Consider the following 40,459-nt stretch of genomic DNA (forward strand, 5'->3'; position numbering starts at 1 on the left):
TGCATCTGTTCCGCGCCCACGGCGTGGTGCTGGCCACCGGCGGCTATGGCCGTGCCTACTTCAGCGCCACCTCCGCCCACACCTGTACCGGTGACGGCGGCGGCCTGGTGATGCGTGCCGGTCTGCCGGTGCAGGACATGGAGTTCGTGCAGTTCCATCCCACCGGTATCTACGGTGCGGGCTGCCTGATCACCGAGGGCGTGCGTGGCGAAGGCGGCATCCTGCGCAACAGCAATGGCGAGCGCTTCATGGAGCGCTATGCACCGCATTACAAGGATCTGGCATCGCGCGACGTGGTATCGCGTTCGATGACCGTGGAGATCCGCGAAGGCCGTGGCGTGGGCGAGCACAAGGATCACATCCTGCTCGACCTGACCCACCTCGGCCCGGAAGTCATCAACGAAAAGCTGCCCGGCATCGCCGAGAGCGCGCACATCTTTGCCGGTGTGGACGTGACCAAGCAGCCGATTCCGGTGTTGCCGACCGTGCACTACAACATGGGCGGCATTCCGACCAACTTCTATGGCGAAGTCGTGCGCAAGCAGGGCGACAATCCGGATGCGGTCGTGCCGGGCCTGTACGCGATCGGTGAAGCTGCCTGCGTGTCGGTGCACGGTGCCAACCGCCTGGGTTCCAATTCGCTGCTGGATCTGGTGGTGTTCGGCCGTGCGGTGGCAAACCGCTGCGCCGAGACGGTCAAGCCCAACCAGCCGCACAAGACGCTGCCGTCCGATGCCTGCGACAAGGCGCTGGGCCTGCTGGACAAGCTGCGCTACGCCAACGGCTCCACGCCGACTTCGGTGATCCGCGACAACATGCAGCGCACCATGCAGTCGGACGCAGCCGTGTTCCGTACCAGCAAGACCCTGAAAGAGGGTGTCGACAAGATGGCCGAGATCTTCGCCAGCTTCGAGGACGTCAAGGTCTCGGACCGCTCGCTGGTGTGGAATTCGGACCTGATCGAAACCTACGAGTTGAACAACCTGCTGCTCAATGCAGTGGCGACGATCAACTCGGCCGAGCAGCGGCATGAAAGCCGCGGCGCGCATTCGCATGAAGACTTCCCGGACCGCGACGACGTCAACTGGCAGAAGCACACGCTGGTCACCGTCGACGACAAGGGCAAGTGCGAGTTCGAATATCGCCCGGTGCACATGTACACGCTGAGCAAGGACGTGGACGTGGTCCCGCCGAAGCCGCGCGTTTACTGATCGATGCGCATGGATCGATCTGCTTTCGCCCTGCATCTGCTGGCCGGCCTGTCCGGGTACCGCAGCCGTGCACCGCGCCAGCCGGATCGCGTCATGACGCAGGGGCAACGCCGGCATGCCGCCGGCGATTGCGCCACCGCCTCGGCGGTGGCATCCGTCATCTTTACCTTCATGCGCACGGTGCGGTTGTCGTTCGCACCGCGCATCGCCTGAGCCAACGAGAGCAGCTATGGCAGAGTTCACCCTCCCCAAGAATTCAAAGATCGGCAAGGGCAAGCATTACCCTGCACAGGGCGCCAAGAACACGCGCACCTTCAAGGTCTACCGCTGGGATCCGGATGGCGAAGCCAACCCGCGTACCGACAGCTATGAGATCGATCTCGACAAGTGCGGCCCAATGGTGTTGGACGCGCTGATCAAGATCAAGAACGAGATCGACCCGACACTGGCGTTCCGCCGCTCCTGCCGCGAGGGCATCTGCGGCTCGTGCGCGATGAACATCGACGGCACCAACACGCTGGCCTGCACCAAGGCGATTGCCGCCTGCGGCAAGGCCGAGGTGCCGATCTATCCGCTGCCGCACATGAGCGTGATCAAGGACCTGGTGCCGGATCTGACGCACTTCTACGCGCAGTACGCGTCGATCAAGCCGTGGATCCGTACCCAGACCCCGCCGCCGCCGGATCGCGAGCGCCTGCAGTCGCCGGAAGACCGCCGCAAGCTTGATGGCCTGTACGAGTGCATCCTGTGCGCCTGCTGCTCGACCAGCTGCCCGAGCTATTGGTGGAATGGCGAGCGCTATCTGGGCCCGGCGATCCTGCTGCAGGCGTATCGCTGGATCATCGATTCGCGCGACGAGGACACCGGTGCGCGCCTGGACGACCTGGAAGACCCGTTCAAGCTGTATCGCTGCCACACCATCATGAACTGCGCGCGGACCTGCCCCAAGGGCCTGAACCCGGCGCTGGCGATTGCCGAGATCAAGAAGCTGATGATGGCGCGTCGCGCCTGATCGCAGCGCAATGCGGCCCCGCGTTGGCGGGGAGATGGTTCACAGCGGCACCGGCCCTTGGTCTGGTGCCGCTGTAGTTTTCGGCGCCGGCAAGGCGAGCTGGAGAGTGAGATGGATGAAGAAACCCTGTTGAAGAAACTGCGCTGGCGTTGCCGGCGCGGCATGCGCGAGCTTGATCAATTGTTCGGGCGCTATCTGGATCAACGCTGGGCGCAGGCTTCCGAATCCGAGCGCGCGGTTTTCCTACAGCTGCTGGATTGCGAAGACGATAAGTTGTGGCGCTGGTTCATGGGATACGAGGCCTGCCCCGATGCCGTCAACGCCGCACTCATCGCCGATATTCGCGCCATGCCGGCTTGAATGGCGGCCCTCGCGAGGGCTTGCTTGCGCGCTGGGCGTGCTGAGCGCGCTCGCGTTGGGGGCGCTCTGGCGGAGCGGGGCACCGCCATGGCTGGCGATGCTGTTGTCCGTCTATACGGTGTTGACCGGTGGACGATCGCTGCGCCTGCTGTTGCGCTCGTCAGCACGGGAAGTGATCGTGCCCTGGAGCGAAACGCCTGCCAGCGTTGACGGTGTGCAGGTGCAGGGCCTGCAGGTGGCGTGGCGCGGGCCGATCGCGGTGGTGGCGTGGACCGGCCTGGATGCACGTCGCCAACGCCTGCTTTTCTGGCCGGATACCTTGCCCGCAGCGCAGCGACGTGAACTGCGTCTGGCCGCTCAGGCACACGCCATTTCGTCCCGGCGGCCGCAAGTGGCACCATAGCGTCCCTTTCCTGGTTGAACCGCATGTTCAAACCTATCCCGGTTGCCATCGGCTTGCGCTACCTGCGTGCCAAGCGGCGCAATGGCTTCATCTCGTTTATCTCGATGGCATCGATCCTGGGCATTGCCCTGGGCGTGACCGTGCTGATCACCACGCTGGCGGTGATGAGCGGTTTCCAGAAGGAAATCCGCGACCGCCTGCTGCAGATGGCCGCGCATGCCACGGTCAGTGCGGATGGCGCGCCGATGCACGACTGGCAACATGCAGTCGAGGTCGCCATGGCCGATCCGCGCATCGCCGGTGCCGCGCCCTACATCGAAACCGAATCGCTGCTGCAGGGCCCGCGCAAGCAGCCGGCGATCGTGCGCGGCATCGTTCCTGCCGAAGAGGGCAAGGTATCGGTACTGGCCAAGAAGATGCAGCAGGGGTCGGTCGACAGCCTGACCCCGGGCTCCTACAACATCGTCATCGGCAAGGAGCTGGCGCTGTGGCTGGGCGTGGACATGGGCGACAGCATCGTGGTGCTGCTCAGCGATACCCAGGCCACGCCGCTGGGCGCGATGCCGCGGCTCAAGCGCTTCACCGTCAGCGGAATCTTCGAGGCGGGCTACAACGAGATCGACCGCGGCCTGGCCGTGGTCAACATGCAGGACCTGGCGCGCGTGTTGCGCATGGACGGCGTCACCGGCGTGCGGCTGCGCCTGCACGACATGGATCAGGCCTGGCCGGTGGCGCGCGATCTGGCGGTGAAGTTGCATGGCCCGTACCGGGTCAGCGACTGGACCCAGGAGAACGCCAATCTCTACCACTCGTTGAAGATGGAAAAGACCGTGATGGGCATCCTGCTGTCGCTGATCGTGGCGATGGGCGCGTTCAACCTGGTGTCCTCGCAGGTCATGCTGGTCACCGACAAGCAGGCCGATATCGCCATCCTGCGCACCCTGGGCCTGTCGCCTGCGGGGGTGATGCAGGTGTTCATGGTGCAGGGTTCGTTGATCGGCTTCATGGGCACGATCATGGGTGTGATCGGCGGCATCGTGCTGACGCTCAACCTGGAACGCATCCTGGGTGTGATCGAGACCATCTTCAGCGTCAAGCTGCTGCCCGAGGACGTGTATTACATCACCGGCTTGCCGACCGACATGCAGACCCAGGACGTGGTGGTGATCACCGTCGTCGCGCTGGTGATGAGTTTCCTGGCGACCTTGTATCCGGCATGGCGCGCCTCGCGCACGCAGCCGGCGGAGGCGCTGCGTTATGAATGAGATCAGGGAATCGGCCGTGCAAACGCCAAACCATGCAGAGGCGGTGATCCGCGCCGAGGGTCTGGGCAAGACCTACGCCGAAGGCAAAATGCGCACGCCGGTGTTCGACGGTCTGGATTTGACCGTGGCGACCGGCGAAACCGTGGCCATTGTCGGCGCCTCAGGGGCGGGCAAGAGCACGCTGCTGCATCTGCTCGGCGGCTTGGACATTCCGACCTCCGGCGAGGTGTACGTGGCCGGCCGGCGCATGTCGGCGTTGTCCGATGGCGAGCGCGGCAAGCTGCGCAATCAGGCCCTGGGTTTCGTCTACCAGTTCCATCATCTGCTGCCGGAATTCACCGCGCTGGAAAACGTGATGATGCCGGTGCTGTTGTCCGGGAAAGAGGTGTCGGTGGCGCGGGCGCAGGCCTTGCAGTTGCTGGAATCGGTCGGGCTCGGACATCGTATCGAGCACAAGCCCAGCGAGTTGTCCGGCGGCGAGCGTCAGCGTGCGGCGGTGGCGCGTGCGCTGGTGAACAAGCCAGGCTGCGTGCTGGGCGATGAGCCCACCGGCAACCTGGACGACAAGACCGCCGAGACCGTGTTCGAGCTGATGCTGGAGCTCAATCGTGCGCAGCGCACCAGTCTGGTCCTGGTAACGCACGATCGCAGTCTGGCGCGACGCCTGGACCGCGTGCTCGAGCTGCATCAGGGCAAGCTGCGCGAACTGGCGCCATCTGCGGTGTGAGAAGCACTGCCTGGCCGCCGGAGTTCCTGGCGGCTGGGTGGTGTTGAACCCGCGATCTCAGATTGAAGATCCTGGGGCTGGTGGCGGGTGCATTCGCATGATGCATCGACCGACGGTGGCCACAACATGCGCGTTCAGCACGCAGTGCCCGCGCGCAGCATCGCGTCGATGCTCGCGTCGACAGGACTTGCGTTGACAGGAAGAACGGTCGCCGCCACGGGCGTGGCGACGACCCAGCGCATCAGGGAATGATGCGCAGCGCGCGCAGGCGCGTGAACAGTTCCAGGAACGAGGCGCGGCTGTCGTAGAAATCCGTAAAGCCCAGTTCGCGGCTCTTGGTCATGTCGTTGACGCACTCGATCTCGCGGCCCAGGTCGGCATCGGTGTGCCACCAGGATGCCAATCGATTGACGTCGGCCTCCACCAGGCCATGCTGGCTGGCGATCTCGCTCCATATTGCCGGCGCGGTCTCGCTCAGGCGTGCCTCCAGCGGTTGCGGGGTCTCGGGGCAGGGCGCAGCGTCGAGCCCGAAGAAGTCGGCAATCTGGCTCCACATCCAGCGCCAGCGGAACACATCGCCGTTGACGGTGTTGAAGGCCTGATTGCGTGCGGCCGGGCTCAGGCCGGCCCAGGCCAGTTGCTTGCCGAGCAGGCCGGCGTCGGTCAGGTCGGTGAGGCTGTTCCACTGCGCCTGCGAGCCGGGAAACACGAACGGCTGGCCGGTGTGCTTGCACAGCGACGCATACACCGCCAGCGTCACGCCCATGTTCATCGCGTTGCTGCCATTGGCCATGCCGATCATGGTGTGCGAGCGATGCACGCTCCAGCCGAAGCCGTGTTGCTCGGCATGTGCGAACAACAGGTCTTCCAGCGTGTAGTAGAAGTTCTCGCCGGGCTGGCGCGGCTCGCTTTCGCGGAACGGCGTTTCCGCCTTGCCGCTGCCGTAGTTCTCGAAGGCGCCGAGGTAATGCTTGGTACCGGTGACCAGCGCCATGTGCTGCAGCGGCGCATCGCTCAACGCTTCGCACAGATGCCGCATCATCGCGCCGTTGGCTTCGACGTTCTCGCGCTCGGTGTCGCGCCGTGTCCAGGTGCAGAAGAACACGTGGGTGATCGGCAGGCCACGCAGCGCGGTGCTGGTGCTGTCGGCATCCAGCAGATCGGCCGCAAGCGGGATCACGCCGTCCTGAGGCAGCGGGCGCCGTGCCAGGCCATAGACGGTCCAGCCATCGGCCACCAGGACATTGGCGAGGTTGTAACCGGAAATGCCGGTCACGCCGACAATCAGTGCAGTGCCTTTACGCATGGGGGAAGCTCCTCAGAAACAGTGGCGAACATAACGCGGCAGTCATGAAATCGAGGCGAATGCAGGCTGATACGGTTGCTGTGCGGCCAGCACACGCTGTCCTGCCTGGCGCATTGCACCTGCGTGGCATCACCTTCCACCGGCCGATGTACCACGGCAGGGTTAGCCTGATTCCTACCCCGCAATGCGCCGCTCGCGGCTGTGCCCGACGCAGGCGCTGGTCTAACTTGAGTCGGTGGATGGACCACGGCCGGGATGGCGACCGACAGCATGGATGCGTCAGCACAGGCACCGCCTACACCGCGGCGGATACCGACGATGACTGTGGCAGCGGCCTTGTTGCTGGGCATCGTGGTGTGCGCGTGGTCGCCTGCGCTGCTGTCGCGTGCGGTCTATGCGGCATGCCTTGCTGCAGCGGTGCTGGGCATCGGCCTCGGCACATGGCTGCGTCCGCGGCGGATCGTGTTGGTAGGGACACTGGCCAGCGCGCTGTTCGGTTTCGGCCTGATGGGCTGGCAGGTCGCCGGCGTCCTGCAGGCACAACTGCACCCGCAGGATGAAGCGCGGGAACTGACGGTGCGCGGGCAGATTGTCGAATTGCCGGTCGCCGAGCCACGACGCACGCGCTTTCAGCTGCGCGTGGATGACGATCCCGCACAGCCTGCCGCACTGCGCGGCAAGCTGCTGCAGCTGGCCTGGTATGACGACTTCGGTGCCGAGCGCATCGGGCCGCGTGCCGCGCTGCGCGCGGGCGCCGCCTGGCAGCTGCGGCTCAAGCTGCGTGCGCCGCGCGGCTTGCGCAACCCTGGTGGCTTCGATGCCGAGCGGCAGGCACTGGCGCAGCGCATGGCCGCCAGCGGCTATGTGCGGGTGCCGATTGCGGCGCGGCAGACCGCTGCACCGCGCGGCGTGGATGCCTGGCGCGAAGCGATGTCGCAGCGCATTGCCGACCGCGTGCCCGGATCATCGGCGCCTTACCTACGCGCGCTCGCCCTGGGCGACACGCGCGGGCTGGACGACGCAGCCTGGGCCACGCTGCGTGCGACCGGGCTCAGCCATCTGATTGCGATCTCGGGATTTCATGTGGGGCTGGTGGCTGCATTCGTCGCCATGCTGGTCGCCGGACTCTGGCGAGCCTGGCCGGTGCTTGGAACGCGGATTCCGCGGTCCCATGCAGCGGCGGTCGCTGCCTTGTTCGGTGCCGCAGGATATGCGGCGCTGGCGGGCCTGGCGCTGCCGACGGTGCGCACCGTGCTGATGATTGCCGTGGTCGCGTTGGCGCGGGTACTACGGCGGCGTGCCAGCACCGTGCAGATCCTCGCGCTGGCCTTGTTGGCAGTACTGCTGTGGGACCCGCTGAGCGTGCTGGTGACGGGCTTTTGGCTCAGCTTTGCCGGGGTGGCCTGGCTGGTGTGGTGCCTGCCAGCGGACGATCGCGCGATCGTGCGCGGCTTCCTGTCCGCCCAGACCGTCGCCACTGTCGGCCTGCTGCCGTTGACCGTCAGCCTGTTCGGACAGGCATCGCTGGTGGGGCCACTGGCCAATCTGGTCGCCATTCCCTGGTGGACTTTTGTAGTAGTGCCGCTCGCCTTGCTGGGCACCGGGCTGGAAGCAGTACATCCGGGAGCGGGCGTGTGGGCATGGCGATTGGCCGGTTGGTGCTTCGAGCTCACCTGGCCAGGCCTGGTCTGGCTTGGACAGACCTCGGTGGCGTTGTGGTGGGTGCCCGAGTCCGATGCGCTCGCATTGGTCGCGGCCTTGTTCGGCGCGTTCTGGTTGCTGCTGCCGCGCGGCGCGCCCGGCAAATCCATGGCGCTGTTGTTGTGGTTGCCGCTGCTGTGGCCGGACCGCGAGCTGCCCGCGGCCGGCGAAGCCGACGTGCAGGTGCTGGACGTGGGGCAGGGTCTGGCCGTGCTGGTACGCACGCAACGGCATGCATTGCTGTTCGACACCGGCCCGGCGGTGCGCGATGGCTTCGATGCGGGCGAGCGGGTAGTGCTGCCGGCCTTGCGCGCGCTCGGGGTGCGGCGCCTGGATGCCATCGTGCTCAGTCACGCCGACGCCGACCATGCCGGCGGCTATGCAGCGGTGCGTGCTGGATTGCCCGTGGCGATGACGGCGGCACCGCCACAGGCGCCGCTGGACGTCAGCACCCGCTGCCGTGCCGGCCAGCAATGGGCATGGGATGGGGTGCGCTTTGGCTTCCTGCACCCCAGCGCCGGCTTTCCGTATCTGCGCAATCAGTCCAGTTGCGTGCTGCGCATCGAAACACGGTATGGCAGCGCCTTGTTGCCGGGCGATATCGGCGAGCTCGTCGAGCGCCGCCTGCTGCGGGAACATGCTCCGGAGTTACGGGCCGATCTGGTGGTGGTCCCGCACCACGGCAGCGCCGACGGCTCGCATGCCGATTTCATCGCCGCCACCGGCGCGCGGCTGGCGCTGGTGTCCTCCGGGCACGGCAATCGCTTCGGTCACCCGCGTGCCGAGGTGGTACAGCGCTGGCAGGGCAGTGGCGCCGAGTTGCTCGACACGGCCCAGGCCGGGGCAATCCGGGTCTGGCTGGGCGCTGACGGCCTGCAGGTACGCGAGCGGCGGCGCTGGCAGCCACGGCTCTGGGATGCTGCGGAACGGCGGCGGTCGGCTGCTATCCTATCGACCAGCGAATAGGCGGCCGCGTTGCCGGAGGAATCGAATCGTGTTGGAGCTGGTCAAGGCAGGCGGTTGGCCGATGGTGCCGTTGCTGTTGCTGGGCGTGATCGCGCTGGCGATCGTGCTGGAGCGTCTGTGGAGCCTGCGCCGTAACGAGGTGACCCCGCCAGGTCTGGGCGAGGAGGTCCGCAACTGGGCCGCGCGCGGCAAACTGGATCCCAGTCACATCGAGTCGCTGCGGCGCAATTCGCCGCTGGGCGCCTTGCTGGCCGCAGCGCTGGACGTGCGCGGTCGTCCGCGTGAATTGATTCGCGAGCGTATCGAGGACACCGGCCGGCATGTGGTGCACCGCATGGAGCGCTATCTGAATGCCTTGGGCACGATCGCTTCGGCCGGGCCGCTGCTGGGACTGCTGGGCACGGTGGTGGGCATGATCCAGATGTTCCTGGGCATCCTCGATCACGGCGTGGGCGATGTGAACCAGCTGGCCGGCGGCATCGGCAAGGCGCTGGTGTGCACGGCCACCGGCATGATCATCGCGGTACCGGCATTGATGGCGCATCGCTTCTTCAAGGGCCGCATCGCCGGTTACATCATCGAGATGGAGCAGGAAGCCACCTTGTTGCTGGACACGATGGACGGCCGCGTGGTGCCAGGCACCGCGGCGCCGGTCGCGGCAGCTGGCAAGCCCGTCATGGCAAAGGGCTGACGGATGCGCATCGGCAGTGACCGAAGCCAGGACGAGCCGCATATCGATCTGGTGCCATTGATTGACGTCATCCTTGTCCTCATCATCTTTTTCGTGGTGACCACGACTTTCGACGCACGCTCCACGCTGCAATTGCAGCTGCCGACCGCCAGCGACCAACACAGCAGCACACCGCCACGTTCGCTGAGCGTGCTGGTCAATGCCGATGGGCGTTATTTCATCAACGATCAGGAAGTGCTGCGTTCGGACGTGGACTCGCTCAAGCAGACCATCGCCCAGCTCGCCGGCGACGACCGCGAGCAGACGGTGTTGCTGCGTGCCGATGCACGCACGCCGTATCAAGCGGTGGTGACCGCGCAGGATGCGTTGGGGCAACTCGGCTTCCGCCGCATCGCGATCGCCACAGCGCCTCAAGCCGGGGCGACATCCACGACCGGCCAGACCCGCACTAACGGAACCCGCCAGTGACCACCTCCAACGACCGCCCGGCGCCAGTTTCGTCCTGGCGCACGTACCGTCGCCTGCTGGCCTTCGCCAAGCCGTATCGCCTGTTGCTGGTTGCCGCGCTGATTGCCGCGCTGATCGAGGCGGCCGGCACGACCGGCTTCCTGGCGTTGATGAAGCCGATCACCGACGAGACCTTCATCTACAAGAATGCCGAAGTCAGTCGCTGGCTGCCGGTGCAGATCATCCTGTTGTTCGTGGTGCGCGGGGTTGCCGGCTACATCACCGATATGGCGATGGGCAAATCCGCACGCAGCATCGCGCGCGACCTGCGCGTCAAGGTGATGTCCAAATATCTGCGCCTGCCGGGATCGCGCTTCGATTCCGAACCGGTGCCGTCGATGCTGATCCGCCTGGGCTCGGACTCGGACCAGGTCGCGCAGGCGGCGGTGGATGCGGTCAAGGTGATGATCCAGCAGTCACTGCAGGTGATCGGTGCGCTGGCGCTGATGCTGTGGCATAGCTGGCAGGTCACGCTGACCATCCTGGTGCTGGCGCCGGTGCTGGCCTGGGTGATGGACAAGGTGGCGCGGCGCTATCGGCGCATCAGTCACAGCATCCAGGAAAGCGGCGCGCATCTGCTGCAGGCGGCCGACCAGACCTTGTCCAGCCATCAGGAGGTCAAGATCTACGGTGCCCAGCAGACCGAAATGGAGCGCTATGGCGCGCTGGCCGACCGCAATCTGCGTCTGGCGATGAAGGTCGAATCCACGCGTGGCATTTCCACCGCCACGGTGCAGATGATCGGTGCGATCGGCCTGTCGGCGCTGCTGTTCGTCGCCGGTGCCCAGGCACTGGCCGGGCGGCTGACCGCCGGCGACTTCGTGGTGCTGATGACCTCGATGCTGACGATCATCCCGGGCCTCAAGCAGCTCACCAATGTGCAGAACATGGTGCAGCGCGGCCTGGCCTCGGCCGAGCGCCTGTTCTCGGTGCTCGACAGTCCCGACGAGCCGGACCAGGGCGCGGTGCCGCTGACGCGCGCCAAGGGCCTGATCGAATTCCGCAATGTCACTGCACGCTATCCGGGCCAGGTGAACCCGGCCTTGGCCGAGGTCAGTTTCGTGGCACAACCGGGCACGGTGACGGCGATCGTCGGACGCTCCGGCAGCGGCAAGTCCAGCCTGATCAAGTTGATCCCGCGCTTCTACGAAGCAGAGTCCGGGCAGATCCTGCTCGACGGGCACCCTGTGCAGGCGTATGCGCTGGCCGATCTGCGGCGGCAGATCGCGCTGGTCGGCCAGCAGGTCATGTTGTTCGACGGCAGCATCGCCGACAACGTCGCCTATGGCGAAATGCGCAGTGCCGACGCCGGCCAGCTGGAACGCGCCATCCTGGGTGCCAACGCGATGGAGTTCGTCGCGCAACTGCCCGAAGGCCTGCAGTCGCATGTGGGCACCAAGGGCGGGCGCCTGTCCGGCGGCCAGCGCCAGCGTCTGGCGATCGCGCGCGCAATGCTCAAGGACGCGCCGATCCTGATTCTGGACGAAGCCACCGCGGCGCTGGACAACGAATCCGAACGCCTGGTGCAGGACGCCTTGCACAAGCTGATGCCGGACCGCACCACGCTGGTGATCGCGCACCGCCTGTCTACCATCGAGCATGCCGACCAGGTGCTGGTGATGGACCAGGGCCGTATCGTCGAGCGCGGCACCCATCACCAATTGCTGGAGCAGGGCGGCTTGTACTCGCACCTGCACGGCATGCAGTTCCGCGAACGTCAGGCATGAGCAAGCGCGGCACCCGCACGCCGGGTTACTGGTACGACAATGCGCCGATCCCGCTGTCGGCGCGCCTGCTGGCGCCGGTCTACGGCGCTGCCATCGCGCTGCGACGCGCCCTGTATCGCCGCGGCTGGCGCAAGCGCCACGGCGTGCCGGTGCCGGTGATCGTGGTGGGCAACGTTACTGCCGGCGGCACCGGCAAGACGCCGTTGACGATTGCCCTGGTCGCCAAGTTGCAGGAGGCCGGCTGGACGCCCGGCGTGGCCAGCCGCGGGTATGGCCGTGACGAATCGGGCACGGCGCGCTGGGTCGAGGCGGACACGCCGGTCGCGCTCGGCGGCGACGAGCCGGTCCTGATCGCCTGGAAGACCGGCGCCCGCGTACGCGTGGACAGCGATCGCCTGGCTGCGGCGCGCGCCCTGGTCGAAGCGGGCTGCGACATCGTCGTCTGCGATGACGGACTGCAGCACTACCGGCTGGCCCGCGATGTCGAGATCGAAGTGGTCGATGGCCAGCGCCGCTACGGCAACGGGCGCCTGTTGCCGGCCGGGCCGCTGCGCGAGCCGGCTGCACGTGCACGCGACTGCGATTTCCGCGTGGTCAATCTGGGCCAGGCCAGCGCAGCAGCGACCACACCCGCGCCCGATGACGCCGGATTCGGCGAATGGCAGATGCGCCTGAGCATCGACAGCGTGCAGCCGATGGATGGCAAGCGCGCTCAGCCATTGAGCAGGCTGGCCGGCCAGCGCGTGCATGCCGTGGCCGGGATCGCGCACCCGGAACGCTTCTTCGCGATGCTGCGCGCGCGCGGCATCGGCGTGGTACCGCATGCCTTCCCTGATCATCACGTGTATCGCGCGGCGGATTTCAGTTTCGGCAGCCGTTTACCGGTGCTGATGACCGAGAAGGATGCAGTGAAATGCAGGCCATTTGCCGACGAATGGCTGTACAGCGTGCCGCTCAAGGCGGAGTTGCCGGCGGCGTTCTGGGTGAGCCTGCTGGATCGCCTGGACAAGTTGGCCAGCCGGCAGGGCGTGTGAACGCTGCGCCGGTAGGGCGATCTGCGGCTTGGTTGCAGGGTCCTTGCCGACCCACCGTCGCGGGACACGCCGCAAGAACATCAAGGTCCCGCGACGGTGGGCGGGCAAGGACCAATCAAGATGGTCGGTGTGCCTGTGCGGGCAGTACGGGCAGCGGCGCGTAGTGCCGATGTCGGGCATCGGCGCCCAACTGACCACCGTGACTTCGCTCACACCACGACATCATGCGATTCGGTTATCTCGTTTCTTCCACTCTTCCTGTTTTCCAGAGCGCGCACGCATGACTAACTCAACGCCTGCAGATTTCGTCGTCGCCATTCCCGCACGCTACGCTTCCACACGCTTGCCGGGCAAGCCGCTGCAGTTGATCGGCGATCGCCCGATGATCCAGCATGTGGCCGAGCGGGCGCTGCTGGCCGGCGCGCGCGAGGTCTGGGTGGCCACCGACGATGCACGCATTGCCGAGGTGGTCGAAGGCCTGTCCGGCGTGCATGTGGCGATGACCGGCGACGCGCACGCATCGGGTACCGACCGGCTTGCCGAATGCGCGCGGATCGCCGGCTGGGAAGCCGAGACCTGCGTGGTGAACCTGCAGGGCGACGAGCCGTTCGCGCCTGCCGCCGGCATCCGTGCGGTGGCCGAGCTGCTGCTGCACTCAGGCGCCGAAATGGCCACGCTGGCCGCGCAGGTCGACAGCGCGCACGAAGTGTTCGATCCGAACGTGGTCAAGCTGGTGCGTAGCGCAGGTGGCGACGCCTTGTACTTCAGCCGCGCGCCGATTCCCTGGCATCGCGACAGCTTCGCCAGTCAGCGCGACAGCTTGCCCGGTGACGGGCAATGGCTGCGCCATATCGGGATCTACGCCTACCGCGCAGGATTTCTGCAGCGCTTCGCGGCAATGCCGCCCGGCATGCTGGAGCGCATCGAGTCGCTGGAACAATTGCGCGTGATGGAGGCCGGCTACCGTATCGCAGTGGCGTTGACGCCGGAGCAGTTTCCGCCGGGCATCGATACCCCGGACGATCTGGCGCGCGCGCAAACCCGCGTGGCAACAGCATGAGGGTGCTGATCGTGTGTCTGGGCAATATCTGCCGCTCGCCGATGGGCGAGGGCGCCCTGCGTGCGCGGCTGGACGAGGCGCGGCTGTCGCGGCGGATCGAGGTCGATTCCGCCGGCACCGGCGACTGGCATGCCGGCGATCCGCCGGACCCACGCGCGATTCGCTGCGCACGCGGCCATGACGTGGACATCTCCGGGTTGCGCGCGCGCCAGGTGCGCGGCGCCGACTTCGAACACTTCGACTGGTTGCTGTGCGCCGATGGCAGCAATCTGCGCGATCTGCAACGCCTCGCCCCGGCGCCGCTGCGCGACAAGGTCGCGCTCTGGCTGCCCTGGGCCGGTGTGGAAGAGCGTGACGATATCCCCGACCCCTACACCGGTGACATGGACGATTTCGAGCGTGCCTGGCAACTGGTCGATACCGCTGCGCGCCAGACCGTGGCCAGACTCACCCGCAGCTAATCGGGCTTGGGCATAATTACGGTATGACTGCCCAGCTTACCCAGGAATTGCCGGAATTTCCTACCTGGCTCAATGCCAGGCCATCCACCCTGCAGGAGCATCGCGGGCGGGCGCTGGTGCTGGCATTCGTCAATGCCAGCTCGGTGTGGTGCGCCGAGCGCCTGGCCGAGCTGGCGCAGTTCCAGGCGCGCAGCCCCGGTCGGCTGCAGGTGATCGTGGTGCAGGTGCCGCGCTTCGACAGCGAGCGCGAGCCGCAACGCGCGCTCAAGCAGCTGCGCGGCCATGGTGTCAGTGCGCCCATCTTGCTCGACAGGGACTGGGAGACCTGGCGCCGTTTCGGCATCGACTCCTGGCCGACGCTGGTGCTGCTCGATGCCTACGGCCGCGAGCGTCAGCGCCTGGTCGGCGTGACCGGCGATCTCGACAAGGCGCTGGTCGCCCTGTGCGAAGGCCAGCAGCCGCCATCGGATGCCGACCTGCATGGGGTGGCCGAGCGCGATCCCGAGCCGCGCCTGGAGCTGCGGTTTCCAACCGGTCTGGCCGCCACCGAGGACCGCCTGTACATCGCCGACACCGGCCATCACCGCGTGCTCGAATGCACGCACGGCGGCCGCGTGCTGCGCCAGTTCGGCCACGGCAACGCGGACTTCATCGATGGAGGCGTCGGTGAGGCGGCGTTCCGGCGCCCGCAAGGCCTGGCGCTGGAGCGCGACCAGCTGTATGTCGCCGACACCGGCAATCACGCCCTGCGTCGCATCAACCTGCGCAGCGGGCAGGTCGACACCTTGTGCGGCACCGGGCGCTCCGGCGAGCCGGTCGAGGGGCCGCTGGCGTTCGCCGGTGCCTCGGCGCTGAACTACCCGCAAGGCCTGGCCGTTGCCGACAATCAGGTGTTGATCGCCATGGCGGGCGACAACCGTATCTGGAGCTATGACCTGGGCCGTGCCGCACTGAGCGCACGCGCCGGTACCGGTGCGCTCGAGATTCGCGATGGCAGCGGGCACCTGGCCGCGTTCGCACAGCCGGCCGGCCTGGCCGCGGTGCAGCAGGTGGCCTACATCTGCGATGGCCTGGGCTCGTCGATCCGCACCATGCAATTGCGCGGCGATCTGGTGCAGACCCTGGTCGGCGGGCAGGGCACCTGGCAGTTCGGCGACGAGGACGGCCCGCGCGGCACTGCGCGGCTGCAGTTTCCGCAAGCCATCGCGCTGGCGGCCGATTCGCCGATGCTGTGGATCGCCGACACCGGCAACGGCCGCCTGCGCTGCCTGCGTCTGGGTGGCGGCGAACTGACCACGGTCGCGCTGCCACGCCGCCTGCATGGCCCGGCCGGGCTGGCGGCCGCCGCCGGCGCGGTGTGGATTGCCGAGACCGATGCCCATGCCGTGTTGCGCTACGACCTGGCGAGCGGCGAACTGCGCGATGTTTCGATAGAAGAATGAACGCAAGGCCCCAATCCGATTTCGATGGAAAGGCGTTTGCTGCGCAATTGAGCACCGCGCCCGGCGTCTACCGCATGTACGCGGGCGACGACACCTTGCTGTATGTCGGCAAGGCCGGTGCATTGCGCAAGCGCGTGGGTAGCTATTTCAACGGCACGCCGAAAAATGCGCGGCTGACCTCGATGCTGTCGCAGGTCGCGCGGATGGACGTCACCGTGACCCGCAGCGAAGCCGAAGCGCTGCTGCTGGAAAACCAGCTGATCAAGTCGCTGTCGCCGCGCTACAACGTGTCGCTGCGCGACGACAAGAGTTATCCCTACGTGCTGCTGACCCGCGAGCAGTGGCCGCGCATCGCCCTGCATCGTGGCCCGCGTGCCGTGCAGGGGCGTTACTTCGGTCCGTACACCGGCGTTACCGGCGTGCGCGAAACGCTGAGCCTGATGCACAAGCTGTTCAAGCTGCGCAGTTGCGAAGACAGCGTGTTCCGCAACCGCTCGCGGCCGTGCCTGCAATACCAGATCGGTCGCTGCAGCGCGCCCTGCGTGGAGCTGGTCGCCGCGCCCGATTACGCCGAATCGGTACGCCGCGCCACCATGTTTCTGGAGGGCAAGAGCGACCAGCTCGGCGAAGAGATCATGCAGTCGATGCAGCAGGCCAGCGAGGCGCTGGAGTTCGAGCGCGCCGCACGCCTGCGCGATCTGCTGTCCTCGCTGCGCAGCATGCAGAACCGCCAGTACGTGGACGGCCGCGCGGCGGATCTGGACGTGCTGGCCTGCGCCACGCAAGCCAGCCAGGCTTGTGTGCTGCTGCTGAGTTTTCGCGACGGCCGCAACCTGGGCACGCGCTCGTTCTTTCCCAAGACCAACGGCGAAGACAGCGCGGACGAAATCCTGGCTGCGTTCGTGTCGCAGTACTACGCCGAACATTCGCCGCCACGCGAGATCCTGCTCGATCGAGAAATTCCCGATGCCGAGCTGATCGAGGCCGCACTCAGCGCCGCCGCCGAATACAAGGTGACGTTGAAGTGGAACGTGCGCGGCGAGCGTGCCGGCTATCTGCTGCTGGCGACACGCAACGCACAGCTGACCCTGGTCACCGAACTCACCAGCCAGAGCGCGCAGCATGCACGCAGCGAGGCATTACGCGAGATGCTGGGGCTGGCCGAGCAGGTCAGGCGGGTGGAGTGCTTCGACATCAGTCACACCATGGGTGAGGCGACGGTGGCCTCGTGCGTGGTGTTCGATGCCAGCGGCCCGGTGCGCGGCCAATACCGGCGCTTCAATATCTCCGGAATCACGCCAGGCGACGACTATGCGGCGATGCGTCAGGCCATCGAACGGCGTTTTCGACGCGCGGTGGAAGAAAACGGCGTGCTGCCGGATGTGCTGCTGATCGACGGTGGCGCCGGTCAGCTCGCACAGGCGAAGGGCGCGCTGGCCGATCTGGGCATCGAGAATGTGCTGCTGGTCGGCGTGGCCAAGGGCGAGGAGCGCAGGGCAGGGCACGAGGCGCTGATCATGGCCGACGGCCGCGAGCTGCGGCCGGGTGCGGCATCGCCGGCACTGCAGTTCATCCAGCAGGTGCGCGACGAGGCGCACCGCTTTGCGATCACCGGTCACCGCGGCCGCCGCCAGAAGGCGCGCATGACCAGCAAGCTCGAGGATATCCCCGGCATCGGTCCGCGCCGACGCGCGAGCCTGCTCAAGCATTTCGGTGGCCTGGTCGGGCTCAAGGCCGCCGGCGAAGCCGAGATTGCACGGGTGGAGGGCGTCAATGCCGCACTTGCCGCGCGAATCTACGCTAACCTGCACGGGCTGGCGCTTCCCGATGCGGCAGGCGAGTCGAGTCCGTAATGAAGTTGACCATCCCCACGTGGCTGACACTGCTGAGGATCGTGATGATCCCGGTGTTGGTCGTGGTGTTCTACCTGCCGTACACCTGGACCAATTTCGCCTCCGCCGGCGTATTCGCGCTGGCCGCCATCACCGACTGGCTGGATGGCTGGGTGGCGCGGCGTTATCACCAGTATTCGGCCTTCGGCGCATTCCTGGACCCGGTGGCCGACAAGTTGATGGTCGCAGTGGCATTGTTCCTGATCGTGCAGGGCCACCCCACACCATGGATGGCGTTCTGGGCGGCGGTCATCGTCGGCCGCGAAATCGCAGTCTCCGCCCTGCGGGAATGGATGGCCGAAATCGGCCAGCGCGCCAAGGTACGTGTGGCGGTGATCGGCAAGGTCAAGACCACCGCACAGATGGTCGCGCTGCTGTGTCTGCTGTATTCGGTGACGCCGGGGCAGATGCCCACGCACGGAATCTGGTTCGGCAACCTGATTTTCCGCGCCGGATACTGGACGCTGGCGATCGCCGCATTGCTGACGCTGTGGTCCGGATTCCAGTACCTGCAGGCCGCCTGGCCGAGCCTGCGCGCCGACGAAAAAGCCGCGATCACCAGCAAACCGAAAAAAGTCGAAAGCAATAGTTGACAGCGATGCTGTTCGCTGTAGAATTTCGCCTCCCAAGCGGGAATAGCTCAGTTGGTAGAGCGCAACCTTGCCAAGGTTGAGGTCGCGAGTTCGAGTCTCGTTTCCCGCTCCAGATAGTGATCTACAGACTTCTACTGACGTCTGTAAGTCGTTGAAAAGAGGGGCTTTGGCCCCTTTTTTCATTCCAGCGAGCGCCACGGAAATCCACCCACAGCTACCGTTTTTGAGTGACCAATTGAGGCACAAGAATACGGTTGGGACGGCTACCGGATAGTTGCTGGGGCTGAGCGGGAACCATGACGAGCATTAGGCCTAAGTCATAACTTAGGAGCCTCGAAATGGCACTCTCTGATCTGACAGTCCGGCAGGCAAGAACCACCGGCAAGCGCTACACCCTCTCCGATAACGACTGCCTGGGCCTGATGGTCTCTGCCGCAGGCGGCAAGTCGTGGATCTTCCGATACTACTGGCTGGGCAAGCAAAAGCGCATGTCCCTGGGTGGCTATCCCGCCCTCAGTCTGCGCGAGGCCCGCGCCGAGCGGGACAAGGCTCAGGTTCTGCTCGCCAAGGGCATTGATCCCCAAATCGAACGCGACCAGCGCCGGCACGCGGCCAAGCTGGCGGGCGAATACACCTTCAAGAACGTCTTCGATGCTTGGGTCGAGCATCGCCGCAAGGAACTCAAGGAAGGCCGTCAGAGCACGCTTTCGCAGATCCTGCGCATCTTCAACAAGGACGTGCTGCCTACCCTGGGGAAGATGTCGATCTACGACATTCGACGGCCCCAGCTCGTGGGCGTCGTGGCGGCGATCGAGAAACGCAAGGCGTTCACCACCGCCGAGAAGGTCCGCACCTGGTTCAACCAGATGTTCCGCTATGCCCTGGTCATCGCCGAAGGGCTGGAAGTCAATCCGGCCGCGGACCTGGACGTGGTGGCCGAGCCCAAGCCCCCGGTGGCCCACAACCCCTATCTGCACCTGCCCGAGCTGCCCGAGTTCCTTCAGAAGCTCCGGCGCTACAACCCCCGGGGCTGGCAGACCCAGCTTGGCGTCCGGCTGCTGTTCCTGACGGGGGTGCGCACGGGCGAGTTGCGCCTGGCCGAGCCTGAGCAATTCGACCTCGACCGCGGCTTGTGGATCATCCCGCCGCAGGTCGTCAAGCAACTCCAGGACGAAATGCGCAAGGCCGGCAAGCGGCCGCAGGACGTGCCGCCCTACATCGTGCCCCTGTCCCTGCAGGCCATCGAGATCGTGCGCTATCTCCTGGGCGTGATGCGTCCAGCGCAGAAGTACCTGCTGTCGCATCGCAGCGAACTCAAGAAGCGCATCAGCGAGAACACCCTCAACAAGGCCGTGCAGCTCATGGGCTACGAGGGGCGCCTGACCGGCCACGGCATCCGCGGCACCATCTCGACCGCGCTCAACGAGATCGGATACCCGAAGATTTGGGTGGACGCTCAGCTTTCGCACTCCGACCCCAACAAGGTGAGTTCGGCCTACAACCACGCCAAGTACGTGGAGCCTCGGCGTCGCATGATGCAGGACTGGGCAGACCGTCTTGACCTGCTCGAACAGGGTGAAGTCGAAGCCGCGAGCGCGCATCTGACCATCCGTATCGACGGGGTGCCGGCAATGGCGGAAGTGGAGGAAGTGGTGGGCGCGGTCTCCACGACTGCTGAGCCTGTTGTCCCCGGCGTGCCGCCCGTGGTGGCCACGCCTATCGTCGTGACCCCCAACAGCGGCGGAATCATGTTCCAGCGGCTGTCGCAGGTGCCGCCGCCTCCGGTGCATGCCCCGGAGCCGGAAGTCTCCGCGATCCAGCGCGAGCGCGAGGAAATGCTGGCCATCTACGAGTCGCCGAACAATCTGCCGGTCCCGCTGTTCGGCAAGCTGGCCGGGAAGTCCAAGGACCAGATCAACCGCGAGCTGAAGGCGGGCAAGCTGCTGTCGATCAGCCTGGGCAACCGGGGGCAGCGGGTTCCCGACTGGCAACTGGTGCCGCTCAAGCACAAGCTGGCCCAAGTGCTCATGAACCAATGCCCGCACGCCGATTCGTGGGACCTGTACCGCATGCTGACCCAGCCTCACCCCGACCTGGGTGATCGTGCGGCCATTGATGCGGTCACGCCAACGAACGTGCCCGCAATCATCCGGGTTCTCATGGGCGACTACCAGCACCATGCGGATGTGCCCGAGGCCGTTGCCCCGCGGCCCATCCCCGAGGACGTGCGGCAGAGCGTCCGCCGACTGGTGGACAGCGCAGCGGTGCTTGAAGGGGTCTAGTCCGGTCTAGTCCCATGCTGCAACCTATGGCCGGGATGAGACGGCTCCGGCCTATAGGAGTGCCTGCTACAGGGCGCCTGCCTCGGCGATCTGCAGCGCCCTGCGCTCGAAACGCTTGGCAGCAGAATCTGCTTGCGCGTGGGGCCGTTGGAGGTACGTCACGATCTCATAGGGGCCATCGGCGAGCGGTCGCATGCTTACCCCCCATTGATGGGCACGCTCGATGCGCGATTGCGCGCATACGCCGATGCCGTAGCCGGCTGAAACCCACAGCGCCATCATCTCGAATGAAGTTGCAGGCAGGATGTTCTCTTGGTCCACTGGCATCAGGGAGGCCAACCTCTCGTCCAGCAAGGGACAAGCCTCCGCCTGCCAGCGATAGATTGGATAGTCCTGAAGATCGGAGATGGTGAGCTTCGCCTGATCAACCAAACGGAACCGCGGTGGTATCGCGACGGCCATGCTTTCGCACCACAGCCTCCGGCTACTCGTCAGGTGATCCCCCGCACTGCTAAGAGATAGCCCCGCGTCGTAGCGGCCCTCATGCAGGCCCGTTACCAGCTCTTGATCCGAAACTTCACGCACGGCGATCGCGACACCCGGCTCGTGCGCTCGCTGCAGTGCAAGCAGCGCCGACAGCCGTGAAGACGGCACACCTGGCGCTATGGCGAGTGTGAAATTCGGGGACGGTCTGATGGCGTTGTGCATGGATGCCCCCAAGAGGCAACGGGATCGAAAAGAGCAGCCGACATCATACTCAAGAGATATCTTTAACGTGGTTAAAGATCAGTGATTCCATGACGCTTCTGCGAATGCAGAAGCGCACTATTCGGCCTGGACGGCCCGCCGGAGTAACCACCTATGAGTCCGCACCGGCGTTGGCGTTCGGGCAAGCGGTGCGAGCCGCTCGCCTGGCTCAGGGGATTGCTCAGGATGAGTTCGCGGGCTTGGCGGGGATCGCGCGCTCGCACATGGGCAAGATTGAGCGCGGCGAGCACATGCCGACACTCGCTCTCATTCTAAAAATTTCCCTGGCTCTCAAGATCAGCTCGGCCGAACTGATGACGGCCACGGAGCGCAACCTCTACCTTCAGGGCGATGCGTGACGCCGGATGTGGCGCAGGCGTCGTAGCTAATCGCTCTTTGGCGAACGCAAACGCTCGATGAAGCGCTCTACGGGTGCGGATAGTCCGCTACCGCCTTCGGGCCGAAGCAGGTAGGTGATGATGACGGCCGAATCGAGCGCCAACGGCCGGATCACCACGTCGGGACGTTGACACGCCGCGATTCGGGTCGCCGTTGCGAAGCCGATGCCGTAACCAGCTCCGACCAATGTGAGCATCATGTCCAGCGACGAGACATGCTCAACGATGGTGGACTCGCGCTCCAGGGGATGTAGCAGCCGGGTCAATTCGCGGCAGTAGCCCTCGCAAAGCTGCGGATCGCACATCACCAGCGGGTAACTCACGAGTTCACGTAGCGACACTTCCTTGTGGGCCAGCAACGGGTGCCGGATCGGCACGGTCACCACCAGCGGGTCCTGCCAGATGGGCTCCGTCACCAGTCCGTCGCCGACGTCCGCGGTGTGTGCGAAACCGATCGCGAAGTCGCCGGATCGCAGTCCCCGCAACTGTTCCGCCAGGGTGACCTCGGAGAGCCGTATTTCGATCTCCGGCTCCTCCTGGCGGCACAGGGCAAGAAGTGCAGACAGCCGCGGGTCGATGGCGCCATCGGAGATGGCGATGCGCACGCTGCCTCTTAGGCCTGCGGCGATCGCCCTGACGTTTTCTCGTGCCTGCTCCAGGTTGGTGAACAGCCTGCGAATGTCCTGAAGGAAGGTGGTGCCCGCTGGCGTCAACCGCGTTCCCCGCCGATCGCGGTCAAAGAGCAGCACCCCCAGTTCGTCTTCCAATTCCTTGATCGTGCGGGACAGCGGCGGCTGCTCGATGTGCAAGCGCTCCGCAGCACGGGTGAAATGCAGCTCTTCGGCGAGAGCCACGAAGCAGCGCAAATGACGAAGTTCCATGGGCACGTCCTTCAGCAATCCTGGTCATTGGGTTGGCCACGGCGCATTGCTGCCGAAGTGCGCTTAGAGGGGGCGACGTAGTGCTGGGTCCCTCTTCAGGGCGAGGAAAAAGGCCATCGGTGTATCTGAATAAGAATACATATGTTCATGTATTAACTCAAGTCAAGGGCGGTAGCAACTGTTTCGGAACGTGACGCCGAAGCCAACCCGCTCAATGCTTGAGCGGCTAAGGCAGTACTGACGCCAAAGTAGCGCGAGCCCACAGAGGGGCTCGCGAGATGTAGGACTGAAGGCGCTCTGCCTTCATGGAAAGGCCCAAATCAGGCCGGGTTGATTTCCAACGAGCCACGGTTGATCTGGTCGCGTTCCATCGACTCGAACAAGGCACCGAAGTTTCCTTCGCCGAAGCCCTCGCGGTAGTTGCCCTTGCGCTCGATGAACTCGAAGAACACCGGGCCAAGCAGCGGCTCGGAGAATATCTGCAGCAGCAGGCGGGGCTGGCCGCCTTCGGTCGTGCCGTCGAGCAGAATGCCGCGCGCCTGCAACTCGGGTACGGGCTGGCCATGGCCGGGCAGGCGCTTTTCCAAGTTTGCGTAATAGATGTCGTTGGGGGCGGTCAGCAGCGGGATACCGGCCATCTGCACGCGGTCGAGCGCATCGAGTAGGTTGTCGCACAGCAGGGCGATGTGCTGGATGCCCTCGCCGCTGAACTGCATCAAGAATTCCTCAATCTGGCCGCCGCCCTGGCGTGCTTCCTCGTTCAGCGGGATGCGGATCAGGCCGTCCGGCGCGCTCATCGCCTTGGAGGCTAGGCCGGTGTACTCGCCGTTGATGTCGAAGTAGCGGATCTCTTGGAAGTTGAAGAACTTCGTGTAGAAGTCGGCCCAGTACTCCGACTCGCACAAGCGCAATCCCATGGACGTGTTCCGCGCGTCTGTCCAGAACTGGCCAGAGGTTGTGGAGTGCCATGCGCTGACCGGCGACATGGACTATCTGCTGCGGGTGGTCGTCATGGACATGGCTCACTACTCCCGCTTCGTGCTCGACACGCTGCTCAAGCACCCCAGCGTGCAGGACTGCAAGACCAGCTTCGTGCTGGATCGCGTAAAGAGCACCACGGCCTTGCCCCTATGAGCATTCGGCCGGTTGGTGTGGCGGGGATGCAAATAGCGATTGACCTTCCAACGGTGGCAAGGAGCACACTTCAAACACCCCAACCCGAAAGGAGTTTTCCATGCAATTCCATCTCGAAGACATGACCTGCGGCGGCTGCGCCCGCACTGTGACGAAAACGATCCAAATGATCGACCCCAACGCCAAGATCGTCACGGACCCGCCGACCCGCCGTGTCGAGGTCCAGACCTCGGCCTCGCAAGAGCAGATCGCCGCGGCCCTGAGCGAAGCTGGCTTCCCGCCGCGCGCGCAGTAACACCGCATCGTGGCCGGCATGCACACAGGACGGCCGATGCGAGCACGTGCGCTGCGCCGTACCTGGCGCGGCGCTCAGTGCATCCCAAGGTAGGCCGACCTTGGCCACAGGGCCATCGCCACCATCATCAGGTTCTCGGTCAGGGACACGAAGCCCAGCGGCACGTTGCTGTCCCCGCCCACGCAGGCGCACTTGAGTTCCCGGCGATCGACATAGACCGCCTTGAAAACCGACACGGCCCCGACGGTCCCGATGAACAGCGCCAACGGAATCGACACCCACATCCCCACGCCCGCGACCATCTGGACGCCTGCGATGGCCTCCGCGAACGGGTAGAAATAGGCATACCGAACCCAGCGCTTGGCCAGCAGGTCGTCGCGAAGCCGTCCACGTCCTTGAGCTTCTGCAGCGCCAGGAGGCACATGGCAAAGGCCACGAACCACTCTGCCGCCTGAATGCTCTAGACTTGGCCGAAGGCCGCCCAGCTCGCCGCCAGCGCCATTGCGGCCGCCGTGGCGAACAGCGCGATCACAGGGGTCTAGGTCACGGCGTTCTTGTCCTTCACGGACATGCCGAAGAATTTGCGTAGGTCGTCGTAGCCGCCCACGCGCCGCCCGTTTATGAAGACCTGGGGCGTGGTCTCGATGCCATGCTCCTTCTTGAACGCATCCGTCTGCTCGCGGCTTGCCAAGTGTTTGTCCTCGACCTCGTAGCCCTTGCGGTTGAGCAGATCGAGCGACTTCAGCCCGTAGGGGCAGGTATGGCCGGGCATGACCATTCGGTAGAGCGTGGCTAGCTTGGGCGCAGACATGCAGGACTTCTCCTGTGGGACTTTCCATGGGCCGGCCGTCACGGATTTAAGGACGTTGATGACCTTTCCAGCCTAACCGACGACCGTGCAAAGGGAGTGTAGACACCTGGCTCGCGGGTTGGTCTGGCCCACGGGTTGGTTATCTGGCGGCAATGCCGTCAGTCCTCCATCTGCCAGAGCAACCCTGCCGCAGGCCGGTGCGCCTGAGGCAGCACGCAGGCTCCTAGTGGTTCTCCTTGGCATGGTTGATCGTGTACTTGGGGATCTCGACGGTCAGGTCTTCGGTCGCAACGATGGCCTGGCAGCTCAGCCGCGACTGCGCCTCCAGTCCCCAGGCCCGGTCGAGCAGATCGTCCTCGCATTCCTCGACTTCGTTTAGAGAATCGAACCCCTTGCGCACGATGCAGTGACAGGTCGTGCAGGCACAGCTCATGTCGCAGGCATGCTCGATCTCGATGCCGTTGTCCAGCAGGGCCTCGCAGATCGAAGTGCCTGCTGGCACGTTCAGTTCGGCTCCCTCAGGCGCCAGTTCAGGATGGGGCAAGACGGTGATTTTGGGCATATCTCTCCTGGCTGCTCAGTGCGCACACGGCTTTTTTCCTGCTGCGTTGGCTCGCGCGCGGCGCGGCACTGCGCCAGTGCGCGCTTCGGGCTTGTTGTCACTGATATCGGGCTGCTCCAGCGTGTGCAGGATCGGGCAGTCGGGCCGTTCGTCGCCGGCGCAACACCGGATCAGCGCCTTGAGCGTCGCGGCCATCTCCAGCATGCTCTCGATGCGCCGGTCCAACTCGTCGATGTGTTGCTGGGCCAGACGCTTTACATCAGCACTCTGGCGCGACTTGTCATTCCACAGTCCCAGCAAGTCCGTGATCTCGGCCACCGAGAAGCCGAGGTCGCGCGAACGCCGGATGAAATGCAACCGGTGAACGTCGTCCTGGGTATAGGCGCGGTAGCCCGAATCGGTGCGGTCAGCCGGAGGGATCAGACCGATTTGCTCGTAGTAGCGGATCATTTTGGCCGAGACCTTCGAGGCCTTGGATGCTTCACCGATGTTCATGGTGTTCCTCCTTTCTCAATGAGCGGTATCCGCCGCCAGCGGCGGCTGGAAGCGGCGCAGGCGCAGCGCGTTGCCGAGCACGAACACGCTGGACAGCGCCATCGCGCCAGCCGCGAAGATCGGCGACAACAGCACACCGTATGCGGGGTACAGGACGCCAGCGGCCACCGGGATCAGGGCCGTGTTGTAGCCAAACGCCCAGAACAGGTTCTGGCGGATGTTGCCGATGGTCGCCTTGGACAGCGCGATGGCGTTGGGCACGCCCTGCAGGTTGCCCGACATCAGCACTACGTCGGCCGACTCCACCGCCACGTCGGTGCCGGTGCCGATGGCCAGGCCCACGTCGGCCTCGGCCAGCGCCGGGGCGTCGTTGATGCCGTCGCCCACGTAGGCGATCTGGCCGTGGCTGGCTTTCAGCCGGCGCACGGCTTCGACCTTGCCCTCGGGCAGCACTTCGGCCACCACCTCGTCGATGCCCAGTTGCTTGGCGATGGCCTGCGCGGTACGCGCGTTGTCGCCGGTGATCATCGCCACCTTCAGGCCGAGCTGGTGCAACGCGGCAATGGCCGCGGGCGTGCTGGACTTGATCGGATCGGCCACCGCGATGATGGCGGCCAGCCGGCCGTCGATCGCGGCGTACAGCGGTGACTTGCCCTCGTTGCCCAGGCGCTCGGCCGTGCGAGCGAAGCTGCCCACGTCCAACCCCAGCTCACGCATGAAGCGATCGGCACCGACCTCGACACGCGCGCCGTCCACGGTGGCGCGCACGCCCATGCCCGTGACCGAATCGAAGTCTGTCATCGTCGGCAGCGCGATGCCACCTTCCACGGCCGACTCGACGATGGCGCGTGCGATCGGATGCTCCGAGCGCGATTCGACAGCGGCGACCTTCGCCAGCACCTGGTTGCGGTCAAAGCCGTCGGCAATCTCCAGGTCGGTCAGGACCGGGCGGCCCTCGGTCAGCGTGCCGGTCTTGTCCACGGCCACCACCTTGGCGTCCTTGAGCAGTTGCAGGGCTTCACCCTTGCGGAACAGCACGCCCATCTCGGCGCCCCGGCCCGTGCCGACCATGATGGAGGTCGGCGTCGCCAAACCCATGGCGCAAGGGCAGGCAATGATCAGCACCGCCACGGCATTGACCAGCGCGAAGGACAGCGCGGGCGACGGGCCGAACACCAGCCAGACCAGGAAGGTCAGCACCGCGGCCAGCATGACGGCGGGCACGAACCACAGCGTCACCTTGTCCACCACGGCCTGGATCGGCAGCTTGGAACCTTGCGCCTGCTCGACCATGCGGATGATCTGCGCCAGCATGGTCTGACCGCCCACGGCGGTGGCACGCAGCGTCAGCGCACCCTTCTGGTTGACGGTGCCGCCGACCACGGTGCTGCCTTCCGCCTTTTCGACGGGAATCGGCTCGCCGGTGATCATCGACTCGTCCACGAAGCTGCGGCCCTCGGTCACTTCACCATCGACCGGCACGCGCTCGCCGGGGCGCACTTCCACGATGTCGCCCTGCGCCACGTCGTTGATCGGGATGTCCACGATGCGGCCGTCGCGCAGCACGTGCGCCTCCTTGGCCTGCAGGCCGATCAGGCGCTTGATGGCCTCGGAGGTGCGGCCCTTGGCCCGTGCCTCAAGAAAGCGGCCCAGCAGGATCAGCGCCACGATGACGGCTGCCGCCTCGTAGTACACGTTCACCGTGCCGGCCGGCAGCAGACTGGGCGCGAACGTGGCGACCATCGAATAACCGAAGGCCGCGGCCGTGCCGACCGCGACCAGCGAGTTCATGTCGGGACCCAGGCGGAACAGCGCCGGGAAGCCCTTCTCATAGAAGCGCCAGCCCGGAATGGCGAGCACCAGCAGGGTCAGCACGAACTGCAGATACCAGCTCTGCTGGATGCCAATGGTGGAAGCCACCCACTCGTGCATGCCGGGAATCATGTGCGAGCCCATTTCGAGCACGAACACAGGCAGCGCCAGCACGGCGGCCAGGGTCAGGTCGCGCTTGAGTTCGGCGCGCTCGGCGTCCTTTTTCTCGGCAGCTTCCTCGTCGGCCTGCATGCCTGTATCGACCGGGCTGGCCTCGTAGCCGACCTTATCGACAGCAGCAATCAGATCCTGCACGGATGCTACGCCACGCACGGTAGCGCGCTCGGTCGCCAGATTGACCACAGCCTCAGTGACGCCCGGCACCGCCTTGAGCGCCTTCTCGACGCGGCCCACGCACGAAGCGCAGGTCATGCCTCCGATCGCCAGCTCGATGGTGCCCTGAGGCACGTCGTACCCTACCTTCTCGATCGCCTGGATCAGCGCCATGCGATCGACAGGACGGTTCAGGCGAATGTCCGCTCGCTCGGTGGCGAGATTGACAGACACGCTTGCCACGCCCTCGACCTTGGCAAGGGCGGCCTCGACTCGGCCGACACAGCTTGCGCAGGTCATGCCCTCGATGGGCAGGCTGATTGCCGCTGCTTGGGCGCCAGCACTACTCGTTGTTGCCATGCTCATGGTGTGCTTCCCATAGTTGAAATTCGACATGGAGGGAGCTTAGGGTTTACCATCGTGGGAAGGTCAAGCGCTTTTTCGGATGCTGTCAGGTTTCAGAAATGACCCGGTGCACGGGGAACGGAGGCCTTGCCTGCCAGGCTCGCACTGGTTCTTTGCTGCGCGCGCCTAAGCGGCCGCTGCCTTGTTAATTCTGAAGGGCGAAAACAGCCATTCGAGGTTAGGAAATATTTTAAAAATGAATACAAGTAAGCCATTCAGTACCCCACCGAAGGGTCCCAGCGCCGATTTGGAATCGCTGTCACAGAATGACGTGACCATCTTGGCTGAGACATTCCGCCTCCTGGGTGACCCGTCCCGGCTGAGAATCATGCTGTGCTGCATGAAAGGCTCTTCCTCGGTCGGGGACATCGCTGAAACCCTCGAACTCTCGCAGTCGCTGGTGAGCCACCACCTGCGGCTGCTGCGCGGTGCTCGCCTGGTCAAGGGCGTGCGCCAAGCCAAACAGATCTTCTATGAGGTGGCGGACAAGCACGTGAACCAGGTGCTGCTGGATATGGCCACCCACATCGCGGAAGACCACAACGACGAGTAACTGTTGGGCATAGCATGCCGTTGCGGCGTGGCCTACGTTCCATGGCGATATGCGCCCCACCGCCCGCAGCTGCGTTCGGTGAGGTGGTTTGGATGCCGCTTCCGATCAATCAGAAGTTGAGCGCGCGCTTGTCCACGGCCAGCGAGGCCTCTTTGAACGTCTCGGAGAGGGTCGGATGGGCAAAGCAGATGCGGGCGATGTCTTCGCTGCTGGCCTTGAACGCCATGGCGATCACGGCCTCGGCCACCAGTTCACTGGCCTGCGGGCCGACCACATGCACGCCGAGTATCTCATCAGTGGCAGGATCGGCGATCACCTTGACGAGGCCCGGCGTGTCGCCCAGCGCACGCGCGCGGCCATTGGCCATGAACGGGAAGGAACCGATTCGATAGGCGGTGCCCTGCTCTTTGAGCTGCTGCTCGGTGCGGCCTACCCAGGCAATCTCTGGGCTGGTGTAGATGACGTTGGGGATCGTATTGAAATCGACGTGACCGTGCTGGCCGGCAATGCGCTCGGCCACTGCGACACCTTCCTCTTCCGCCTTGTGCGCCAACATCGGGCCACGCACCACGTCACCGATGGCCCAGATGCCGGGCACACTGGTGCGGCATTCATCGTCCACCAGCACGGCGCCGCGCTCATCCAGTTGGAGTCCCACGGCGGCCGGATTCAGGCCTTCGGTGTTGGGCACACGGCCGATAGCCACGATCACTTTGTCTGCCTGCAAGGACTGCGTCTGGCCCTGGCTGTCGGTGTAGTGAATAGTCACGCCAGCCTCGGTTGCATTGACTTCGCGAACCTTCGCACCTAGTTCGATCTTCAGGCCTTGCTTGTCGAACGCCTTCTTCGCCTCCTTGGCGATGGCTTGGTCGACGATTGGCAGGAAGCTGGGCAAGCCTTCGAGGATCGTGACATCCGCCCCCAGGCGGCGCCAAACGGAGCCCAGCTCCAGGCCGATCACGCCGGCACCGATGACGGCCAACCGATCGGGCACGGCCGCGATGTCCAGCGCGCCGTCGTTGGAGAGCACGACCCGCTCATCGAACGGTAGGTTGGGGAGTGGCCGCACGTTGGAGCCTGTGGCAACGATGATCTGCTTGCCCACCAAGGTAACAGCCTCATCGGCGGCGACGCTCACCTCGAAGCCACCATCGACAGTCCTGGTGAAAGACGCCAGGCCGTTGAAAAACTGGACCTTGTTTTTGCGGAACAGATAAAGGATGCCTTCGTTGCTGGACTTCACGACCTGATTCTTACGTTCCAACATCGTGGTCACATCCATGCGCAGATCACCCGTGGAGATGCCGTGCGTGCCAAAGTGGTGCTTGGCTTGTTCAAAGTTCTCTGACGACTGCAGTAGCGCTTTCGAAGGGATACAACCGATGTTGTTGCAGGTGCCGCCAGGTGCTGGCTTTCCGTCCTTGTTCTTCCAGGCATCTACACAAGCGACCTTCATGCCTAATTGGGCAGCGCGAATGGCCGCGATGTATCCGCCTGGGCCGGCACCGATAACAATGACGTCGAAATGCATTTCCATGATTTACATCTCCAAAGTTTTTGAGGAAATAGTGAGCGCCTATGTCGCGCCTTTTGTCAGGTGGTCGCCAGATTACAGCTCGTTCCCTGACGATCACGTTGAACACTACGGCAGAACGAACCGGGCGCTCGCGGTATTGCCCCCACGTTCGACTTGGACGACGGCCTTCGTGCCCTTGGCTGCGGCGAAGGTCCCGCTGCCTTCGAGGCGGCTTCCGTCCGCGGCAGGCGTGAGTTGCACCTCCTGCTTTTGTGAGCCGGTCAACAGTGTGAGCTTGGCTTTGGTGTTGCTTACATTGACCTGCTTGCCGTGGTCGCGCAGGTAGAGTTGCGCTGCTGCGGGCTGAACGACCAACTCGTAGTCCACGTCCCGGACTTCGGTCACGACGCCACCATGCAGCGGCTTGTGGTCATGCGCGTGGTCATGGTCGCCTGCGGCGAAGGCGGTGACGGATGCCAGGGCGAGGGCGGTGCCGGCCGTGAGGGAACGAAATCGAACAGACATGAAAGCTCCTATAGGGTTACGGTGGTTGAAATCGGGTGACAGAAGGCGTTGCATCAGAATGCCTCCGCGTCGCGGTCGTCCAGCAGGCGTTCGGCAGGCTTGCGGCCGAACAGCCAGAACATGGCGGGTGTAAGGAAGGTGTCTAGCAGCGTGGAGCTGACCAGCCCCGAGAAGATCACCACCGCGACGGGGTGCAGGATCTCAGTACCGGGTCGGGACGCCTCGAACAGCAGCGGGGCCAGCGCGAAGGCCGTGACCAGCGCGGTCATCAGAACCGGGGAAAGCCGTTCGAGCGAGCCACGCACGATCATCTTCTGGTCGAAGTCCTCGCCCTCCATGCGCATGAGGTTGAGGTAGTGGCTCACCTTCAGGATGCCGTTGCGCACAGAAATACCCGCGAGCGTGATGAAGCCGACCAGGGCGGCCACGGACAACGGCTGGCCAGACAGCCACAGCCCCAACACGGCGCCGACCAGGGCCAATGGAATGTTCACCATGATGAGCGCTGATAGGACGACCGACTTGTAGCGCGTGTACAACACCACGAACATGAGCGTCAGGGAGACGATGGACAGCAGGCCCACCAGTCGCGAGGCTTCCTCTTGTGCCTGGAACTGGCCGCCCAGCGTGATGAAGTAGCCTTCGGGCAAGCGCACTTCTTGGACGACGCTGCGTATGTCGGCCACTACTTCGGACAGCGGCCGTCCCTGAGCGTTGGCCGACAAAACTATGCGTCGACGGCCATCGTCGCGGCTGACCTGGTTGGGGCCGTCGCTGTCTTCGATGGTGGCAAGGCGCGACAACGGGACCCGACCCATGGGCGTGTCGATGAGGATGCGGCTCAAGCCCTCAATCGACCGCGCCTGCTCGGGCAGGCGAACCACCAGCGCGAAGCGGCGGTTGCCCTCGATGACCTCGGTGATCTTTTCGCCTTCGACCAGGCTTTGCAGCGTGGACAGAATTTGCGGTGCGGCCACGCCGTAGCGTCCCGCCGCCGCATAATCCACGCGGATTTTGATCTGCGGCGCTAGGACCTGCTTTTCGATCTCCAGGTCAGCAAGCCCCGGAATTCCGGCCAGCTTGGCGCGCAGCAGATCCGCCTGCCCGCGCAGGACGTCCAGGTCCTCGCCGAACACCTTGATGGCGATCTGCGAGCGCACCCCCGACAACATGTGGTCGATGCGGTGCGAGATCGGCTGGCCAATGCCGATGGAGCCGGGCAAGTGAGCCAGACGCGAACGGATGTCGGCGGTGATCTCCTCCATGGAGCGCTTTAGCTCCGAGGCGGGCAGCAGGCCCACGTCCAGCTCGCTGACATGCACGCCTTCGGCATGCTCGTCCAGCTCGGCCCGTCCGCTGCGCCGGCCCACGTGCTGCACCTCTGGCACCTGCGCGACCAGCAGCTCGGCTTGCTGGGCAAGCGCCGAAGATTCGGCCAGCGTCACACCGGGATTCAGGCGCAGGCCCACCAGCAACGTTCCTTCATTGAACGGGGGCAGGAACGTGGTCGGGAAGAATGGCACCGCGGCGACAGCCAGTGTGACAGCCACAGCGGCCATGCCAAGGGCGGCACGCGGCCGCTGCAAGACCCGCTGCAGGCCGCCCTGATAGCGCGTCTTCAACCAGGCTAGAAGCCGAGTGTCGCCATGGTCCAGCGTCCTCATCTTGGGCAGCAGGTAGTACGAAAGCACCGGAGTGACCGTCACAGAGACCAGCAGCGAGGCCAGCGTGGAGACGATGAAGGCGATGCCCAGCGGCACGAACAAGCGCCCCTCCATCCCCGGCAGCGCGAACAGGGGCAGGAACACCAGCACAATGATCATCGTGGCGTAGAGAATCGCCGAGCGAACCTCCATCGAGGCCCTGGCAACGATGACCAGGGGCGTCAGCCGGTTCTCAGGGTGGCGGGTGCGGTCCTCCTTGAGCCGCCGCATGATGTTCTCCACATCGACCACAGCATCGTCCACGAGACCGCCGATGGCGATCGCCAGCCCACCGAGCGTCATGGTGTTGATTGATAGGCCGAAATAGTGGAACACCAGCCCGGTCACGAAGATCGAGGCAGGAATCGCGGTCAACGCGATCACCAGGGGGCGCAAAGTGCCCAGGAAGAAGAACAGGATCACCGCCACGAAGACCGATGCGCCGATGAGCTTGCCTTGCAGCGTGCTGATGGACGCCTCGATGAAGTTGGCTTGTCGGAAGGTCACCTGTGGCTCGGCCATGCCAGCCGGCAGTGAGCCCTTCATGTCCGCCAACGCTGACTCGATCGAGCGGGTCAGTGCAATCGTATCGGCCGTGGGCTGCTTTTGGATGCCCAGGATCACGGCTGGCAGGCCCTCGAAGCCCGCATCGCCGCGCTTGATGGCTGGCGCAAACTGAACATCGGCGACCTGGTGGAGCAGGATGGGTTGGCCCGCACGCACCGCGAGAGGCAGGTTACGCAGGTCGTCGAGTCGGGACGTGCGGCCCAGGTTGCGGATCAGGTACTCGCGGCCATTGATCTCCAGGAAGCCGCCGGAAGTGTTCGCGGAGAAGCCCTTGAGAGCCGCATCCAGATCGGACGCAGTCACGCCCAGCTCTGACATTCGCGTGGTGTTGGGCTGGACCTGGAACTGACGGACCTCGCCTCCGATCGGGATGACTTGGGCAACACCAGGTATGGCCATCAGCCGGGGGCGTAGCACCCAGTCCGCGTACTCGCGAGTGTCCATGGCCGACAGCGGCGGGGCTGCGTTCTTCTGCCCTGAGGGCTTGGCACCGATGGGGATTGCAATCTGCATGATCTCGCCCATCACTGAGCTGATTGGCCCCATAGTGGGCGTCACGCCCGGGGCTAGCCCTTCCTCCATGGACGTCAGGCGTTCGGAGACCATCTGGCGCGCCCGGAAGATGTCGGTCTTCCAGTCAAATGTCACGTAGATGAAGGAAAGCCCGGCGCTGGAGACCGAGCGCACGCTTTCGACGCTGGGCAGGCCGTTCATGGCCGTTTCGAGCGGGAACGTGATGAGTTGCTCGACTTCTTCGGCAGCCATGCCGCCAGCCTCCGTCATGAGAGTGACGGTCGGCTTGTTGAGATCGGGAAAGACATCTACCGGCGTGCGCGTCAGGGTGAACGCGCCATACGCCATCAGCACCAGCGCCCCGATGATGACCAGGAGCCGGTTTCGTAAGCTATTTTCGAGAAGCCACTTGAACATGGAATGGTGCCCCTCAACGAACTTGATTGATCAGGGACGCGCCCTCGACAACCACGCGGTCGCCGTCCGCCAGGCCCGAAGTGACAGCGATGGATGCACCATCCAAAGGAGTGATGTTCACGACACGCGGCTCGAAGCGCTCGGCCTGGTCTTTGACCCAGACGATGTTCTGGTTGGCAGGGTTCTTCATCAGCGCACCGGAAGGCACGCGGTAGCCAGGTACCGTCGTCGCCTCTTGCACGAAGACCACCACCGGCATACCGACCGCCAAGCGCGAGAGGCTTTCGCTGGTGCCCTTGAACAGCATGGGCAGGGCCTGCTCGCGCAGGCTGCTGGCGGCACCGACGAAGCTCAGCGGCACCTTCTGACCGCCTACTGCGAGTGCAGCACCGGCCAGGTTCTGTGCCATTGCCGGATCGTAGGCAAGCGCCTCGATGCGCAGTTGGGTCGGATCGACCACCTCAAACACCAGTTCGCGCGCATCCACGACCTGCCCGGCAACTGCGGGGCTGGATGCGATGACGCCGCTGACTGGGGCCTTCAGTACGTCCCTGCCGGCGAGGCCCCCGCTCAAGGCGCGGGCGCGTTCGGTCAGGCTGTTCACTTCGCTTTCGGCTGCTTCGATCTCCTTGCGGGGCACGGTCTCCGACAGCTCGCGCAGCCGGGCCAAGCGCTTCTGCGCGAGCGCTTGGCCCGCACGCAGCTCGGCAACCTGGGCCATCTGGCCTGAGCGCTCCAGCACACCGCTGGCCGGTTCGATGTAAGCCAGCACCTGGCCCTTGCGCACGGATTGGCCGATCTGCGGCAGACCATCCGGCCCGGGCACCAGCCGGCCCATTACCATTGCCTGGACCTTGCCGCCTGTCGTCGGGTCCATGATTACTTTGCCAGCCAGTTCATGGCTGCGGGCCAAGGGCTCCTGCTTGATCAGCTGGGTGCGTACACCGATCTGACGTTGCGACGGTTTCGGAAGAAACACGCTGCCATCAGGCTGGCGCTGGGGGCCATTGGAAGACGCAGCCGGCGCTTCGTCGCCGTGGTCATGGCCGTCGTGAGCGAACGCGGGAGCAGCCAGAGCCAATGCAGCCGCCATGGCCGTCGTCATTAGGAAACGGAAGTTGCGCTTCATGCTGCACCTCGCAGTGCACCGTTGGTGCGTGTACGTCTGCGCAGCGCCCACGCTAGGACACCGACGCCGAGGACTGCGGCACCGCCACCTAGTACGACCACACGGCCGGATGCGACGGCATGCTCGTGTTCGGCGTCTTCGCTATGAACATCGAGAACGCCCGTCAACAGGTCCGATTGGCCCTGCGCAGTAATAGTGGCCATGATTGAGGTCTCGCCATCGGATAGCGGCTCAGTCAGATCGGCCTCGAACTCTCCAACCCCGTGTGAGCTGACCTTTACCTGTTGACCACCCAGCTCGAGGGTCAGCTCGCCATCGGTCACCGGCCGGTTGTCGGCAGCATGGTCGAGGTAGAGTGTGAGACGCTGGCCGTTCAGCACACCCACCAGTTCGAAGTCATCGGAAACTGCGGCAAAGCGCGGAAGCGCGGCCGCTGCGGGGGCAGGAGCGGCTTCGCCATGGTCATGGCCGTCGCCGGCCCACGTTGCGCTACTGCCAAGCAGGAGGCTGGACAAGGCAGCTGCACGCCAGAAAGAGGATTGCGACATTTCTAAGGTTCCAGGATGGTTGAGCGCGCGCCGATCAGCGCGTGCCGGAGATGTCAGTGAAAGTCTCGGTCGGCTGCGGCAGCGTGCCTTGTGCCTGCAACAGGGACGAGATGGCCGCGGCATGCTCCACCTTGGCGAGCAGCGCCGCGCGCTCGGCCTCGGTGGCCTCCTGCTCGATGCGAAGGCGTGTCGGCATGTCCGTCTCGCCCATCGCGAACGACTTTTGGTAGAAGGTGCGCGTTTGTTGGGCTAGTCGCTGGCGCTCCGAAGCGGCCTGCATCTGGGTGCTGGTTGCCAGTTCGCGCGATTGGGCAGTTCGAATTTCCGAGAGTAGCCGGGTGCGCTGGGCCGCGAGTGCCGACTCAGCCTCCAGTGCCTGCGCATTGGCGCTGGACAATTGCTCGGTATGACGGCTACCCGTACCGAAGGGAATGCGCACACCCACCGTGATCGTCTGGTTGTAGCGTTCGCCGTAGCCGCCCCGATCCCGCGTGGTCGCCAGGGTCAGTTCGGGGTTGGCGTACTTCTGATGGGACACCAGTTCCGCAGAGCGGCGGGCCGCCAGCGCCTTGTGCTGCAGTTCCAGCAGCGCAGGGTGGTTACCCAACAACGCGCCGGACGGCTGTGCCGATGCCGGTTGAACTCGGACACCTGACTGCTCCGGCTGCGCGGAATCGGCCTGCGACGGGATACTCTCGATGCCGGTCAGTGCCAACAACGCCTCGCGCTGCGTGATTTCTTCGGCCTGAGCAATGGCCAGGGCACTACGAGCCGACGCCAAGGCGCCATCGGCCTGGTTTCTGTCGGCTTGCGCCAGGTCGCCCGCGCGAACCCGGCGAGCCACATCTTGCGCCAACTCGTCCGCGCTGCGGGTGCGATCCTGCGCCGCCACCAATTCGGCCTGGGCACGCTGCCATGCCCACCATGCCTGGCGAACCTGTCCGGCCGTGCGTAGCTTGGCGGCCAGCATCCGGCTGGATAGCGCGAGGCTTTCCGCGTCCGCCCAGCGTGCCGACGAGGCGCGCTCACCAGGCATCCAAAGGGGAATAGCCACCCCGACTTCATATTCGCGCTGTCCGTTGCGGTTGTTGAACCGATCAGTTTTGGTGGAGGCTTCCAGCGCCATCGGACCTGCCACCCAACTGCCGGCCGTCTCTTGGCGTGCTTGGGCGGCCTGCTGCCAGGCGCCTTCTCCAGCGGCTTCTGGCTGCCGCTGCCAAGCTGACTCCCACAATTGGGCGACCATGTGGCTGTCTGGTCTGGATGGGACGTGAGGGGCGGCTACTGGCTGGGCTAGCACGGTGCCGGCCCAAAGCGTGGATACCGCCCATATCCATCCCTTGCGTATGTCTTTGCGAAGCATTCAATTCTCCATCGGTGTTGCATCAGTACTTACCCCCGGCTGGGTGTTCTCTTTCCGAGCAAGTGCTTGTCGTTGAAAAGCCACTGTTCACTGGCTTGGATATGAACAATTGTATATCTATTCATATGAATGGGAAAGAAAACCTTACATCCTTTGAGCACCAATCGCCTTAGAGAGGGCGTCGGGCGCAAGACATCGAGAGGCGAGGTGGGGCTAATCCACTGCGCAAACAGCTATGCAGACTCCTTGAGCATATCCCCCGGGGGGGGATATGATTGCTGCATGAAAGAGATGCACAAGCACACCAGCCACCCAGATCTCGTGAAACGGCTCAAGCGCGCCGAGGGTCATCTGCGACACGTCATCGGGATGATCGAAGGAGAAGAAACCTGCCTGGACATCGCTCGCCAGCTCGCTGCGGTGGAGAGCGCCGTCACAGCGGCCAAGCGCGTCCTGATCCATGACCACATCGACCACTGCCTATCTCATGATGAGGACTCCGTTCTAGCCGAAATGAAGGCGCTAACCAGACTGCTCTGAGGTCTCTCGATGCTCTCCGTCCTAAAGAACCGCACCTACCGCCACCTGTTCACCGCGCAGGTGATCGCACTCGTCGGCACAGGCCTGATGACGGTAGCGCTCGGCCTACTTGCCTACGAGCTGGCCGGGGCCGATGCAGGTGCGGTGCTCGGGTCGGCGCTGGCTATCAAGATGCTGGCCTATGTGGGAGTCGCTCCAGTCGCACAGGCCTTCGCCGACCAGTTCCCGCGACGGTCATTGCTCGTAGCGCTGGACCTGGTACGAGCGGTTGTCGCGATCTGTTTGCCCTTTGTCACCGAGGTCTGGCAGATCTATCTGCTGATCTTTGTCCTGCAAGCGGCATCCGCCGGCTTCACGCCGACTTTCCAAGCCACTATCCCGGACATCCTTCCCGATGAAGAGGACTACACGAAGGCGCTGTCGCTGTCCCGGCTGGCCTATGACCTGGAAAGCCTGATTTCCCCGATGCTGGCTGCTGCGCTGCTGACCGTCATCAGCTTTCACAACCTGTTCGCGGGAACAGTGCTCGGTTTCCTCGTTTCAGCCGCGCTCGTGGTCAGCGTGCGGTTGCCCACAACTATTCCCGGACCGCGCCGCGGCATTTGGGATCGCACGACCCGCGGCACACGCATCTATCTCGCTACGCCACGCCTGCGGGGCCTGCTGGCGATCAGCTTGGCCGTCTCGGCGGCGGGCGCCATGGTGATCGTGAACACGGTGGTTCTCGTGAAGGCGCGCTTTGGCCTAGGCGAGGTCGAAGTGGCGTCGGCACTGGCGGCATTCGGAGGCGGTTCGATGGTGGCAGCCTTCGTTCTGCCATCCTTACTGGAAAAGGTGGCCGACCGAACCGCGATGCTCACCGGCGCTACCGTACTGGTCGTGGGCACGGGGATCGGCGCACTGCTGCCGAGCTATGCATTGTTGCTGCCGCTGTGGTTGATCATCGGCTTTGGCTACAGCGTGGCGCAAACGCCATCCGGCCGTCTTCTGCGCCGCTCGGCCCATGCCGAGGACCGTCCTGCGATCTTCGCGGCACACTTCGCGCTGTCGCACGCCTGTTGGCTCATCTGCTACCCACTTGCCGGCCGCTTCGGCGCGGTCATGGGCTTGCCATCGACCTTCATTGTCATGTCCCTGGTCGGCTTGGCCGGCGTGGCGCTGACGCTCTGGCTGTGGCCGGCCAGCGACCCTTCTGACGTGGCGCATGACCACCCCAGCTTGCCGCCGGATCACCCTCATTTACGCACACACGCAGACCAAGGCAGGCACCATCACCAGCTGATTCTGGATGACCTGCACCGTATCTGGCCGAAAGGATAGGCACATTTTCTCGTTGCGGCATCACAACGCATGGCTTCGGAGGCTGAGAAGGGTGAGCGAAAATATATCACATGAACACATATTCATGTGTTATATTTCGCCATAGTCAAACACTCAACCAGCAGAGGCGCCCATGTCCCAATCCAATGCACATGACCATGGTCACGACCATGATCACGACCACACCCCCACAGTGACGAGCGCCAACGAGCGCAAGGTTCTGGTTTCCTTCTTCCTGATCTTCGGCTTCATGCTCGTGGAAGCTGTCGGCGGCGTGCTGTCGGGCTCGCTAGCCCTACTTGCCGATGCTGGCCACATGCTGACCGACGCCGTGGCACTTGCCCTGGCTTACGCTGCCTTCCGATTCGGTCGCCGCGCAGCCGACAGCAAACGCACATTCGGTTACCTGCGCTTCGAGGTCATCGCCGGCTTCCTGAACGCCGTGACCCTGTTCGCGATCGTCGCATGGATCGCCTACGAGGCGTGGGAGCGGCTGCAGGCGCCGCCCGTCATCCTCGCCGGCCCGATGATGATCGTCGCCGTGCTCGGCTTACTGATCAACGTCCTCGTGCTGTGGATCATGACCCGCGGCGAAACCGATCACGTCAATGTGAAAGGTGCCATCCTCCACGTGATGGGTGACCTGCTCGGCTCTGTCGGCGCCATCGTTGCAGCGATCGTCATCTACTTCACCGGCTGGACTCCGATCGACCCCATCCTGTCGGTTCTAGTAGCGGCGTTGATTCTGCGCAGCGCCTGGAAGCTCCTGGCCAAGTCGATCCATATCCTGTTGGAGGGTGCGCCAGAGGACGCTTCGCCGGAAAAGGTGGAACAAGGCCTGATGAGCACTGTGCCCGGCCTGGCGGCTGTCAGCCATGTTCACGTGTGGCAACTCACTTCCGGTCGCACGATGGCCACGCTACACGTTCGACCCAACGTGGACGAGGAGGCGCGAGCTGTGGTCAAGCGCGTCGAGGCGGTGCTGCGAGAGCAGTTCAGCATCGAACACGCCACAGTCGGAATCGACTGGAACTCGGAGGCTGACGAGAACATCTGCAGCCTGCAACCCACGACAGGCCGTCAGGACCACAGCGGCCACGACCACAGTGAGCACAATCATGACCATGACCACTCCGCTCCCGGTCACAAGCATTGAGGCCGTGCTAGACGGTTCGCAGTTCACTTGAGGGTTTGAATCCATGACATCCCGCAAAACCACCAGCGCCGCTATTGTGCAATGTTCGACCTCTAA

General features: G+C 64.6%; 39 protein-coding genes, 1 tRNA gene and 1 pseudogene (1 of these 41 cut by a window edge). 26 read left to right on the forward strand and 15 right to left on the reverse strand.

Translation table 11 applies throughout. The features are described 5' to 3' along the window. The 7 genes from sdhA to lolD all read left to right on the forward strand — a co-directional run. A protein-coding gene (sdhA, locus tag AC1KVE_RS04805; protein WP_016902591.1) for a succinate dehydrogenase flavoprotein subunit crosses the window boundary here: on the forward strand, positions 1–1,211 show its 3' portion. Its footprint begins 580 nt before the window's first position; the window shows 1,211 of its 1,791 coding nt (coding positions 581–1,791); its start codon lies beyond the left edge, outside the window; its stop codon occupies positions 1,209–1,211. A gap of 3 nt (positions 1,212–1,214) precedes the next feature. After that, positions 1,215–1,424 (forward strand): hypothetical protein, encoded by a 210-nt coding sequence (locus AC1KVE_RS04810; protein WP_481091828.1) that lies wholly within the window; start codon positions 1,215–1,217, stop codon positions 1,422–1,424. A gap of 16 nt (positions 1,425–1,440) precedes the next feature. Further along, the gene (locus AC1KVE_RS04815; protein WP_024938686.1) at positions 1,441–2,223 is read left to right on the forward strand and encodes a succinate dehydrogenase iron-sulfur subunit; all 783 of its coding nucleotides are present in this window, start codon (positions 1,441–1,443) and stop codon (positions 2,221–2,223) included. Between the two features lie 111 nt (positions 2,224–2,334). Then, positions 2,335–2,583 carry an FAD assembly factor SdhE gene (locus AC1KVE_RS04820; protein ID WP_016902588.1) on the forward strand — a complete coding sequence of 83 codons (249 nt, stop codon included), beginning with the start codon at positions 2,335–2,337 and terminating at the stop codon, positions 2,581–2,583. Beyond that, positions 2,534–2,986 (forward strand): hypothetical protein, encoded by a 453-nt coding sequence (locus AC1KVE_RS04825; RefSeq protein ID WP_065047439.1) that lies wholly within the window; start codon positions 2,534–2,536, stop codon positions 2,984–2,986. Before AC1KVE_RS04820 ends, AC1KVE_RS04825 begins: the two co-directional genes overlap by 50 nt. Before the next feature lie 23 nt (positions 2,987–3,009). Next, complete coding sequence (locus tag AC1KVE_RS04830; protein WP_054592953.1) at positions 3,010–4,251, forward strand: lipoprotein-releasing ABC transporter permease subunit; 1,242 nt, start codon at positions 3,010–3,012, stop codon at positions 4,249–4,251. Then, on the forward strand, positions 4,244–4,978 hold the full coding sequence (gene lolD, locus AC1KVE_RS04835; RefSeq protein ID WP_024938682.1) for a lipoprotein-releasing ABC transporter ATP-binding protein LolD: 735 nt from the start codon (positions 4,244–4,246) through the stop codon (positions 4,976–4,978). Before AC1KVE_RS04830 ends, lolD begins: the two co-directional genes overlap by 8 nt. A gap of 241 nt (positions 4,979–5,219) precedes the next feature. Here the strand turns inward: lolD and AC1KVE_RS04840 are convergent, their stop codons facing one another. Then, positions 5,220–6,284 carry an SDR family oxidoreductase gene (locus tag AC1KVE_RS04840; RefSeq protein WP_039521715.1) on the reverse strand — a complete coding sequence of 355 codons (1,065 nt, stop codon included), beginning with the start codon at positions 6,282–6,284 and terminating at the stop codon, positions 5,220–5,222. Positions 6,285–6,539: 255 nt separating this feature from the next. On the opposite strand from AC1KVE_RS04840, the pseudogene AC1KVE_RS04845 reads away from it, so the two are divergent. The 12 genes and pseudogenes from AC1KVE_RS04845 (at position 6,540) to AC1KVE_RS04900 (ending at position 20,640) form a co-directional block, all read left to right on the forward strand. Beyond that, positions 6,540–9,086 (forward strand): annotated as a pseudogene (locus AC1KVE_RS04845) (DNA internalization-related competence protein ComEC/Rec2). After that, a complete protein-coding gene (locus AC1KVE_RS04850; protein WP_481091827.1) occupies positions 8,980–9,642 on the forward strand; it encodes a MotA/TolQ/ExbB proton channel family protein in 663 nt (220 codons plus the stop codon). Before AC1KVE_RS04845 ends, AC1KVE_RS04850 begins: the two are co-directional and overlap by 107 nt. A 3-nt stretch (positions 9,643–9,645) precedes the next feature. Continuing rightward, entirely contained in the window at positions 9,646–10,110 is a 465-nt protein-coding gene (locus tag AC1KVE_RS04855) for an ExbD/TolR family protein (RefSeq protein ID WP_102254224.1), read from the forward strand. Further along, positions 10,107–11,876, forward strand: a complete 1,770-nt coding sequence (gene msbA, locus AC1KVE_RS04860) for a lipid A export permease/ATP-binding protein MsbA (protein WP_016902580.1) — start codon at positions 10,107–10,109, stop codon at positions 11,874–11,876. Before AC1KVE_RS04855 ends, msbA begins: the two co-directional genes overlap by 4 nt. Then, positions 11,873–12,910 (forward strand): tetraacyldisaccharide 4'-kinase, encoded by a 1,038-nt coding sequence (gene lpxK, locus AC1KVE_RS04865; RefSeq protein WP_065031456.1) that lies wholly within the window; start codon positions 11,873–11,875, stop codon positions 12,908–12,910. Before msbA ends, lpxK begins: the two co-directional genes overlap by 4 nt. 280 nt (positions 12,911–13,190) lie before the next feature. After that, positions 13,191–13,970: a 3-deoxy-manno-octulosonate cytidylyltransferase gene (kdsB, locus tag AC1KVE_RS04870; protein WP_481091826.1), complete on the forward strand. Its 780-nt coding sequence runs from the start codon at positions 13,191–13,193 to the stop codon at positions 13,968–13,970. Then, positions 13,967–14,431, forward strand: coding sequence for a low molecular weight protein-tyrosine-phosphatase (locus AC1KVE_RS04875; RefSeq protein ID WP_065031454.1), 465 nt, complete (start codon positions 13,967–13,969; stop codon positions 14,429–14,431). The genes kdsB and AC1KVE_RS04875 overlap by 4 nt, the downstream gene beginning before the upstream one ends. Positions 14,432–14,454: 23 nt before the next feature. Continuing rightward, positions 14,455–15,873: a hypothetical protein gene (locus AC1KVE_RS04880; protein ID WP_167764190.1), complete on the forward strand. Its 1,419-nt coding sequence runs from the start codon at positions 14,455–14,457 to the stop codon at positions 15,871–15,873. Next, positions 15,870–17,726: an excinuclease ABC subunit UvrC gene (uvrC, locus tag AC1KVE_RS04885; protein WP_054592960.1), complete on the forward strand. Its 1,857-nt coding sequence runs from the start codon at positions 15,870–15,872 to the stop codon at positions 17,724–17,726. Before AC1KVE_RS04880 ends, uvrC begins: the two co-directional genes overlap by 4 nt. Then, a complete protein-coding gene (gene pgsA, locus AC1KVE_RS04890; protein WP_024938673.1) occupies positions 17,726–18,358 on the forward strand; it encodes a CDP-diacylglycerol--glycerol-3-phosphate 3-phosphatidyltransferase in 633 nt (210 codons plus the stop codon). Before uvrC ends, pgsA begins: the two co-directional genes overlap by 1 nt. 36 nt (positions 18,359–18,394) lie before the next feature. Beyond that, positions 18,395–18,470, forward strand: a tRNA-Gly gene (locus AC1KVE_RS04895). A gap of 226 nt (positions 18,471–18,696) precedes the next feature. Then, the gene (locus AC1KVE_RS04900) at positions 18,697–20,640 is read left to right on the forward strand and encodes a tyrosine-type recombinase/integrase (protein ID WP_012614046.1); all 1,944 of its coding nucleotides are present in this window, start codon (positions 18,697–18,699) and stop codon (positions 20,638–20,640) included. Between the two features lie 66 nt (positions 20,641–20,706). Here the strand turns inward: AC1KVE_RS04900 and AC1KVE_RS04905 are convergent, their stop codons facing one another. Then, a complete protein-coding gene (locus AC1KVE_RS04905) occupies positions 20,707–21,348 on the reverse strand; it encodes a substrate-binding domain-containing protein (RefSeq protein WP_012614047.1) in 642 nt (213 codons plus the stop codon). Between the two features lie 104 nt (positions 21,349–21,452). On the opposite strand from AC1KVE_RS04905, the gene AC1KVE_RS04910 reads away from it, so the two are divergent. Continuing rightward, positions 21,453–21,746: a helix-turn-helix domain-containing protein gene (locus AC1KVE_RS04910; RefSeq protein ID WP_024082527.1), complete on the forward strand. Its 294-nt coding sequence runs from the start codon at positions 21,453–21,455 to the stop codon at positions 21,744–21,746. Between the two features lie 26 nt (positions 21,747–21,772). On the opposite strand, the gene AC1KVE_RS04915 is transcribed toward AC1KVE_RS04910, so the two are convergent. Beyond that, a complete protein-coding gene (locus AC1KVE_RS04915) occupies positions 21,773–22,666 on the reverse strand; it encodes a LysR family transcriptional regulator (protein WP_012614048.1) in 894 nt (297 codons plus the stop codon). 320 nt (positions 22,667–22,986) lie between these two features. Then, the gene (locus AC1KVE_RS04920) at positions 22,987–23,583 is read right to left on the reverse strand and encodes a VOC family protein (protein ID WP_017511445.1); all 597 of its coding nucleotides are present in this window, start codon (positions 23,581–23,583) and stop codon (positions 22,987–22,989) included. Here AC1KVE_RS04920 and AC1KVE_RS04925 point away from each other — a divergent pair. Together AC1KVE_RS04925 and AC1KVE_RS04930 are read left to right on the forward strand one after the other, a co-directional pair. Continuing rightward, positions 23,582–23,800 carry an Lrp/AsnC ligand binding domain-containing protein gene (locus AC1KVE_RS04925; protein ID WP_017511446.1) on the forward strand — a complete coding sequence of 73 codons (219 nt, stop codon included), beginning with the start codon at positions 23,582–23,584 and terminating at the stop codon, positions 23,798–23,800. The genes AC1KVE_RS04920 and AC1KVE_RS04925 overlap by 2 nt on opposite strands. A 100-nt stretch (positions 23,801–23,900) precedes the next feature. Next, complete coding sequence (locus AC1KVE_RS04930) at positions 23,901–24,095, forward strand: heavy-metal-associated domain-containing protein (protein WP_012614049.1); 195 nt, start codon at positions 23,901–23,903, stop codon at positions 24,093–24,095. A gap of 74 nt (positions 24,096–24,169) precedes the next feature. On the opposite strand, the gene AC1KVE_RS04935 is transcribed toward AC1KVE_RS04930, so the two are convergent. The 5 genes from AC1KVE_RS04935 to AC1KVE_RS04955 all read right to left on the reverse strand — a co-directional run bounded on the left by AC1KVE_RS04935 (position 24,170) and on the right by AC1KVE_RS04955 (position 28,474). After that, positions 24,170–24,538 carry a MauE/DoxX family redox-associated membrane protein gene (locus AC1KVE_RS04935; RefSeq protein ID WP_223656233.1) on the reverse strand — a complete coding sequence of 123 codons (369 nt, stop codon included), beginning with the start codon at positions 24,536–24,538 and terminating at the stop codon, positions 24,170–24,172. A gap of 95 nt (positions 24,539–24,633) precedes the next feature. Continuing rightward, positions 24,634–24,906 (reverse strand): glutaredoxin domain-containing protein, encoded by a 273-nt coding sequence (locus AC1KVE_RS04940; RefSeq protein WP_012614050.1) that lies wholly within the window; start codon positions 24,904–24,906, stop codon positions 24,634–24,636. A 223-nt stretch (positions 24,907–25,129) separates the two neighbouring features. Further along, entirely contained in the window at positions 25,130–25,468 is a 339-nt protein-coding gene (fdx, locus tag AC1KVE_RS04945) for an ISC system 2Fe-2S type ferredoxin (protein WP_012614051.1), read from the reverse strand. A gap of 15 nt (positions 25,469–25,483) precedes the next feature. Further along, positions 25,484–25,963 carry a Cu(I)-responsive transcriptional regulator gene (gene cueR / locus AC1KVE_RS04950; protein WP_012614052.1) on the reverse strand — a complete coding sequence of 160 codons (480 nt, stop codon included), beginning with the start codon at positions 25,961–25,963 and terminating at the stop codon, positions 25,484–25,486. A gap of 15 nt (positions 25,964–25,978) precedes the next feature. Beyond that, positions 25,979–28,474: a heavy metal translocating P-type ATPase gene (locus AC1KVE_RS04955; protein WP_017511447.1), complete on the reverse strand. Its 2,496-nt coding sequence runs from the start codon at positions 28,472–28,474 to the stop codon at positions 25,979–25,981. Positions 28,475–28,709: 235 nt separating this feature from the next. Between AC1KVE_RS04955 and AC1KVE_RS04960 the strand changes: the two genes are divergently transcribed. Next, on the forward strand, positions 28,710–29,066 hold the full coding sequence (locus AC1KVE_RS04960; RefSeq protein WP_015912826.1) for an ArsR/SmtB family transcription factor: 357 nt from the start codon (positions 28,710–28,712) through the stop codon (positions 29,064–29,066). A gap of 109 nt (positions 29,067–29,175) precedes the next feature. Here the strand turns inward: AC1KVE_RS04960 and lpdA are convergent, their stop codons facing one another. The 6 genes from lpdA to AC1KVE_RS04990 form a co-directional block, all read right to left on the reverse strand. Then, positions 29,176–30,603 (reverse strand): dihydrolipoyl dehydrogenase, encoded by a 1,428-nt coding sequence (gene lpdA, locus AC1KVE_RS04965; RefSeq protein WP_015912827.1) that lies wholly within the window; start codon positions 30,601–30,603, stop codon positions 29,176–29,178. Between the two features lie 105 nt (positions 30,604–30,708). Continuing rightward, positions 30,709–31,107, reverse strand: a complete 399-nt coding sequence (locus AC1KVE_RS04970; RefSeq protein WP_015912828.1) for a hypothetical protein — start codon at positions 31,105–31,107, stop codon at positions 30,709–30,711. 53 nt (positions 31,108–31,160) lie between these two features. Further along, positions 31,161–34,307, reverse strand: coding sequence for an efflux RND transporter permease subunit (locus AC1KVE_RS04975; RefSeq protein WP_012614056.1), 3,147 nt, complete (start codon positions 34,305–34,307; stop codon positions 31,161–31,163). Positions 34,308–34,320: 13 nt separating this feature from the next. Next, positions 34,321–35,436: an efflux RND transporter periplasmic adaptor subunit gene (locus AC1KVE_RS04980; protein WP_003821159.1), complete on the reverse strand. Its 1,116-nt coding sequence runs from the start codon at positions 35,434–35,436 to the stop codon at positions 34,321–34,323. Then, entirely contained in the window at positions 35,433–35,984 is a 552-nt protein-coding gene (locus tag AC1KVE_RS04985) for a hypothetical protein (protein WP_015912829.1), read from the reverse strand. Before AC1KVE_RS04985 ends, AC1KVE_RS04980 begins: the two co-directional genes overlap by 4 nt. Positions 35,985–36,018: 34 nt before the next feature. Beyond that, the gene (locus AC1KVE_RS04990; protein WP_223656232.1) at positions 36,019–37,230 is read right to left on the reverse strand and encodes a TolC family protein; all 1,212 of its coding nucleotides are present in this window, start codon (positions 37,228–37,230) and stop codon (positions 36,019–36,021) included. Between the two features lie 399 nt (positions 37,231–37,629). Between AC1KVE_RS04990 and AC1KVE_RS04995 the strand changes: the two genes are divergently transcribed. The 3 genes from AC1KVE_RS04995 (at position 37,630) to AC1KVE_RS05005 (ending at position 40,363) form a co-directional block, all read left to right on the forward strand. Continuing rightward, a complete protein-coding gene (locus AC1KVE_RS04995) occupies positions 37,630–37,887 on the forward strand; it encodes a metal-sensing transcriptional repressor (protein ID WP_003821156.1) in 258 nt (85 codons plus the stop codon). A 9-nt stretch (positions 37,888–37,896) separates the two neighbouring features. Beyond that, a complete protein-coding gene (locus AC1KVE_RS05000) occupies positions 37,897–39,207 on the forward strand; it encodes an MFS transporter (protein ID WP_003821155.1) in 1,311 nt (436 codons plus the stop codon). A 133-nt stretch (positions 39,208–39,340) separates the two neighbouring features. Further along, complete coding sequence (locus AC1KVE_RS05005) at positions 39,341–40,363, forward strand: cation diffusion facilitator family transporter (RefSeq protein ID WP_003821153.1); 1,023 nt, start codon at positions 39,341–39,343, stop codon at positions 40,361–40,363. The last annotated feature ends 96 nt before the right edge of the window (positions 40,364–40,459 follow it).

This window comes from Xanthomonas sp. NCPPB 2864, from assembly GCF_056675615.1.

What these genes read in the sequence shown, in the direction of transcription:
- AC1KVE_RS04855 (WP_102254224.1), top strand. Translation starts at nt 9,646, where the DNA reads ATGCGCATCGGCAGTGACCGAAGCCAGGACGAGCCGCATATCGATCTG.
- AC1KVE_RS04920 (WP_017511445.1), bottom strand. Translation starts at nt 23,583, where the DNA reads ATGGGATTGCGCTTGTGCGAGTCGGAGTACTGGGCCGACTTCTACACG.
- AC1KVE_RS04975 (WP_012614056.1), bottom strand. Translation starts at nt 34,307, where the DNA reads ATGTTCAAGTGGCTTCTCGAAAATAGCTTACGAAACCGGCTCCTGGTC.
- AC1KVE_RS04910 (WP_024082527.1), top strand. Translation starts at nt 21,453, where the DNA reads ATGCAGAAGCGCACTATTCGGCCTGGACGGCCCGCCGGAGTAACCACC.
- AC1KVE_RS04830 (WP_054592953.1), top strand. Translation starts at nt 3,010, where the DNA reads ATGTTCAAACCTATCCCGGTTGCCATCGGCTTGCGCTACCTGCGTGCC.
- AC1KVE_RS05005 (WP_003821153.1), top strand. Translation starts at nt 39,341, where the DNA reads ATGTCCCAATCCAATGCACATGACCATGGTCACGACCATGATCACGAC.
- cueR (WP_012614052.1), bottom strand. Translation starts at nt 25,963, where the DNA reads ATGAACATCGGTGAAGCATCCAAGGCCTCGAAGGTCTCGGCCAAAATG.
- AC1KVE_RS04980 (WP_003821159.1), bottom strand. Translation starts at nt 35,436, where the DNA reads ATGAAGCGCAACTTCCGTTTCCTAATGACGACGGCCATGGCGGCTGCA.
- AC1KVE_RS04810 (WP_481091828.1), top strand. Translation starts at nt 1,215, where the DNA reads ATGCGCATGGATCGATCTGCTTTCGCCCTGCATCTGCTGGCCGGCCTG.
- AC1KVE_RS04990 (WP_223656232.1), bottom strand. Translation starts at nt 37,230, where the DNA reads ATGGTCGCCCAATTGTGGGAGTCAGCTTGGCAGCGGCAGCCAGAAGCC.
- AC1KVE_RS04960 (WP_015912826.1), top strand. Translation starts at nt 28,710, where the DNA reads ATGAATACAAGTAAGCCATTCAGTACCCCACCGAAGGGTCCCAGCGCC.
- AC1KVE_RS04905 (WP_012614047.1), bottom strand. Translation starts at nt 21,348, where the DNA reads ATGCACAACGCCATCAGACCGTCCCCGAATTTCACACTCGCCATAGCG.
- fdx (WP_012614051.1), bottom strand. Translation starts at nt 25,468, where the DNA reads ATGCCCAAAATCACCGTCTTGCCCCATCCTGAACTGGCGCCTGAGGGA.
- kdsB (WP_481091826.1), top strand. Translation starts at nt 13,191, where the DNA reads ATGACTAACTCAACGCCTGCAGATTTCGTCGTCGCCATTCCCGCACGC.
- AC1KVE_RS04930 (WP_012614049.1), top strand. Translation starts at nt 23,901, where the DNA reads ATGCAATTCCATCTCGAAGACATGACCTGCGGCGGCTGCGCCCGCACT.
- AC1KVE_RS04955 (WP_017511447.1), bottom strand. Translation starts at nt 28,474, where the DNA reads ATGAGCATGGCAACAACGAGTAGTGCTGGCGCCCAAGCAGCGGCAATC.
- AC1KVE_RS04840 (WP_039521715.1), bottom strand. Translation starts at nt 6,284, where the DNA reads ATGCGTAAAGGCACTGCACTGATTGTCGGCGTGACCGGCATTTCCGGT.
- AC1KVE_RS05000 (WP_003821155.1), top strand. Translation starts at nt 37,897, where the DNA reads ATGCTCTCCGTCCTAAAGAACCGCACCTACCGCCACCTGTTCACCGCG.
- AC1KVE_RS04825 (WP_065047439.1), top strand. Translation starts at nt 2,534, where the DNA reads ATGCCGTCAACGCCGCACTCATCGCCGATATTCGCGCCATGCCGGCTT.
- AC1KVE_RS04915 (WP_012614048.1), bottom strand. Translation starts at nt 22,666, where the DNA reads ATGGAACTTCGTCATTTGCGCTGCTTCGTGGCTCTCGCCGAAGAGCTG.
- lpdA (WP_015912827.1), bottom strand. Translation starts at nt 30,603, where the DNA reads ATGGAAATGCATTTCGACGTCATTGTTATCGGTGCCGGCCCAGGCGGA.
- AC1KVE_RS04995 (WP_003821156.1), top strand. Translation starts at nt 37,630, where the DNA reads ATGAAAGAGATGCACAAGCACACCAGCCACCCAGATCTCGTGAAACGG.
- AC1KVE_RS04970 (WP_015912828.1), bottom strand. Translation starts at nt 31,107, where the DNA reads ATGTCTGTTCGATTTCGTTCCCTCACGGCCGGCACCGCCCTCGCCCTG.
- uvrC (WP_054592960.1), top strand. Translation starts at nt 15,870, where the DNA reads ATGAACGCAAGGCCCCAATCCGATTTCGATGGAAAGGCGTTTGCTGCG.
- AC1KVE_RS04900 (WP_012614046.1), top strand. Translation starts at nt 18,697, where the DNA reads ATGGCACTCTCTGATCTGACAGTCCGGCAGGCAAGAACCACCGGCAAG.
- pgsA (WP_024938673.1), top strand. Translation starts at nt 17,726, where the DNA reads ATGAAGTTGACCATCCCCACGTGGCTGACACTGCTGAGGATCGTGATG.
- lpxK (WP_065031456.1), top strand. Translation starts at nt 11,873, where the DNA reads ATGAGCAAGCGCGGCACCCGCACGCCGGGTTACTGGTACGACAATGCG.
- AC1KVE_RS04820 (WP_016902588.1), top strand. Translation starts at nt 2,335, where the DNA reads ATGGATGAAGAAACCCTGTTGAAGAAACTGCGCTGGCGTTGCCGGCGC.
- AC1KVE_RS04880 (WP_167764190.1), top strand. Translation starts at nt 14,455, where the DNA reads ATGACTGCCCAGCTTACCCAGGAATTGCCGGAATTTCCTACCTGGCTC.
- AC1KVE_RS04815 (WP_024938686.1), top strand. Translation starts at nt 1,441, where the DNA reads ATGGCAGAGTTCACCCTCCCCAAGAATTCAAAGATCGGCAAGGGCAAG.
- AC1KVE_RS04985 (WP_015912829.1), bottom strand. Translation starts at nt 35,984, where the DNA reads ATGTCGCAATCCTCTTTCTGGCGTGCAGCTGCCTTGTCCAGCCTCCTG.
- lolD (WP_024938682.1), top strand. Translation starts at nt 4,244, where the DNA reads ATGAATGAGATCAGGGAATCGGCCGTGCAAACGCCAAACCATGCAGAG.
- AC1KVE_RS04940 (WP_012614050.1), bottom strand. Translation starts at nt 24,906, where the DNA reads ATGTCTGCGCCCAAGCTAGCCACGCTCTACCGAATGGTCATGCCCGGC.
- AC1KVE_RS04875 (WP_065031454.1), top strand. Translation starts at nt 13,967, where the DNA reads ATGAGGGTGCTGATCGTGTGTCTGGGCAATATCTGCCGCTCGCCGATG.
- AC1KVE_RS04925 (WP_017511446.1), top strand. Translation starts at nt 23,582, where the DNA reads ATGGACGTGTTCCGCGCGTCTGTCCAGAACTGGCCAGAGGTTGTGGAG.